Below are 57,671 nucleotides of genomic sequence, written 5' to 3'. Positions count from 1 at the left end.
TGCAGTTGGCACAGGATTAGCCAAAAAAAATGCAATACATTTACCGTTCTGTATACTTTTTTCATTCGCACTATCAGCCTGTTATGCGGAAATCGTAAGCTATCCCGGCAACACCCCTTCCAAACGTTAGATATGGCCAACCATTTTCTCCTACATTAAATTCGCTCCCCTCCGAAGAAACAACCAATTCTGTAAAGAATCACGTCCGGTGAAAGCACAGAAATTATCTTTTCTGCTCCCGAGATGCCGCATGCCTGTCGTGCCTGACTGCTGAATTATCCAGCGCCGGTTCTGGCGCCGTCACTACAACCCGAAGAGAGGACAGGAAGAAAAATGGGTGAACTGAAACTGAAGGCAAAGGTATTTGTCGGATTCGCCGTCGCAGCTTTGCTCGGCATGGCTGGTTGTCTCGTCGCGATGCGGGGCTCGACGGGGATCGGAGTGGGTGTCTCAGTGGCGGCCTTTATAGCCACCCTCGCGCTAGGGTTCTGGCTCTCCCGCGCCGTCGGTGCGAGGACGCAGGCGTTGGAAGAGGAACACGAACGGCTCGTAGAAAAGAACGACTGGTTCCGCGCCATCATCGACGCGGTGCCGTTTCCGGTGCACGTAACCGATAACGACATGAAATGGACCTTCATGAACAAGCCGTTCGAGACGCTCCTGGTCCGCGAGGGGCGCATCAAGGACCGCGAGACAGCCGTGGGGCTTGCCTGCAGCAACGCCGCGGCCAACATCTGCAACAACGAGGGATGCGGCATAAAGCAGCTGCATAAAGGGGTGAACGAGAGCTTCTTCGACTGGTGCGGGTCGGAATGCAAGCAGGACACGGCCTACCTGATAAACAGCAAGGGGGAGCGAATCGGCTACGTAGAGACGGTGACCGACCTCACCGCCATGATCAGAAATCGCGACTACACCCATGCCGAGGTGGAGCGCATGGCTGAGAACCTGACCAGGCTGGCGCTGGGGAACCTCGACCTCGACCTGCAGGTGGCGGATGCGGACCAGCATACCGGCGTAACCCGTGAGAACTTCGTGAAGATCAACGCGAGCCTCTCCAGGGTAAAGGACGCCGTAGGCGCCATGATCGAGGACACGGAAAAGCTGGTCAACGCGGCGCTGGCCGGTAAGTTCCAGACCCGTTCCGACGCTTCCAGGCACCAGGGCGAGTTTCGCGCCATCGTGGACGGCGTGAACCGGACGCTCGACGTGGTGGTCGATAAGAACGACTGGTACGAGGCGATCATCGACGCGGTACCCTTCCCCGTTCACGTAACCGACAACGACATGAACTGGACCTTCCTGAACAAACCCTTCGAGGCGCTCCTGGTCAAGGAGGGGCGCATCAGAGACCGGGTCACCGCGCTCGGGCTTGCCTGCAGCAACGCCGCGGCCAACATCTGCAGCACAGAGGGGTGCGGCATCAAACAGCTGCAAAGGGGAGTGGGCGAGAGCTACTTCGACTGGTGCGGCTCGGGTTGCAAACAGGACACCTCGTACCTGCTGAACCGCAAGGGGGAGAAGATCGGTTACGTCGAGGTGGTCCAGGACCTGACGGCGATCATAAGGAACCGCGACTACACCAAGGTGGAGATCGAACGGATGGCCGCGAACCTCAGGCTCCTCTCGGAGGGGGACCTCGACCTCGATTTCGCCATCGTGCAGCCGGACCAGCACACGAAGGAGACGCATGCCGACTTCTCCAGGATCAACGACAGCCTGAAAAGCGTGAAACAGGCCATGGACGGCGTGATCGGTATCACCAAGGAGATCGCCGACGGAAACCTGACCGTCGAAGTGACGCCGCGCTCGGAGAAGGATGAGTTGCTAAAGGACCTCGCGGCTATGGTGCGCAAGCTCTCCGACGTGGTACTGGACGTGAAACAGGCGGCGGACAACGTGAGCATAGGGAGCAAGGAACTCGCAGAAAACGCGGAGAACACCTCGCAGGGGGCAACGGAGCAGGCGGCCTCCGCCGAGCAGGCATCGAGCTCCATGGAAGAGATGAGCGCCAACATCAGGCAGACCGCCGACAACGCGATGCAAACCGAAAGAATCGCGGTGAAATCGGCCGCTGACGCGCAGGAGGGAGGGAAGGCCGTCGCAGAGACCTTAGCCGCCATGAAGGAGATCGCCGGGAAAATCTCCATCGTCGAGGAGATCGCACGCCAGACCAACATGCTCGCGCTGAACGCGGCCATCGAGGCGGCGCGCGCAGGTGAGCACGGCAAGGGGTTCGCGGTGGTGGCGGCCGAGGTGAGAAAGCTCGCCGAGCGCAGCCAGAAGGCTGCCGGCGAGATATCGACACTCTCCACCTCGAGCGTGGAGATCGCGGAGAAGGCGGAGGCCCTTCTGGGGGAGATCCTGCCCAACATCCAGAGAACCGCGGAGTTGGTCCAGGAGATCAGCGCGGCAAGTAAGGAGCAAGACGGCGGTGCGCAGCAGATCAACCAGGCGATTCAGGTGCTGGACCAGGTGATCCAGAAGAACGCCACTGTGGCGGAAGAGATGTCATCCACCGCCGAAGAGCTTTCCTCGCAGGCGGCCCAACTGCAGGAAACCATCTCCTTCTTCCACGTGAATAGCACCGAGGCCCCTGCCGGGCGGAGGGAGATGGGGATAAGGGCGCGCGAGACCGCCTCCCTCACCTACTCCGGGACGAGCGCCAAGAAAGACACCAGGGCGCGCGCCAGACAGGCCGCGGTCGACAAAGGGGTAGCCATCAACCTCGACCACGGCGACTTCGAGCGTTTCTAAGACGCAGAAAAAGGAAGGCCGCCTCCCCTATCAAAGGAGAGGCGGCCTTTTCTCTTGCTCACGCACCCTTTACCGCCTGCCACCCTACCTCATGCGTCTCCTCACGTAGAACGCTTAAATTTTCATTGATGGATGGAGAGTTTCTTCATCAGGTCGTAGAGCGTAGGGCGGCTGACGCCGAGTTCTTCCGCGGCCTTCAGGATGTTCCCAGACTGGCGTTCGATGGCGTTCAGGATCATCTCGCGCTCCATCCGCTCGCGCGCCTCGCGAAGCGAAAGCCCGTCGTTCGCAGGAACCGGCATAGGGGGAGGCTCGAAATCGCAGCCGAGATCGAGAGGGCCGATGCTGGAGCCGTCGCACATGATGACGGCACGCTGGATCCGATTCTTCAGCTCGCGCACATTGCCCGGCCATTCGTGCCGCTTCAAAAAGGCTATCGCGGCCGGGGAGAGGCGCACCTTCTTCTTGTTCTCCTTGCAGTAAAAACGCAGGAAGTTGTCAGCAAGCAGCAACACGTCGTCACCGCGCTCCCTCAAGGGTGGAAGCTTGATGGTCACCACCCCGATCCGGTAGTAGAGGTCCTCGCGGAAACGCCCCTCCTCAATCGCCTTCTGGATGTCGATGTTGGTCGCACAGGTGGTGCGGGCGTCGACCGGAATCTCCTCCCTCCCCCCGACACGCTGGATGAGTCCCTCCTGGAGAAAGCGCAGAAGCTTCACCTGCAGGTTCACCGGCAACTCCCCGATTTCGTCGAGGAACAGGGTCCCCTTGTGCGCGTACTGCAGCTTCCCGCGCACCGCGGTGTGGGCGCCGGTGAAGGCCCCTTTCTCATGCCCGAAGAGTTCGCTCTCGAGCAGGTTTTCGGGAATGGCGCCGCAGTTGATCGCCACGAGCGGACCCTTGCGGCGCTGGCTCGCCTCGTGGATGGCCGCAGCGACCAGTTCCTTGCCGGTGCCGCTCTCACCGGTGATGAGGATCGGTGCATTTGAGGGGGCAACCTTCCTGATGGTGGTGTAGACCGCCTGCATCTCGGCGCATCGCCCCACCATCCCCCATTGCTCCTCCGGCTCTGCGCCAGAAGAGAGGGAGCTGTTTTGTTCCTCCAGCGTGGCGATGTGAAAGGCGCGCCCGATCATCACCTTGAGTTCGGTGAGCACAGGGGGCTTTGCGTAGAAATCGAAGGCCCCCATGCGCATCGCCTTCAGCGCGTTCTCACGCTCGTTGTTTCCCGTGAGCATGATCACCTTGGTCACCGGGTTCACCCCCAGCATCTCGTCCAGGCAGCGAAACCCCTCTACGGAGCTGTCCGGGTACGGCGGCAGCCCGAGGTCGAGGATCACAACAGACGGGTGTTCGCTCCGAAAAAGGGAGAGCGCCTCGCGCGCATCTCCGGCGAGCAGCACCTGGTACTCCTGGGTCAGCCCCCACTTGAGCTGCTGCCTGATATCCTCGTTGTCATCGACAATAAGAAGCTTTTTCACTACTCCTCCTTATGCGGCGGCGCTGCACCCTCTTGCCGGTTCGGCCTGCGCGACCGGGAGGTGGACGGTGAACACCGTCCCTTCCCCTTCGACGCTTGCCACCTCGATCCTGCCGCCGTGCGCCGCGACGATCTGCCGCGACTGGTAAAGCCCGATCCCCAAACCGGTCCGTTTGGAGGTACGGAATGGGACGAACAAATCGTTCCTGATGAAGCGTGGCGACATGCCGCAGCCGCGGTCGGTCACCCTGATGAAGGGGGATGCGTTGCATCCCACCTCGGCGGTTATGGAGGTCTCCGGCGCGGAGGCCTCCACCGCGTTCAAAAAGAGGTTCAAAAGCACCTTCTGCAACTCCTCCGCGTCGCCAAGGACCATCTGGCAGCTTCCGGTCACATCTATCGTCCGTCCCTGCACCATCTCTGCGCAGCGCCGGGCGAGAGATAGCATCTCGACGGGACGCCTCTGCAAAAGCTCGCTTTCCCCGAGGTTACGCAGACGCCCAATGAGGCCCTGCATTTTCTTTGTGGTGTTGCCGAGGCTGTTCAGCATGTCCTTCTGGAATTCGGGGTTGTCGATGTGATCACCCGCGTTCTGCAGAACGAGCGAAATTGTGGCCGCGAGGTTTTTCAGGTCGTGCGCCACGAAGGTGGCGAGGCTTCCGACCGCCTCCATCGCCTTCGCCTGGGTGAGCTGCTCGGAGAGGCGCTGGTGTTGCATCGCAACCGAAACCTGACGCGCGATGGTCTTCATCAGGTCGAAGTCCTCGTAGCGATACTGCTCGTCCGGGACGATCTGCGCACCGAGCACGATGAAGCCAGAAAGAACCTCCCCCTCGACGAGTGGGATCACGAAGGAGATGCCGTAGCGGTCAAGCAGGGCGCGGTCCGCCTCCCCCAGTTCCGGGTTGGGATCGGAGGAGCTGAAGACCCACTGCTTTTCGCGCAGCGAGGTGAGGATGGGGCAGTCGTCCTCTATGGTCTCGGCCATCGGCTCCAACTCTAGGAGACCACCAACGCAATACCAGCCGACCCCTTTCTGGTGCTGGTACAGGGCAGCGCCGCGCACCCCGAAGATATCGCAATAGGCCTGAAGCACCCGATGCACCAGTTCGTCGGCGCTGTCAAAGGTGGCGAGCCTCTGGGTGAGCCCCAGCCACTGTAAGCGGTAGTCGTACTTGCTCTGATAGAAATGTTTGTGCAGGAAGACTTTGAGTTCCCGGTTAACGCGCTCCGAGAGAAGGAGCAGAAGCAAAAGGATGCCGCCTGTGAAGCAAAGGGCCAGTATGAGCACCCGTGGGAACTGAGGCCCAAAGTACCTCATCCCTTCCCCCAGAACCCCCAGCAGGATAAGGTAGGCGGAGATGACACCGATCACCACTGATTTAAAAAGAACCGCTTGGGAAACCTTCACCCGGGCGCTGCCGCGCCAGTGGGTGCGAGCGTAGAGCATCATGAGCGCGGCGACAATGAAAAGAAACGAGCGCAGTGGGACGAGATCCATGTTGATGGAGCGGTACAAAAGCGCATTTGAATAGTAGAACACGAGCACCGCGAGCATGGCGCCCAGGGCAACTATATCAAGCTTCACGCGCCAAAGAGCCTCAGTCGAGGCGTGCACCAGGGTGGACTCGAAGTTGATGAGCGACATGACAAGCAAGGCGAGGATGGCGATGTAGAAGTAGAAACCGGCGTCAGCCAGAAACAGCAGCGGCTCGACCGGGAAGTCGGGCGCGTAGTAAAAGGATGAGATCGGGAGAAGCGCCGGCACAGCCAGGAGCAGGCAGGCAAAACCGAGCAGGACCCGCGCCTTGATGGTGAGTCCGCGCGCCGGCAGCTCACGCGCATAGGTCAGGCTCACGAGGAGCCACAGGGGAGGCAGGAGCGCCTCCACGAAAAGCCCGGTCCGTTTCCAGTCGATGGCGGGCCACAGGGAGTTTATGGCGAAAAAGTCGGTAAGTTCCAGGACTGCCAGGACAAAAACGGGAATGGCAAGAAAACTGCGCAGGGCGCTTCGCTTCTCCAACTGCAAGATGCGCAGCACGGTAGTGAGCAGCAATAAAACCGCGATCAGCGAAAGCGCCATGGCATCCCCTCAACCGGCTCCTTACAACTTCCAGACCCGTATCCCGGCACCGCTCATCTGTTCCCTGTCGAAGAGCCCTTTAACATCGATGAGTACCGGGTTCATCCCCATGAGGCTTGCGAGATCGGCGGCAGTGAGCTTCTGGTACTCGCGGTGCGCCACCGCCACTACCACAGCGACCGCAGGCTTTAGCTGCGAGATCTGTAGGATCTCGATGCCGTATTCGCGACGCGCTTCTTCTGGGTCAGCCGCCGGGTCGCATACCTGTACCTCGACCCCATAGTCCTTTAGCTCCTTCACGATATCGATGACCTTGGAGTTCCTAAGGTCGGGGCAATTCTCTTTGAAGGTAAGCCCGAGCACGGTGACGTAGGAGCCAAGCACGTGGTGCCCCGCCTTAATGATCTCCTTCACCGCGCGCTGCGCCACGAACTTTCCCATGCCGTCGTTGATGCGCCGCCCGGCTAAGATCACCTGCGGGATGTAGCCTATCTTTTCAGCCTTGTGGGTCAGGTAGTAGGGGTCGACCCCGATGCAGTGCCCGCCCACGAGCCCGGGCTTGAAGTTCAAGAAGTTCCACTTGCTACCTGCCGCGGCAAGGACCTCGCCCGTATCGATCCCCATACGGTCGAAAATGAGGGCGAGCTCGTTCATAAGGGCGATGTTCAGGTCACGCTGCGTGTTCTCGATCACCTTCGCCGCCTCAGCCACCTTAATTGAGGAGGCACGATAAACGCCGGCGGTCACCACGGAGCCGTACACCTGCGCCACGACCTCCAGGGTCTCGGCATCCTGCCCGGAGACCACCTTCTTAATCCTGGTGAAGGTGTGCTCCCGGTCCCCTGGGTTGATCCGCTCCGGGCTATAGCCTACTTTGAAATCCACCCCTCCCTTCAGGCCCGAAACCCGCTCCAGAATGGGGAGGCACTCCTCCTCGGTTACACCTGGATAGACTGTAGACTCGTAAACCACGACGTCACCCGGTTTCAGCGCCTTGCCGACCGTTTCGCTCGCGCGGTGCATGAGACTCAGGTCGGGCTGGTTCGCCCGGTCTATGGGGGTAGGAACAGCGACGATATGGAAGTCGGCAAGCTTCAGGTCTTCGATCCGGTTGGTGAAGAGGATGTCCGCTTCGGTGAGATCGGCGGCGTCAACCTCACCGGTGTGGTCGCGCCCCTCGCGCAATTCGTCAATCCTTGCGCGGTTTATGTCGAAACCGATAGTGCGCCGCACCTTGCCGAAGGCAACCGCAACCGGCAGCCCAACGTAGCCAAGACCAACGACCGAAATAACGCGATCCGAAGGCAAGAGGTCCTCCTGGTGAAGGTGAGTGTCGTGCGTGAGGTCACAAGTCATAAAGGCCAGTCTGTGCTCAGGCGCAAGGGAAGAAGCGCACTTAAATTCAGGGTTAAACACTGCTATACCTATACAGCCTAAGGCATAAATTGACAAGTGCTAATTGTTTATGGTAAATCAGCGATTGGCTAGAGTAAATAGCTAAACGAAGGGGGTATGATGACAGGACCAGCGTCACAAAGACAGAAACAGGAATCCTGCGTTATCAGCAGCATCCCCTTCTTCTCCTCCCTTTCCCCGGAACAGGTGGAACAGGTCGAGAAACTGTTCAGGAAAAAGAACTACGAGAAGGAACAGATAGTCCTTTACGAGGAGGACACCTCGAACTACATGTACCTGATTTATTCGGGTAAGGTGCGGGTAGTAAAGATGAACGACGAGGGAAAAGAGCAGATCATCACCATCCACAAGAAGAACGACTTCTTCGGAGAGATGTCGCTTCTGGACAACAAAACCTCTCCGGCAACCATTATAGCCCACGAAGACTCCGTCATAGGGCTGCTGCACAAGACGGATTTCGAAGAGTATCTTTTGCACAACGAGGTGATCCGTAAAAAGATCATCGAGCTTCTGTGCAGCCGGCTGCGCGAGTCGTGGGAGATGATCAAGATCCTAAGCTTCAACGCAGAGAACGCCCAGGACCGAGTGCTATCCCTCTTGGACCGGCTGGGTGAGCTTTACGGCGTACGCGACGACCGGGGCGTGATCATCGACGTGAAGATGACGCACCAGCAGATGGCGAGCTACGCCTCGGTGACCCGCGAGACCATGAGCCGGGTCTTGCGCAGCCTTGAGAAGTCTCAGGCGATCAGCATCCTGGACGGCAAGGCGATCCTCTTGAACAAGGGGTTCTTCGACGCGAGACAGAACCACAAGAGGCACTAGCCCCCCCCTGCCCCACTTATACCGCCCCGAACCTTACTGGATCTGGGTGCCCCCACCGTCAAACACCGCCGACACGGCGACAGCGAAATCCCCCGCCACCGCTCCGGGGGGAACATTGGTGAAGGAAAGCTTCAGGATCTCTCCCGAGGCAAGGTTGCTGCTTGCGAGTATGACGGCATTGCTACCGGAGGTGCCGACCATACCGCTCGCCGCATAGGGTCCGGAAGCGGCTGCGCCGGCAAGAGTCGCACCCGTCGGCATGGTCACCACTAAGTTCACCCCGTAAGGAGCCGCCGCCGGGAGCCCGGCAAGAAACACCGTCCCTACCGCCGTACTGCCGCTTAGCGAGGTGCTCATCGCCGCGTAGATCGGCACGGTTACCGCGACCTCGGTGGAGGTCTGCACGTTGCCGGCGGCGTCATAGGCCTTTGCGGTCCAGTTGTAGCTATCCTTAGCGACTCCCGACGGATCCCAGGAAAAGGAGTATGGGGCACTGGTGGCACTTCCCTGCAGCACCCCGTTCAGGTAGAACTCCACCCGCGCAACCCCCACGTCATCGAAGGCCACGGCCTTGATGAGGGTGACCCCGTGCACCACGGTCCCCTCCGCCGGGGCGGTGAGCGCCACGCTGGGAGCGGTGCGGTCCGGAACGCCGGAATCGGCTCCCCCTACCGCACTCCCTCCTCCTCCCCCGCCGCCGCAGGCAGCCAGAGCCATCACCATAAGGGCCACCAGAGCCCGCTTAACTAAGCGCATCGCTTCCCTCCACAATCCAGTGCTCACCATCTAGATCCTCCCCGTAAGCAGCGAGAGAATCACCACGATATCGCCGGTATCGATCCTGCCGTTGGGCTGCGACACGCCGTTCACGTAGGGGGCGAGGTCCAGGCGCAAAAGCTCCTCGCTCCCTGGGGTAACCTGGTTCGAGGCGATCTGCAGCGCGAGCTGAGCGTCCGCTATGGTGAGGGGTGCTGAGACCGTTGCAGGCGGGGTCGGGTCGGTGAGCTTGACGGCGTTGTAGACCGAGAAGGTGGCCGACGCTGAGCCGATGTTGCCGGCCGCATCGTAGGCCCGGGCGCTCACGATATGGCTTCCGTTGGCAGCCAGTGTGCTGTTGAAGTCGAAGCTCACCGAGCTTTGGGCTCCGCTGTAAACGGACGTTCCGTCGAGGTACAGCTCCAGCCTTGCGACCCCGACATCGTCCTTTGCGCTGGCGGAGACGGAGACAGTACCGCAAACGGCATTGGCCGGTGACGGGGTGACAAGAGACACAGTGGGGGAGATCACGTCCCCCGGCACCGAAACGGTGACTGCTTTAGATACCGCCTCGTTGCCAGAGACATCGACGGCCCTGGCTGCGAGGTCGTAGCTTCCCTTGGCCAGGGAGGCGACGTTCCAGGCGAAGCTGTAGGGGGCCTTGGCCGTCTCGAAGACCGGTACCCCGTTCACCAGGAACTGCACCCTTGCGATGCCGGCGTTGTCGGTGGCCGAAGCGGTCACCGTCACCGTCCCGGAGACTGCGTCGTTATTGACAGGGGACGTTATGCTGACCGTCGGGGGGAGCGTCTCCGGCACGGAGACGATGTTGGAGTAGACGCTCTCGGCACCAGAGGAGTTGTAGGCGGTCACCGCGAAATAATAAGAGTTGGCCGGGTCTAGCCCACTTATCTTCGCGGTGGTGCTATTCCTGCCGTCTACAGGGGCGTTCCCCTCGATGGCGCCGGTCCCCTGGAAAGGAAGGGCGCCCGAGTTCGCCTGGTAATAGATGCGATACCCTGCGAGATCGGGGTCGGGGCTTGGGTCCCAGGCTAGCGAGACATCAGTGGCAAGAGCGGTGGCAGGGGCAACGATGAGTAGAATTGCAACTGACAACAAGGCGGAAAGGGCGGAAAAGGTGTTGGCTTTTCCATTCAATAGCATAATCACTCCCAATGACAGGCCTCGGCCGTACGCCTTTTTCGGAAGGAGTGATAAGGAAATGAAAAAAGCCGGGACCGCGACACCAGTACTTGGCATTTCGGCGACCCGGCTGTCTCAGAGAGACCCTGTAGGCTTTCCGTCCCATCCTCGCGGATGGTTTAGTATTATCGTGTACCTATATTCATTTTAGCTGGATGGGAAACCCCTCCATCGGGTGCGGATAGTATTTGATTCATAAGAGAAAAGCAACAGTTTTTTTGAAGAAAGCGACTAAAAACCGAACCTTTAGCCGCGCAGCCGCGCTGGCACTACCGCGACACACTCATCGTCTTTGTCCCCTTGTTTCCGGCGGCATCATAGGCAGCGACCGTGACGGTATGTGATCCGGAGCCGAGCTTGGTCGCCGCGCTAATGGAACCAGAGTTGGTCCCCAACAGCAAAACGCCGTCCAGATAGACCTCCATCCGGACTACAGCCACGTTGTCCTGGGCCGACGCTGCCACCTTCAGATTGGCGTTTTTGAGATACGGCGAGGAAGGCAGCATCAGGTTAACGGTCGGAGCAACAACATCGTTGGCGACGTTTAGGGTCACGCTGGCGGAACCCGCATTTCCGGCGGCATCGGAGGCAATTGCAACCAAGGTGTGACTCCCGTTGCCGGCGGCTACCGTGTTCCAGTTATAGCTGATAGCGCCCTGGTTCGCCGCGTATATGAGGCTTGAGTTGTCGTAAAGAGCAAAAGATGTGACGCCGATGTTATCGGTGGCGCCTGCCGTCACGGTGACGGTGCCGCTGACTTGCTTGTTGTTGGCGGGAGCCGAAATGGTGACCATCGGGACTGACGTGTCACCCGCGACGTAGACGACCTTTTCCGTGGTCCCGACGTTGCCGGCGGCATCGTAGGCCTTGGCCGAGAGGGTGTACTGCCCCGGGGGCATAGAGGCGGTCTGCCAGTTGAACGTACAAGGTGCTGAGCTTCCAGCTCCGAGCAGCGTGTTGTCCACGTAGATCTCGACCTTCGTGACGCCCACGTTGTCCTGAGCGTCGACGACTACGGAGACCGCACCGCTCAGGGTGGTAGTTGGTGACGAGACGGCGATATCCACCACCGGCGGGACCATCTCTTTTACCTGTACCACGTTGGAATAGGCACTTTCTACGCCGCTCGAGTTGTAGGCGGTGACGGCGAAATAGTAGGAGCTGCCTGGGTCGAGGCCGCTGATGGAAGCGGTGGTGCTGGTGGAGACGCTCACGGGGGCCGAACCTTCGACTGCACCGCTTCCAGCAAAGGGGAGTGCTGAGGAGTTGGCCTGGTAGTAAACACGATAACCGGCGAGGTCAGGATCGGTGGACGGGTCCCACTGGAGGCTCACCGTTGAGGGAAAAGCTGCGGCAGGAATCAAAAACAAGGGGAGTAGGAGCTGCAGAACGCGCTTGGTTTTCAACACGGACCTCCACGAGAGGCGGAGCCCGTGCTCAAGACACAAAAAAACCGGACACCGACCTGTAGTGCAGGCATTTCGGCGACCCGGCTATCTCAGAGAGACCCAATAGGCTTTCCGTCCCACCCTCGCGGATGGTTTAGTATTGTCGTGTACCTAATTGTGCTCCTTCTTTAATCAAATTTAACGGCTGCTGCAGTGATCCGGATCACATTATTCACAAATAAGGATTGAAGCTCTACCTCCACCGGGACATCACGCTATATACCGCCAACTTCACGTATTCGATCCACAGGGGATGGCAGAGTTCCTGACTGCGACGCAGTTCGGTGGCCGCGTAGGGAACAACAGCTACCGTTGCGGGGAGGGCATCCCGGAAGGCCATAAGCGCCCGTCGCATGTGCGGAGCCGAGCTCACGATCACCACCTGGCGGACTCCGACATCAAGATGTGAGGCTAGGTTCGCAGCCTCTGTACGCGTGCCGAAGAAACCTTCCGCAGCCGGGATGACCCTGATCCGCTCTGCCGGCACTCCGCGCCAGACGAGGTAATCGACGTACCAGCGCCCCCTGCTCCAGGAGCGTCCCTCCCGCACGTTGTACTGGTCCCGGGCAGGGTTATCCATAAGGTAAATGCTCGGGACCCTTCCCAGGTGCACCAGGTCGGCGGCAGCGTTCAGTCGCTCCCACACGGTCTCCCCGCCAGCCAGTACGTAGCAAGCATCGCCAGACGCTGCCGTTTCGGTTATGAACAGGGGGGCGGCGAGAAGAGCCCGTACTGCCGAAAACGAAGGGATGACCGCAAAGATCAGAAATCCGCTTAAAAGTACGGCGAAGAGTTTCAGGCAAGCCGGCTTCATCTCTCTGAGGGGGTCCACATCACCAGGCGATTACCACGCAGATAGCGTACCCAGGCGACGGCGATGGCCAGGTTCACCATGGCAAAGTAAAGGGGCAGCTTTACGGCAAGGCGGCGGGCCATGATGGGGCTTTTCCATCCGGCAACGGCCAGAAGATAGAAGCTGCACTGGAGCAGAAATAGGAAAAGGTACAGCGGTGAGAAAGGTGCAAGAAAGGCGTTGATCAGCAGTGCCGCCATCAGGAAAAAGGGTACCAGCCAGCGCAGCAGCTTATGGCAGCAAAACTGGTAAGCGAAGAAGCCATAGCGAAACGGGTTCAGAAATTCCAGATTTTTGAAAAAAACGGTTATTCCCCGCAGGACAGTCCTGACCTTGCGGTCGAACTCGCGGCTGCTGTCGGCCACGTCTTGATACAGGCCAACCACCTCTGTGTCCCCCACTCCGCGCAGCCCCAGTCTCATGCTGTTCAAAAGGGTTCTGAAGTCGCTCTGCATGTTCGGTGAGAAGTCGCGGCAAACCTCCTTCCTTGCTGCGAAGAAAGAGCCGCTCAGCCCGACCAAGGAATTCACCCTCCCCTCCAGGTCGCGAAGCCACATCTCGTAGCGCACGTAGGCCCCCTCGCCGCAAGGCTTTCCATCCCGCCCGACAACCCGGTCCACACTGCTCACGCAGCCGATGGAGGGGTCGGCGAAGTTGGCGGTAATCCGGTAGAGGCTTTCAGGCTGGATAATGGTCGCGGTGTCGGAAAAGATCAGGATGTCCCCCCGGGCGATGGCCACCGCCTCCTTCTGTGCATTCTCCTTGCCGCCGCGCTCCTTCACCTCCAAAAGGGTGATGCCTCGATCTGCATATTCCAGAACTATATCGTTGGTGCAGTCGGTAGAGCCGTCGGAGGCGACCAGCACCTGCAACAGCTCCGGAGGATAGTCTAGCGCCACCGTGTTTTCGAGCTTCTCCCTGATGCGCTTTTCCTCGTTGAATGCGGTAATGATGAAGGTCACCGACGGCGTGATGGGAGCCTTCGCTACATCCCGGCGACGAAACAGGAAAAGCAGGAACAGGGAAATGGGGTAACCGAAGTAGGCATAGAAAACTAGAAAGAGGAGTAAATACAGGATAAAGGGCATGCTATGCTCCGTGTCAGGCCAGGAGTTCCCGGTAGATTCTGTGATAGTTCTCTGCCATCCGTTCCACAGAGAATTCAGAAATAGCCCTGCGATGCGCGGAAAGTGACATTTCTTTGCGCAACTGAGCGTTGTCCAGCAGTTGTATGCAGCGTCTGGCCAAAGCGGCAGGCTCTCTTCCCTCGGCCAGCAGTCCCTCGACACCATCTGTAACGATCTCGCCGATTCCACCTACCGCGGGAGCTACAATCGGCACACCGCAGGCCATGGCCTCCAGGATGGTCATGGGGACCCCCTCGTGCCGCGAGGTGTTGAGGTAGAGGTCGAGCGCCTGGTAGAAGCCTTCCATGTGGTCGAGATGCCCGGTTAGGATGAAGCGATCTTCCAGCCCGTGGCGCATGACGGCTGCGAGTATCTCTTCGCGGCAGGGGCCCTCCCCTGCCAACCGAAAAGCCACGTCGCGCTCATGACACACGAGACTTGCCACCTCCACCATAAGAGGGTAATCCTTTACGTCAACAAGCCGGCCTGAAGATCCGATGCAGAACCCTGCATCTTTTTTGTGGATACCACGGTGCGAGAGGACTGGTATCCCGTTATGCACCACGGCCACCCTGCTGCCGGGGAAATCCAATCTGCCGACCAGATGCTCCCGGATATCCTCGGAGACGGCTACCGTGCGGTCGAAGAAGTGGCGCATCAAGAAGAAGTTTGCACGCGCCTTTAGTGCGTGCACCGGACGCGCCGTCCCGCACGGCTCAGGGAGGCCGTGCAGTGTGGCGATCAAGCGCGCTTTCCCCCCTATGTTACCCAAAAACGCGAGTAGGTTCTCCTTGTAGCGGTGCGAGTGGATCAGTTGAAAAGCACCTTTCTCCAGGCGAGCGCGCACCTGCCTCAGCAGGGACCTAAAGCCGTGACGGTTCTCGTCCAGCACCGTTACGGTAAGGCCGGCGCTCCTTAGTTCGGAAGCAAGCCTCCCCTCGTTGAGCAGCAGGACATCAAGTCGGAGTTCGGGGTTCCTGGCAAGCTCTTTCAAAAGGTTGGAGGTCATGACCTCAGCACCAGCCCAAAGGTCCCCAGAGATTATGTGACATACCTTAATCATGCATGAAATATAGAGGGACAATGAAGATTATGCAATCTGAATCAATGAATGGCACTCGTGCAGACGAAACAAGCACAGCCTCATCAGACAGAGAGTATCAGTTCGCTAATTGCTTGACAAACCGACAGAAAATATAAAAAATAATGGCATTGCAGCTGGATGAAAAGCATCTAGACTGTACATAGCCGCCAGTGAAGGAAGCGACGTCATCCCGACTGAGCATTTCGAACTCGCACCATTTTTAGGCGCATGTCTGAAGAACGCCACTGCAGAGCGAGACGGTGCCACTCTCCATAGAAAGGAGCTGATCATGCAGAGCCCAAACCTGTTTCAAAGGATTTCCAGACGCGCGCTTGGCCAGATACTGCTTGACGGCAAGTTCGTGTCGAAGCGCTCCCTGCAGCAAGCCCTTCGGGAGCAACAAGCGACCCGCGAGCTCCTCGGCGGGGTCCTGGTCAGGATGGGGGTGTTGAGGCCGGAAGACGTGGCGGCCCCGCTCTCCATCCAACAGCACCTAAACCAGATTGAGGACGCGGTCAAGCTAGCCGCCGGCGACCGGCAGCTTCTGGGTGCCCTGCTGGTGCAGTCGGGGCGAATAACAGCGCAGCAGCTCGATCAGGCGATCTCCGAGCAGAAGCGAAGTGGAGATCGTCTTGGCGAGGTCTTCATGCGCCTGGGGATGCTAACCGAGATGCAGTTGCACGGGCTTCTCGACTGGCAGAAGAACCAGCGAACCCCTGCAGGCACCCCACTGAGGCTTGGCGAACTGCTTGTCGCTACCGGCCACATCACGCGAGACCAGTTGGAGCTGGCCCTCACCAAGCAGGGGCAAACCGGCAAGAAACTCGGTGACATCCTCGTCTCCGAAGGGTACCTGCATAGGAGCGAAATTAACCGCGCGGTACGCCTCCAAAAGATGTGCGTGAACGCGGTCATCGCCGCCATCATGTCAATGGGGATGAGCAGCGCGGCCTCCGCCTCCTCGGTGTCGCTGCAGTGGGACCCCTCCACCGATGCCAGTGTCGTCGGTTACAAGGTGCACTACCAACCGGACTCCTCGACGCAGCCCTTCCAGGGACCGGCGCCGGTTGACGTGCAAAACCTCACCGCTGCCACGATATCCAACCTCGATTCTTCCCACTCCTACAGTTTCGCCGTCACCGCCTATAACGCAGCCGGCGAGGAGAGCGCCTACTCGAATGTGGTGACGGTCGCCGAGACGCAGCCCCCTACGACCACCATCACCTCCCCCTCTAACTCGGTGACGGTGGCAGGTACGGTCTCGGTCACCGCCGATGCCACGGACAACGTCGGCGTGACAAAGGTCGAGTTTTACGTGAACGGTGCGCTACAGACGACGATACCTACGTCCCCCTACGTCTACTCCTGGAACACCAGCGTCCTCCCCCCGGGGAGTTACACGCTCATGACCAAGGCGTACGATGCGGCGGGTAACATCGGGCAGTCATCAAACGTGACCGTAAACGTGGCGAGCGATGTCACAGCCCCCACCGTATCCCTCACCTCCCCCGTCAATAACGTTACGGTGAGCGGCTCCGTCAACATCGCCGCCAGCGCCAGCGACAACGTGGGGGTGAGCAGGGTCGAGTTCTACCTGAACAACGCCCTTCTCTCTGCAACCAACATGTCCCCTTACAGCTACAGCTGGGACAGCAGGGGTGTCGCCAACGGCATCTACACCCTGACGGCGAAAGCGTACGACGCGGCCGGCAACCTCGGGCTGTCGCAAAACGTGACCATCAACGTGTCAAACGATCTGATCGCCCCTACCGTCAGCCTTGCCTCTCCACTAGCCGGGTCGACGCTGAGTGGGACCGTAGCGGTGGCAGCCAACGCAAGCGACAACGTGGGTGTCAGCAAGGTGGAGTTCTACAGGAACAACGTGCTGCAGGCGACCTCTACCACCGCGCCCTACGGCTACAACTGGGACACCACGACCGTCGCCAACGGCAGCTACACACTTTCAGCCAAGGCGTACGACGCGGCAGGCAACGTAAACCAATCTACCAGCGTCGGGGTTTCGGTCTACAATGCCACGTCAAAAAGAACGCCCAGAAAAAAGTGATGCGGACACGCCACTAACATTCGGAGGATATGAAATGTTCATCAAAGCGGTAGCAACCGTGGCAATCGTTGTCTCCATACAAACCTCGGCATTCGCCGCCACGCTCTTTTCCGATAACTTCAACTCCTATACCGACATGACATCGGTCAAGACCAACTGGTCTCTTGAGACCACGAACATCACTCTCGACCCGACGGGGGGCTACAACGGCAGCCAGGCCATAAAATTCACCTACAGCGGCTCCCTTTACGCGCCTTTTAGCTACAGCATCAAGCCTTTGAACAAGAGCGAGGTTTACACGAGGTTCAAGTTCAAGGTCGCCTCGGGCGCAGTCGGTGGCATCAAGTTCTTGAAGCTCTTCGGCGTCATCACCAACGGTTCGCAGTATGCCAACTGGACCTGGAACTTCGGCCCGGTGACGTCGAATTCCTCATACCTGACGACCCTTTGCTATGGAAACGGTTCAAGCGCCACGAACGACACCCAAGTCTGCATCACCCCTCCCAACACGGTCGACGGGGGGAGCGATACCTTCATAGGGACCAGCGCCTACATAGCGCCGTCGACCTTCGTGCCCGCGGCGAATACTTGGTACGAGGTGACGACCTATAACAGATACAACACCAACGGAAACGCCGACGGAGAAATGTGGCTGGCAGTCAACGGCAAAAAACTGGTCTGGGTTACCAACTGCAAGAACAGAAACGATTTGGATGTCCCGGTGATAGACAGGATCTCCTTCGGCGATTACTCGAACTCTTACGCGAAGATGACCATCTGGTTCGATGACGTCGAGTTCGCCGACGCTCCTTTCGCGGCGGTGATCGCGCCAACCAACCTCATCAAGACGCCGTGATCCGGATCTAGCCGGCGACAGGCGAACGTTCTTTGGATGCCAGGGACTCCAGTTCCCTGAGGAGTTCCTGGCACCTAGCATCCCACTCCCTTTCCAGCGCCCCTTTTAACCTAAGGATCTCGTCCCGCTGACGATCCACGTTCTCGAAGATCGCCACCACCCCTTCCCGGATGCTCTCCGAAGCCGGGGCGACATACACGCATCCTTTATCGAAATACTCCCTGTTTATCCTGGTGTCCGACAATACAAGGGGTTTCGCGACGGAAATCCCCTCGTAGGCGCCGCACACAAGGCAGTCCTCCCTGGTGGTCAGGTCCATCACGACATCCGCGCTATGTAACGCCCCCCAATAGTCCTCTTCACTCAGATAGCCAAGTAGCACCACCCGCTGCGAAAGCTTTTCCCTGTCCACCTTCCCCTGGTATTTGCCGGTGACGAAAATTGTGTAGCTTTCATCCAGTCCGCCTGCCGCGGTGAATACCTCCTCGAACGGCTCATCGGAGCTGAACGTGCAGATGAAAAGCACCTTCTTGTCGCCCCGCAGCTTGAATCCATTGGGAGGCTGAGCCTTGGGCAGCCGGTCCGGAAGGACGAAGGCCCTGCCGCCGTTGTCCTCCACGTGACGGGCCAGATACCGGTTGGTGACTATGGTGAGGTCGGCATGCCTTTGCAGCAGTATGCTCAGCCGGCGCAGCAATGAGGTCTTGGAATCACTTGGAAAGATCCCACTGTTGTGAGCATCGATCACCGCGGTGTAGCCCATCGGGCGCCTAAAGCCCACGGCAAGCGTCGCCAGCACGATGGACGGGTTCTGCGCCACGACGACCTGCGGTTTGAGCGATTTGATCAGGGAAAGGGTTTCCCGGCCAAGGAACAGGTAGCGCAAGAGGCGGGACCGGTCCGAGATCAGTTCGCACAACCTGGCGCCTATGGCCGCCGCGATGCCGCTGTTGCGTCTTTGTTTTTCCCAGGTGAACCATATCTTGGTCATTTGAGGTGGCTTCCCATGATCTCCAAGGCTTTGTCGCACACGGTGTTCCAGTTGTATTTGTTCCGCACGGCGGAGAACCCCGCCTCGCCCATTTCTATCTGGAGCCGGCGATCGGCAAGGATCGCTATCATCTTCTGCGCGAGGTCGTCAACGTCACCTGGTTTCGCCACCATGCCACTACCGTTACCATTTATGATCTCAGGCATGGCCGACAGGTCCGCGCCGATACAGGGGAGTTTGCACGACATGGCCTCTATGAAGACGTTACCGGTCGCCTCCACGTGACTTGGCATGACAAAGACGGAGGCGGACTTGTACAGTTCGATCAGGCGCTCCTCGCCCGCCTTCGAGCGTTTGTCGATGAACCCCGTGCATATGATGTCTGGATCGTCCGTCTTCATCTCGGGGCCGACCAGCACGAGCTTCGCGTCGCGGATACTGCGCTTCACGATCTTGAAGGCTGCCAGGAGCTCCTCCCCCCCCTTCTGAACGAAGGAATCCTTGGCGACGAAGAGCACGGTGCTTCCGCTGTAGTTTTTTTTGAAATCGGGGATTGGTGGAAGGTTGCACCCGACCCCTATCGTGTGAACGCGCGCTTGCTCGATGCCGAAGTCGTTGACGAAACTGTTTTTCAGGAAGTCGGTCATGGTGAATATGCCGTCGAGGTTGGCATACACTTCCCGTTCGAAGGCGACGATCCGCTCGACCGGGCCCTTGAGGGCGTTTAGGTCGAGGCCGTGGTTGCTCTTCAAAAAAGCCAGGATGTTGTTGTCGTGATAGGAGAACTTTGGAAGTCGCTTTAGCCGCTCGATGCCATGGAGCGCGAAGTCGGAGCCTATCTGCAGGCACACGTTGCCAGGCAAGGGGCCGTCCTCGATCGACCTGGCCACCGCGGCGCTTTTCAGCCGCGCCTTTTCGACGGAGATCCGGTCCTTGAAAAACCAGGTGTCCTTGTCGAAGGAGAAATTACGCAGGAAGATGCCATAGCGCTCGTACCTAGACAAGTGAGCGGGATAGATGCGCGAGACGCACTCTTTTTCTTTCAGGTGGGTGCACAACAAGGCGTTGGTGCATGAGACTCCCTGCTGCGCCAGTTGCGGGTTGCTGGAAAACCCCAGGATGCTTGGCCGTTTCATAAATTCCATACCCCGTTTAAGACCTTACTGCAGACGTCGTCATGGATACCTACCCTGCAGACGGCGAAGGGGTCATCCGGCGTGACCGCTCCTCTTTGAGTGGTGACCGCATACCGAAACCCCATTTCTTTTAGCGCCAACGTTGTCTCGGGTGCGAACCGGCCGCTGGGATAGCAAAAGATCCCGGGCTCTTCCTGCCCCAGATGGGCACGAAGAGAATCCAAAGAGGTCTGCACGTCTTCGAGTACCTCGGCCATCGACAGCCGGTCCAGGTTTTTGTGACTGTGCGAGTGGGAGTGGAAGCCCACCAGGCCGCTATTCTTCATCTCGACCACCTGCTTCCAATCGAGCATCACCTTGGAGGCAGGGGTGAAGGCCCGATTCCACTCCGATATCTCCGATGCGACGGCCGAGAGGAGTTCGCCATCGGTGTTTTTCATGGCGAGGACGACATCGGTGATCCAGTCCCCGAGCCGTCTCGGCTTGCCCCTGACCGCCCGGACGACGCTTTCCGCCCCGGGTCCGGCAAGCGAGCGGAGCGCGTCGAACCTCGCTCCGTTTTTCATGAAGAAAGCCACCTCGTCGAACCAGAACCACTTCTCGGTCCCTATATAGGCAGTGGAGAGGAAAACCGTCGCCGGAACTCGCTCGCTGGCGAGGACGGGAAAGGCGTGCAGGTAATTGTCCTCCCACCCATCGTCGAAAGTGATGGCGCAATGATCCTTCATCCCCTCACCTTCGAATACTCCCGCCAGCAGGACGTCCAACGGAACGATCGTGTAGCGCTCTTTCAGGTGCCTGATGTTCTCCGCGAAATGCTCCGTCGTGACAAACATGCCGGGCTGAACAGGAAAAGGTCCTTCATCCTGACGATCCAGTATCCTGTGGTACATGAGGATGAATGGGCTTACCCGCCGCCGTCGCGTCAGCCATGGAATGCAAGGAAGCCTCATGCCGCCTCCGGAGCTGCCGCGTTGCCTGCGAGCCTCCAAAAGAGGTCGGAGTACCGCTCGATCATGTGGTCGATGGAGAACCTGCGGGAGACGTCGACGTAAGCCTCGCGCTTCAAAGAAGAGGCGAGCGCGGCATCTAGGAGTATGGCAGCCGCGGCCTCGGCGATTTTCTCCGGACTGGCCACCTCGACGAGCAAGCCTGTCTTGCCGTCGACCACTATCTCCTCGGGGCCTCCACTCCTGGTGGCGACGACGGGGACTCCGGCCGCCATCGCTTCAACGATGGAGAGGGAGAACCCCTCGGAAGTCGAGGAGGAAAGGTAGACGTCAAAGGCGGGAAGCACCTCTTGGATGTGCGGATGATGCCCGATGAAGTGCACCCTGTCGGCGATGCCCAAGGATGTGGCGAGATCCCGCAACCCTTCCAGCAGATCGGTGACGCTCCCGGCGATCACGAGGTGCAGATTATCAAAACGCTTCCGCAGCAAAGCCGCCGCACGGATCGCCGAGCCATAGTCCTTTGCCGGGCGCAGATCCCCCACACACCCGACTACCAGGGCCCCCTCCTCGATGGTGAGGCGGCTACGGGCCTCGCACTTCGACATCGAGCCGCGGAAACCGTCGATGCATATGCCGTTGCGGATGACCTCCGCGTTTTGTCTCGAGGCGCTGGCGTTTTTGACGTAGAAGTCCCGCAAGAAGGACGACACGTAAACGACCCGAGCCGAAAAGGTGTTCAGCACCCACCACTTGAGTCTCTTGCCGGGATCTTCGGCGTCCACATCCATCGTGCCGTGGAAGGTAGAGACGACCGGCACCCCGCACATGGTGCCGGCGACCGTGGCGTAGACGCTGGCGGTGAAAAGATGGGCATTGACGAGGTCGATCCTGTGCCTTCTGAGGTACGACACGATGCCCACAAGGAGCCGGAAGTCGAATCCACCCTTCCGGTTGGGGAGCACGCAGGGGGTGATGCCCCTTTTGACCAGTTCGCGGTACAGCCAGCCGTCGTACAGCACGGCGACGTGCGGCACGAACCTGCCGGTGTCGATGCGTGAAACGATCTCGAGGAATATGGTTTCGGCGCCCCCGGTTTCCGATGAGTCGATGAGAAAAAGGATGTTTTCTTTCAAGAAGCGGCCTCTTTTTCGGCGATGTGGTTGAGCGCAACCGTGAGACTGGTATTGATCCAGAAATACGGATAATAAAGCACGGTGACGAAGAAACCGCCGACGAGAAAACCGACCAAGGCGGCATCGAGCCCATGCGACATGAATATGATGAAATCGCTCCCCTCGCGCCGCCTAGCCATGAGCAACCTCGTCCTGCGATTCACCACGAAGTTAAAGAGTATCATCAACGTGAAGACCGTCAGTCCGCTGTACCCAAGCTCGGAGACGCATTCGACGAAGACGTTATGCGAGAAGTCACCGGATCCCGAGAACATCTCGATGTCGGCGATGGACCAGTTCCCGTAACCGACGCCAAGGACAGGGTACTTCTTCGCCATGACGAACCCTTTCTCCCAGCGTTCCATCCTGTTGACTGAGGTGCTGTCGGTGCCGGCCGACTGTATGCGGGCGTGCTGCTCCTCGGGCAGCACGCGGTAGCTTACGGCGCAAAGCATGACGAAGAGCACCAAAGCGAGCATCTTTTTCCTGCTTTTTAGCAACATCAGGAGCGCGACGACGAAACCTGCGAGCAGGGCGCCCCGAGAAGAAGAGGATATGATGCCGGCGACCGCGGTGGCCGGCATCAAAAGGAAGAAGAACTGCTTCACGCGGGACCAGGAGCGCCGCAAAGCCAGGAAATAGTAGGTGGAAAGCGGCAGAAAAATGCACATCTCGATGCCGAACTCCCCAGAATTGAGGAACCAGCCCGGCCCGCCACCGGTACCGTCCTTGCCGTAGCCGAACCCAATCTGCGCCCATCCCCTCACGGCGAACTGGGACATTTTCAGGTTATACAGAAGGAAAAGCAGAAGGAAGATCAGGAAGCGCTCCTTGCTGTTGACTATGTTGGTTATGAGATAGTAGATGATGACCCAGGAGATGAAAACCGTGAGCTTGTCGAAAGCGATGGCCGGCGACATCGCGAAAAGCGAAGACAGAAGGACCACGATGGTGAAGCAGGCGAGCAAAACGTTCAAGGGATTCTTGACCGGAGGTCGCTCCGGCTTTATCAGGAGCAGAACCAGCGTCGATATGATGATGATCTTGTTGTATGGAACGACATCCAGGGCGGGGTAAAGCGTCTGGGGCCGCACGTACTCGAAGAAAAGGTACAGGTTCACAAGGAGAAAGAGCAGTCCTTCCCTATTGAATCCCCGCCACAGGGTACCGAACTTCATTCTGATGAGCTCGGAATACCCCGAGCTGCCGATCTCGACTGTTTCGACTGAAGCCATATTCAATCCCCGTTGCCTTGCGCAATGCACTCTTTGAATACGTCGTGCATTTTGCCGGCATAAAGCCCGTTGTGGAAATGTTTTTCGACCCGGCGACGCGCGGCCTTGCCCATGGCTTCCATGAGCGGGCGGTTGCGCAGCAAGACGATGACGGCATCGGCCAGGCCGGCCACGTCACCCATATCGACCAGTTTCCCCGTTGTTCCTTCTTCGACGATGTCCAAAGGCCCGCCAGCGCGGGTCGCCACCACTGGACGCGACATGGCCATTGCCTCAATCAGCACCATGCCGAAGGGCTCGGGGCGGTTCGAGGCGTGCACCACCACGTCCATGAATCCCATCAGCGCCGGGATGTCCTGACGGTAACCGGTGAAAACCACGTCCTTTTCCAACCCAAGCCGGCGCACAAGGTCCTGCATCTCTTGGTAAAAAGCAGCGGTGCCGTCCGACGCGCCTCCCACGATGAAGGCAACGGCATCGGGAACCGCGTCCTTCACCTTACGGGCGGCAAGGATGAACTCCTTGATCCCCTTCCAGTCGATGACCCTCCCGAAGATCCCGTAGCGCGGGGCTATTGGGGCAATACCGAATTCGGCACAGAGGGAGTCGATCGGTGGCGCTCCCACGAATGCCTCCAGGTCGATCGCGTCGTGCACGACCGATATCCGCGACCGCTTCACGCCAAGTTCCAAGAGGTTGGCCTCGATGGCGCCGGAAATCGCGACGTGGTGGTCCACCAGGCGCGCAAGGAACCTCGTCACACGGTCCACCTCCTCGAAATCCCTCAGGTGGGCGACGCAGGGAACCCCTAATAGCTTCGCGGCGACGATACCCGCTATCTGGCTGCCGAAGATGTTGTTCAGGTGCACCAGGTGAACGCCGTGCCTTTTCCCGATCCGGTAATAGCGCACCCCCTCGGGCAGGTAAACGAACAGGCACCAGTACAAAAACCTGAGGGCGTTCAGGGCCCGCCTAAGCGGCCTCATGCCGAACGGCGGAAAGCCGGTCATGCGGCGATACCACCCGTTGTCCACCCAGGAGAGTTTCGGCCGGTAGTGGTAGCACGTCGTGCCCGGAAACGCTTCTTCGACGAACGGCCTCGGCTGACCGGTCACCAGAATGACCTCGACAGTTTCGCGGTCGAGCGCCTTCACCATGTGCGCGAGGCTGTTGATGGCGCCGCCGAAGGTGAAACTGTTATCCAGTGTGAGTATTCGCATCTTCTCTTTCATGCCGGCCACTCTGAGAGCACATGAGCGAGCACTGAGCGACACTCGTCGCGCTCGCTTGAGAACACCGCTGGGTAGCGGGCGGAACGGGCCAGGTACCTTAGCAGGGCAAGACGCCCCACCGCGTCCCTCAGGTCTTCCGTCACTCCCAACTTAAGCCACAGCTCTCGGTACCGCTCGAAGACCAAGCCGCGCACCAGATCCTGCCAGGCCGAGAAAAGACCGCTCCCCTTCTCGATCCGGCTTCGCTGCAGCAGGAAATTGTAAAAGTCGACACCGGGCAACTCGCTTAGCCTCGCCGTGTCCCAGTCGATGACCCCGGTCAGCCGAGCGGAACCGGGGTCGACCAGGATGTTTCCGTACCCGAAGTCGCCGTGAGAGCAACCAAGGCCCAGTTCCCTGTCGGCGAGCCCCTGCCTGAGGGCATGGGCCACCCTCGCGAAGCCGTCGGCCACTTCCCGGTCTCCGGAGACGCCTTCTTCCGCCAGCCTGGTGGGGATCAGCTCATCCAGGGTGCGCTCCCGCAGGATCACCCGCTGCGAACTTGCATCGCGCATGGCGACGAGAAAGTCGGCCGCCTGCAAGGCGATACCTTCGCCGTTATCACTTGAAACGACCTTCCAGGCGATCACGCCGGGAAGCAGCGATTCGACGAAGACGGAGGAACCGTCCACGCAGCGGTTTAGCAAGGGGTGCGGAAGCAGTGCCGTCACCGCGTCGCAACCGGCGGTCGCGTCGCGCAGGGAGGTCAGGAACGCCGCGTTTTTGCCCAGGGTGGACGCCAGTGCCGGATCGGAGACAAGGCGGGCGATCATCCCACCCGGTCTCCCCCGCTCCTTCAGAAAAAGCACCAGGGCACCGCGGAGGCGCAGATCGAAACGTTCCACGCGAAGCCGCGGCGCCCCCTCCCCGTTTGCCGCCAGCCAATCGGTAATGGCGCGTACCGTGCCGCGAAACTCGAGCGGAGGATCCCCGGCGACGACAAGGAAACCATCGGCCATCTCGTGGTAAGCACCCAGCCTGTGGGCCAGATGATAGGCACGATTCCAGTGCCGCGGGATCTCCATGAACTCCGTGCCGGGGGCGGCGAATTCATCCGCCTCGAAAAGCGGCCCCATCGGGACGAACAGGCGCTGACCGTCAATACCGGCCTCAGCCAGCGCTCTTTGCAGCCCACGGTAGCCGAACCGCGCACCTTTTGTCGGCATCGTTCCGCGAATCCGGGCCTTCAGGTGCCGCAGGCCCCAGCGGTTTACTGCAAAAACGAGGAGCACGGCTTCTGGAGCCATCACGCCTTTAAGGACCGCAAAACCACCCTTCGGGTCCAATGCCGCCTCCGCCGACGCCGGATCCACGAGCAAAAGCAGGAAGGTGTCGGGCGCGGGGAGAGAGGAGAGATCACCGATGAAGCGGCAGTCCCTGAACCTATCCCACCAAGGCCTTAGCTCCTCGCCGACGATGAGCACCCGGCTCTCTGGGGCCAGTCCCAGAAGGTGCAGCAGGTTGTCGCCCGCGTTGTAACCGGTTGGTCCAGAGGGGGGGGGCGTCATGGGTCCCCCCCCGGGGACTTGGCGAAATACCCTCCGCTGCCGCCGCGGTAGTGATAAACGTATGTCCCCTTCGCCACCAGGTGGACGTGGCCTCGCGTCGCGGCGAGCCCCTTCCAGTACCCCACGGACTTCGCAGGAAAGAGATCTTCGAAGTCGTCGAGATAGCCGATGAAATCATCGAGGAAGGAGCGACGCAGCAGCACGCAGTAACCCGTTTTCAGATAATCTAGCTCCTCGACCGCGCCGCGATAGCGCTTTTCCAGCCGCGCATCGAGCCTGTCAACCTCGACCATGTTGCCGGCAGCGCTTTCGCCCATCACGGGTTTGCTTTCCTTGGGGAGGGCGAGTCCCCTGCCGGTGAGCCTGTTGAAGGGGGGGAGTCTTTTCAAGGTAGTGGCCAGCGCGCTCTCGGCGCAGTAGCTGTTGTAAAACGACTTAAGCCAGGAGGAGTGTTCGACCTGCTCGGTGGGTACCACCGATACCGCCCGCTCGTTAGCCGCCAGCGCGGCCCGCAGCTTTAAGAGCCATCCACGCGGCACCACCGTGTCGCTGTTTAGCAGGCAGACGTAGTCGAAGTCGAAGGTATCACGCACGTATTCGATCCCCGCGATGTTGCCGGCGGCCCAACCGGAGTTACTGGAGTTGGCGATGACGTGCACATCCGGGTAACGGCGCGACACTATCTCGGCGGTGCTGTCGGTCGAAGCGTTGTCGACCACAACCACCCTCGAGAGAAACTCGCCGTCCCTCGCGATCGACGCCAGGCAAGGGAGGGTGAACTGGTGCACCTTGTTGTAAGTGACTATTATCACGGGGACGACTTTGGCCATGTTTACCTCGTGCCTGCCTGATGCGTGCCGGTCATGACGGCAATCCTCTCAAAAAGTGCGCAAGGGCCCGCCGCTCGTCGCCGCTTAGGCTGGTGCGGTAGACGGAAGCCAGGAAGGAACCAAGGAGCACCGTGCCGGCGGCTATGGAAACAACGGCCGGTTGCGCGTCGAAAAGGGATTTCGCGTACCACACCGCGAGGGCCAGACCCGACAAAACGGCCACCTCCCGCCAGTCGTAGGTGATGAAAATGGCGCGCTGCGATAAGAGGTACACCGCGACGAAGCGGATGGCGAATACGATCGCCGTCGCCCAGGCCGCCCCCATGGCACCCCAACGGGGGATGAGCAGGAAGTTGGCCAGAATGGCAAAAAACGTGGAGAACACCGCACACAAGGCGAACTCCCTCGTCTTTTTCTCCATCAATATCCCGAAGCTGCAAAACGAGGTCCAGGCCTGGAAGATGCTCGACAGCAACAAAACCGGCACCAGCGTGTAGGCCCGGTGGTACGCGGTATCGGCCATGAGCACCACTACCTCTTTTGAAAAGATGGCGATGAGCAGCGCGCAGGACACCATCAATAGGTTCGAGTAACGGAATACCTTCAAGTAGATCTCCCTGCCGCCAGCCTGTTTCCATATCTCGAAGCGCCGCGGTTCCCAGATCTGCTGGAAAGGGGCGACCGCAAAATAGGTGAGAATGAAGCTGAACTTGTAGGCGAGGGAATAAACGCCGACCGTGGCGAGATCGCTGAAGGCCTTCAGGAAGTACCTGTCGGAAAAGGTGAGGATGAAACTCCCCAGGGACCAGAGGATTAGTGGCATCCCGAAGACGATCATCTCACGCGCCTTTTCCTTGCTGAAGCTGAAACCGACGTCGCGAAACATCATCACCGAGAGCAGGCAGGACATGACGACGTTCGATATCAGGGTGCTCTCAAGGATCCCCAGCGCCCCCCTTTTCAGGAAGACTATGAAGTAGATGTTGAAGGCGATCTGCATCAAAAGCTTTAACATGCTCGCCGAGACGAACATTACCGAGCGCTGCGTCGCTTTCAGGTGCAGGCACGGGACCTCGATGCCAACGTTGAAGAGAAGGGAAAGAAACGCGACGACGAAGTAGCCTGTGTAGGCCCTGTCGCTCATGACGAGCGCAGAGACTTGGCCTGAAAAAAGGACACACAAAGCCACTGTGACGCCGAAAAGCGCGGCCATCACGCCGTAAGCGGTGCTCACCACGGCGTTTTTATCCCTAACGGCGTCGTACTTCGCGTAGAAGCGATAAACGGTCGCCCCCACCCCCAGGCCACAAATCATGCAGATGACATCCGTGGTGAGGCTTATCAGCTCCAAGACCCCGTAATCGGCGGGGGCCAGAAACCTCGTGTAGAGGGGGAGCAACAAAAATCCAGCCGCGCGCTGCGCGAACGTCCCTATGGTGTAGATCAGGGTGTGTCTGCTTATGTCCCTTACGGTCCCCATGCAACCTCATCCATCATCGCGGCCCCTACTTTTCCACCGGCCAGTACCGCGGCAGTTGATCCAGTACCATCTCCGAGAACCTCTCCAGTTGCTGACGTGTCTTGGGAACCGCCTCCTCCGCCGCCTCCATGTCCACCTGGACATAGGCTCCGTCGTTACGATTTCTGGCTATACGTCCCCAGAAGCGTTCCACGTTTTGCTTCCACCCCTTGTCCAGCACCACGTTACCGGCGGTCTGGTACCAGTGCAGCATGACGATGCTGACGCCACCATTTCTCGCGCGCAGGTAATTCACCGGGACCTCGCCCTCGCTTCGAACCTTTCCAATAAGTGAGGTGCCGGTATCCACCACGGCGAAGCCGGCCCCGGGGAGGCAGGCGTAAGGGTTGTGACCGGTCCTCCCCCCCTTGGCGGTGCCGTAATAGCCGATGTAAAGGTTCAGCCTGTTGCCCGAGCGGTCGGTGTAATGCCGGTAAAGGTTCATATCCGCGTTCAGCACCCGGTAGACCTCCTCGGGGAAACGATCGTCGACGCCGCTATAACCGCCAAGCTGCCTCGGCAGGTTCTCCAGGTTCGTCGCGAGCACTACCGGCGCCGGACGCAGGGCAACCCTGGCGACCACGACCCCGGTTAGCAGCAGCAGCGCAGCCGTCACTATGAAGGTCCTTTTAGCGATCATACCGGCACTCTCTTGATCAGCGTGTAGAGCCCACCCAGGGTGACCACCCCAAAGGCGAAGACGGCTAGTCCCGAGAACTCATGGAGAAATCCGCGCGCCACCTGGTCACCAAAATAGTGGGCGAGTATCCCGGTTCCGGTGATGCGGATGATGTTGGCGGTCATCGCGATCGGCACGGCCGAGAGCAAAAGCAGCGTCCGCCAGTACCACCGTCCCTTCAGGAGGTAGGCGAATATGGACGCCAACATGGTGAGAGACAGGATCGATCGCACCCCGCTGCAGGCCTCGGCCACCTCAAGCTGTGTGCCGACGAAATAGAGCATGTTGCCCTCCCGGTACACGGGAATCGCGCAGTGTTCGATGATGCCCGCCGACACCTTGGTGGCTAGAAGCTGCAAAGGCATCGACACGAGGCTCAGCAGGGAATACGGTACCGGCACCATGAAGAGCAGGAACAGTACGGGGAAGATCAGGGCCCGCATCCAGTCGCCCCCCAGGCAGTACCAAAGCATCCCGTACAGCGACAGCACCATCGCCACCCGTGTGAAAAAAACCGTCCCCCCCGCGTAACCGAGCAGGTAAAGGGCCAAGGCGGCGGTGAACATCATCCCCCCCGCCGCGGAGGTCCGGACCTCAAGCGTGTCTAGCTCCTCCCTTTTCTGCCACGCGAAGTAGAGCGCTATAAGCGGCACGAGAAATCCGTGGTTGTTGTCGGAGTGGCTGGACCAGTCCTGTACCATCTCTGGAACGATGGGGAAAAAAACCGCGAACCACAGCACGACCAGTAGGCCCATCTTTATCTTGTCGCTACGCTCAAGTGCCATTGCCATCCTCTCCCGGGTGCAATGTTCCACCGGTGCCGATTTCCTCATTGAAGAGGGCGACGATGCGCTCGAGATCGTCCCGCGTGAGATACGGGTGGATCGGAAGCGACACGATCCGTTCGGCGACCTGCTCCGCTTGCGGAGCCCTACCCGAGGCCATCGAGCCCTGGAGCTCGGGGATCCGGGTAACCGCCTCCGGATACGCGATCCCCACCCCCAGACCCCGCTCTTCGCTTTTCTCGATGAGGTGCCGTCTCCGCGCGACATCCTCGACCAGCACAGGGTACCTGATCAGGTTGACGAGGGCATCCTCCCCCGGCGGGGGTGCTAAGCCCGCACGCTCCAGAAAGGAGGCGTTCCTGAGACGGCTCGCCCGCAGCCGGGCGAGCTTTTCCCGCCACCCGACGGCGAGCCCCGCCTGAAAAGGGCCGAGGCGTTTCATCCTGAAATGTGGATCGTACACGGTCTCTCCAAGTTTCAGGAATGGGAGAGCCTTCGGGAGCCAGAAGAGCCCGGGGCGCACCAGGGCGCCCAGTGCCAGGGCGTAACTGAGGGCGGCCACCCCCTCGCACCACCCTTCGCGCGGCAGCGCCTTGGTGATCCGATCTATGGCCGCGCCCAAAGTCGCGCTCCTCGTCAGGATGACCCCGCCGGAAACGGTGGAGAGGGCCTTGCCGCGCCCGAGGCTGAACAAGGCGACGTCCCCGAGGGTGCCGAGCTTTCTCCCGCGCGCCTCCCCCCCCATGGCCTGGGCCGCGTCCTCGACCACCGCGACGCCCCGCCGTACGGCCCTTTCACGAAGCCGCTCCACGTCGGCCGGGAGCCCGAAGATATGGGTCGAGACTGCGCAAAGCACGTGCCCCCCCGCGAGGGCCTCATCGAGCCTCGCCCAGTCGTAGTCGAGGGTGCGCGGGTCGATGTCGCAAGGACGCACCTTTAGCCCCGCACGCGTCACCGCGGCGGCGACGGAATAGCAGGTGTAGGCCGGGATGACGACCTCGTCCCGCCCAGCACCCGTCTCCTTGAGGGCGGACAGTATGACGGTAAGCGCGGCCTTCCCGGAACTCAGCAGGAAGACGTGCGGTGTCGCGTAGTACTCCCTAAGCTCCCCCTCGAACCTCTCGAGCGCTCGGTCTCCCGAGAACAGGGCCCTGAGGCCGGAGAGGATTTCCCCGAAGGAGAGCGGTGTGGCCGCAGGTGGAAGCGTTCTGCCGATGCGCATGGCGCCCCTCCTCTAGGGGATGTTCCTGACGATGGGCGGGCCGAGAACCCGGGTGAGCACCACCGGGAGCCTCTGCCATCCCTTTACCGCCAGCCGGAACTTCGGATTCGACGGGTTCAACTCGGGCACCTTCACGCCGTCGGCCAGGAGGTACTGCCAGTAAAGCGGGACCGGCTTGGCACCCCATTGCTTCTTGAAGCGGTAGGTCCCCTCGTCCGGGGTGGATCGCCCGAAATCGAAACGCCTAGCCCCTTGCGAAAAGGCGAGCTTGATCGCCTCCCAGTAGAGCATGTTGTTTGGACAAAAGGCACGGAAGTCGCGGTTCGAGGAGGCCCAGGGAACCTCAACTGTGTCACGGAACCGGGTCATGATGCCGGAGGCGATGGTCTCCCCCTCTAGCAGAATGGAGATCACCGTGGCCTCGGAGCCCGTAGCGCGGACGACGTTTTCGAAGAACCGGGAAGCGTACACCGGGGTCCCCAGGTCGCGCATGTTGCGGCAGAACACCCGGTAGAACCCCTCCAGGAGTTCGCTGCCGCCGACCACCGCCTGCAGGCCGCTTTTTTGGGCCTTCCTCACCTGGTTGCGCAGTTTCGCGTCGAAGCGCTCCCACTGGCTTTCCAGGTCCGGGGCGAGCTCTAGGATCATGGTCACCTTATGGCTTTTGGTGGCGAGCCCCGGGATCGGCTCGCCCAGGTGCCGCAACTCGAGGTAGGAGGCGCCGCACTCCGCCATGATCCGTTCCCCCTCGCTAAGCAGGGCTGACCGCGCGGCGGGGTCGCTACAAAGAACGCCGCCGTAGTTGAAAAAGGGAACGGAGACGAGGAAGTTGCCAAAGAGCCTGCTTTTCATATGGATGAGCGGAAGCACCCCGACGGTCTTGCCGCCGCGACGCGCCAGCAGGTAATAGCCGCGGTGCCCGAAGCTCTGCTCCACCACGCGCTTCCAAAGGTATCTGTGATAAGCGGTCGCGGCCGGCTGCGAACCGACGAAGAGGTCCCACTCCTCCCCTTCCCCCCGGTACAGCTCGACCGATACGCCGCTCATGCATATACCCCCGCTGCGACCTCCGGCAAGGGCGCCCCCCCCTGCGCGCCGAGCACATCGCTCATGGTGCCGAAGCGGAGGTCGGAAAGCAGTTGTCGCAGCTTTCCCTCCGTCTTGTCCAGGTTCAGGTAATGACGAAACCTGGACCTTGCGCCGGCGCGGATGCGCGGCTGCCCCGGGTCGATTTCCCACGGATGGAAGTAAAGCACCGCCGGCTCGCCCTCCTTCGCGTTGATGGCGCCGATGCAGCGCCTAAGGAACCAGGCGGGAAAGAGTCTAAGGTATCCCCCCCCCGCCACCGGCAGCAGAAATCGCCTCATGCCGATGCTCAACGGGTATGTGCTGAGGGGAAACTCCCGGATGACACCCGGGGGGCGGCGTATGAGATGCGGGAAGCGCGGGGCGTCCGGAATCCCGTACACGTCGTGGTAGACCGGGAAGATGCTCGAGTCGAACTCGAACCCCTCCTCGATGAGGATGTCCAAGGCCCAAAGCGAGCGCGCCGTGATTGAATAGCTGGGCGCGCGGTAGCCCGAGACCCTTTCACCGGTGATCTCCTCCAAAAGCGCCTTGGCGCAGCGCACGTCCTCGCGGAACTTCTCCGGTCCCAGGCGGTAGACCAACTGGTGCCCATAACCGTGGCAGGCGATCTCGTGCCCCCGGGCGCGGATCTCGCGCACGAGCCCTGGGCAACGGCTGGCGACCCAGCCGAGGACGAAGAAGGTCCCCTTCACGCCGAAGGAGTCAAAGAGATCGAGCACGCGCGCCGTGTTGTCTTCCACCCTAAGCGGGTACTCGTCCCAGCGCTCCCGGTCCACGTACCCCTCAAAGGCGGAAACCTGGAAGTAATCTTCCACATCGACGGTGAGGGCGTTCACGAGGTTCATCTGGTCAGCCTCATCTCCACGATGACCCTGTTCACGTTGGCCCCACCTGCGGCGCTGGCCAGGTCGTTGCGGTAACTTATGTAGCTGTAGTTGGTCCCGACTACGACCTGGCGGCTAAGGGCGTAGTCGAGCCCCACACCGCCGTTTAGGTGGTAGGCGAAGTCGGTTCCCGCGGCCCGGCTCAGGTGATCGCCGGAAAGGGCCAGGTTCAGCATCAATTGCGAAAGCAGCTCGTACCGGCCGCTTGCTCCCACGAAGACCTTTTTCTGAACGTCGCGCACCACGGTGCCTTGTTTCTCATACCGGGAGTAGGAGGTGTTGAGAGCGGCCATCCCGCGCTCGAAGGTGCGGCTTATCGTGGCGTAGTGCTCTATGTTTCGGGTCGAGAGCGTCTCGGGATCCTCGTTGTACTGCACCTTGGTGCCGAGCGCCACGGTCAGGAGGCGGAAATCCCGGCCAAGGCCCGCGTCCCAGAAGGGGTCGCCGGTACTGGTGCCGCTGTCGAAGGATTGCCAGTTGTAACCCGCTTTGCCGTAAAGGAAGTTTCCCGTCCCGTAGTCGTACCTCAGCCCGCCGTAGGCCTCGTGGCGTTCTAAGGCGTCCGTGGCGGAGGCCACGCGCGCGTAGTTGTAGGTGGCGGAGAGGACGAGCCCTTCGGAGAGTTCCCGGCTCCATTCCGCGTAGCCGTCGTGCTCGGTCTTGTCTATGCCAGTGCCGCTCCAGTAGCGGGTGTCGCGGTAGCGGTAGCCGGTCTTCAGTGTGGAATTTGCAGAGAGGTGCCAGGTCAGGTACGGAGCTATGAGCGCGTTATTTTGCAGCGTCTGGTCAACCACCAGGCTCTCGCCGGTCACGTCGCGCGCCACGTTACTTGAGACACGGCTGTAGGTGTCGGCGAGATCTAGATGAATGAAGTCCTCGAAAAAGGTGAGCGCCCCCTTCATGGCGGCGTTGTGGTCGAAACCATCGCCGCGGCTTCCCTTGGCGAAGTAACGGTAGTCGATGCCGTAGGAGAGATCCGTGCTGAAGCCTCCCCCCTTGGCAGCGAAGGCGAGGTTTGGCTGCACCCGCGTCACGAAGTCCGTTTTCTGCCGGGCCGAGGTCTGGAACAGGTTGTCGTTGTACTCTTCGCCGAGGGTAAGCGACGGGATCAGGCGGAACTCGGCGCCATGGGCCGACGAGAAGGCCGACAACACGACGCAGGCGATGGCGCCGGTGCGCCATGAAAGGAGGTGCGCGCTCATTTTTTCGCTCCCATGTTGCTGACGCCGTCCATCAACCGGCGCGCGAAGCTCGCGGCGGCGGGACGGCCGGCCGAGGAGAGGACCAGGCTCTCGATGGCGTAGGAGATGGTCTCCACCTGTTCGCCCAGCCCGGCGACCTTCTTCTCGCTCCCCTCGATGCGCTGGGCGAACTCCCCCTGCATCCGTTGCATGGTCTCCTCGACACTCCGTAACGCCTCTGGGAGGCGCGAGGCGAGGTCCACCTCGATCTGCTCGAGGCGCCTTTCGATGCGCCCGAGCGCCTCTCTATCCGCGCCCTCTCCACCCGTCTCGGCCCGTCCGTTTCCCGCCGCCGCAACTAACGCGGCACGCTCCACCCCCCAGTAAGTCCGCTCGAAGTCAAGGTCGTCCGCAACCTCGCGCGTCATGGCGTCGGTGACGGTGTGCGCTTCGTCGGCATAGGCAGCCAAAAGCAGGAAGTCGCAGATGATGTTGACGAGCCTTGGAATGCCGCGACTGAAGCGGTAGATGAGGTCGAGCGCCTCCTCGGTGAAGACGACGGCCTCCCGGTTCCCAGCCACCTCCATACGGTGCAGTATGTAGGCGATGGTCTCTTCGCGTGCGAGGGCGGTCAGGTGGCAGCTCACGCTGATCCTTTGGCGCAGTTGCATGAGCTCTGGCCCCGCCATGGTGTCGCGCAGTTCGGGTTGCCCCACGAGGACGATTTGCAGAAGCTTGTTGTGCGAGCTCTCGAGGTTTGAGAGCAGACGCACCTCCTCCAAGAGCTCCGCATCCAGGTTCTGCGCCTCGTCGATGACGAGGATCGGCGCGTTTCCCTTCGCGTACTGCTCCAAAAGGAAGTCGTTCAGGTCCCGGATCAGGGCCACCTTGTCTTTGCCTGAGACGTCGAGGCCGAAGTCGTCGTTTATCATGGCGAGAAGCTGCTCGACGCTAACGCGCGTGTTGAACACCTTGGCAAGCACTACACGCTCGTACTTCTTGCCTATCAGGTCCCGGATCAGAGTGGTCTTGCCGCTCCCCACGTCGCCGGTCAGCAGAAGGAACCCGGCCCGCTCTCTAATGCCGTAATCGAGGTAGGTGACCGCCTTTTTGTGCGACCGGGAGAGGAAGATGAAGTCCGGATCCGGCACGAGCTCGAAGGGCTTTCTCGTGAAATTGAAGAATTCCTCGTACATAACAGCTCCCGGACCTACTGTCCCTGCTCCTGGTAGTGCCTGTAATATGCGTAGCGCTCGTCATGTCCGGATTCGCACGCCGCGTTATACACGATCCCCAGAAGCCCCGGTCCCTTCACCGACTCGTACGCCTCCAGCACCTCCCCCTCGGAGGCAAGCCGCTCCATGACCACGAGCAAAACGCCATCGACGATGTTGGCAAGGGCCCGGCTCTCGGCAAAGGGGAGCAAAGGGGGGGTATCGAAGATGATGTAGCGGTCCGGGTAGCGGTTTTTCAGCTCGTCCACGAGGACGCGCATCTTCTGCGAAGAGAAAAGCTCCACTGGGTTCTCCACATGGCTTCCCGAGCGGATCAGCGAGAGTTTCCCGAGACCGGTCTGCACGATGGTGTCGGGGATCTCGGCCTTACCCGACAGGATGTCGGCAAGGCCCGGCCCCTGCTCTATCTCCAGGTATTTGTGCAGGGACGGGCGGCGCAGGTCTGCGTCTATCAGAAGCACGGTGTGGTCGAGCCCCTGGGCAAGGCTCGCGGCAAGGTTGAGAGCCGTCAGGCTTTTGCCTTCCCCGGGGACCGAGCTCGTCACCATGACGGCGTTTTTGAACCGGTCCCCGTCGGTGAGCTTCACGAGGACCGACTTCAGCTTTCGGTACTCCTCGGCCGCCGGTGAGTGCGGGTCGAGTAGGTTGACCAGGAAAGGATGCCTGGGTGTCAGCACCTGTTCGGGGGGAACGGCCGGCGGCGCGCCAACGGCGGTGCGCGCTTCACGCCCGTGAGGCGGCGCCGTGATGACCTCCGTGGCAGCGTCCACCCCGGCCACCTCGCGGGGGGCTCCCTCCTCTCTAAGGCGTGCCGCCTTCTCCATCGCCATTTCTATTCTGCTCATAAAGACCTCGTTGCCGCCGCCCCCGCGCGATGCGGTGGGTCGGCCGGTTGGTGATCACTAGTGCAAGATCCCCCTGATCCCCTGGCTAATCGGGGTCAGGTGGTCCAATAGCCTGTCCATGTACGGCAGATCCAAAAGTTCCATGGCCGGGAATACCAGAAGGAACAGGAAGTAGAGCGTCGCGACCGCGAAGACACGGTGCGCTCTCCTGCGCAGCCTGAGCGCCTGATGCGCGTCGAGCATCTTCGGGACAACCGCGAGGACCGGCGCCCCCAGTGTCTTGGCGAAGGTGACGTCCTTGACCGAGGCATCCATCTGGTCGCGCAAAACGAGGATGGCGAGGCTGCCGGCGAGTCCGGCGAAGATCCCGGTCAGCATGATCATGATCCGGTTTGGGCTCGAGGGTTTGAGCGGCAGGACCGCGGGATCTACGATGCGGAAGGTGGTGGACTTGTCCTGCACCTCCATCTGCTTGGAGACTTCAGATTGCCCGTGCCGCGAGTAGAGCTGGTCGTAGAGCTTCTTCTGGTTCTCGCGCTCCACCTCGAGCTTGGCGAGCCCGGCCTTGGCGGATGGGATGCTCTGCAGGATCTCGCGGTTCTTCTGGATGTGGCGGTTTAGCCCCTCCTCCGCCACCTTGAGGGCGGCCACCTCGGCGTCGATCTTTGCCACCTCCTGCGGGTCCAGCGGCTGCGGCTCGCCACCCTTTCTGGACTTCAACTGCTCCTTCACCGTGTCGATGTCACCCTTGACGGTGACCACCTCCGGATAGCTGTCGGTGTACTGCACCCTCAGGTCATCAAGCCGCTTCTGCAAAGTGACGAGCTTGGCCTGCAGGGGGTCGTTACTCCTCCTCGTCACCTGGCGCATCCCCTCCAACTGGCGCCTTCTCAGTTGCAGGTCGTAGAGCTTTTGCTGGGCCAGATTGATCTCCTCGAAGAGCTTCCCTTCGTCGATGGCGATGATCCCACCCTTCTCGCGCTTGTAGGCGTTCACCTCGCCCTCGGCCTTCTCGAGCTTCGTATTGAAGGTCTGGATCTGCTCGGCGAGGAACTTCGTTGCATCGTAGGACTCCCCGCGTTTGGAGGAGGTGTTCTGCTCGATGTACAGGCGCACCAGGGTGTTCACGAAGTCGCGCGAGATCCTCGGGTCGCTGTGGGTGAAGGAAATGATGAAGAGGTTGTTTTTCTCCTTCACCTTCACCGTGATGTTCTTCTGCAGATCCCGGATCAGCTCCTCGTTCCCCTCCTTGCCCAGGTTCATGTCAAGGCTCTCCATCGCCTTGGTCAGAAGGGACCGGCTGGTGATGGCGTAGGTGAGCACGTTGATGGTGTCGTCCATGGAAGGGGTCACGGTGATCCCCTTCACCAGCTCGCTGATGACGTTCTTCTCGATGAACACCGTGCTCGAGGACTCGTACTTTCTCGGCAGAAGGTAGCTCACCAGAAAGACCAGGGTCATGATCAGCAAGGCCCAAAGGACGTAGCGTTCCTTGTGCCTCGTCACGAGCTGCGCGTATTTTCTGTATTCAGATTCCTGCACGGCTCCCCCCTCCGCCTAGAAAAAGGCTTCCTTGACCAGGACGTAGTCCCCGGCCTTAAGCTCGATGTTCTGGGAGAGATCCCCCTCCTTGAACAGTTTCTTCGCCTTGACCTCCATGGACTTGGCCCCCTCCCCTTCCTTCCTGCGCACCACCACGTCGTTTTGGTCGGCGAACTTAGTGAAGCCACCCGCGTCAAGAATCGCCTCCATCACCTTCATCCCCTCGCGGTACTCGATCGCTTTCGGGAGGTTCACGGCCCCAAGGACGTAGACGCTGCGGTCGGTCAGAAGCGGCACGAACAGCGAGTCGTTGGATTCGAGCTGCAGGTCCTGGCTCGTGTCACCCAGGATGAACAGGCGGTGCAGGTCGACCTTCATCTTCTGCCCTTCGCGCAGGAGGTAGGCGTTGCGCAGGTCCGCGGATTTCACCTCCGGAAGGGTGCACAGAAGTTGCAAGAGCGTCGTGCGCTTGGAGAGGTCGTAAACACCTGCTTTCACGCCAGAGCCGAAGATGTACACCTTGGAGTTGGTGATCTCGCGCACCGTGACGGTTACGATCGGGTTTTTTACCAGCTCCTTCAGCCGCCCGCCGAGGTAACCCTGCAGTTGGCTCGGGGTGCTGCCGCTCGCCGCCACCTCGCCCAGCCCAGGGACCGTTATCTTCCCGTCCGGACGGACCCGGACCTGGAAGTTCAGGTCCTTAACCCCCCACACCGAGATGTCTAGGAGGTCCCCCTCCCCAATCTGATAGTCCCCTCCCCAGCCGGCAACGGGAAGGGATAAAAGGGCGACCGTTAGCAGTACCAGCAGTCTGAGTCTCATGATGCCTCCTTTTTGCTCATCTCCCGCGTCCAAAAAGGACCACCTTGACCGTCTCGAAGATGATCCGGGTGTCAAGGAGCACGGAAAGATTTTTTATGTAGTAAAGGTCGTAACGCAGCTTCTCGATGGCGTCCTGCACCGTAGCCCCGTACGGATAGCGGACCTGGGCCCAGCCGGTCAGACCGGGTTTTATGGTGTGACGCTTCGAATAGTAGTAGATCTCCTGCCTTAGCTTCTCCACGAACTCCGGGCGCTCGGGCCTTGGACCTATGAAACTCATCTCTCCGCGCAGCACGTTTATGAGTTGCGGAATCTCGTCGATGCGCGAGTTGCGCAAAAAAGCCCCCACCCGGGTGACGCGTGCGTCGTTCTTTTCCGCCCAGACGGCCCCGTCGCGCTCGGCGTCCTGCCTCATGGAGCGGAACTTGTACAAGGTGAAGCTCTTCTCCCCGAGCCCCACGCGTTCCTGTCTGAAAAAGAGCGGTCCGGGGGAATCGAGTTTCACCGCCAGGGCGATGAAAGGTAACAGCGGAGCGCTCAGCAAAAGCCCCGTAACCGAGAGCAGAACGTCGATGAAGCGCTTGTAGACGTTGATGAGCCCGGTGTGGTGGAAGCCGGTGGAAAAGATGATCCACGAGGGGGTCATCTCCTCCAGCAAAAGCTTCCCCTGGACCATCTCGTAAAAGGTCGGGGCGTCGAGGATCTCGATGCCGTTTAGCTTGCAGCGCATCATCTCCTGCAGGGGAAGCACGCCACGCCGCTCGGCGAGTGCTACAACGATCACCGACGCCTTGTGTTCCCGGGCGGTCTGCAACAGGTCGTCCCGGGCGGGGATGATCTGGGAGCGGAAGAGCTCCGGCTCGTGCACCGTCTGCTCCGGGCGGTGCGCCGCGTCTACCTCCAAGTACCCGGCGAGGGTGAACGAGCCGCTTTGGGAGGTCAAAAGCCCCCCTAACTGGCAGGCAAGGTCGCCGGTGCCAAGGATCAGGACGCGCTGGGCGAAAGGGACCTTGCGCGCCCCGATGCCGGAAAGGGCGTACCAGGAGAACTGCAGGGCCACGAAAAAGCCGAGTGCGATGAAGAGCACCCCCCTTCCCAGCATCAGCTCGGGGGCGAGGTAGTAGACCACTGACAAAAAGAAGAAGGCGGCGCACCCTCCCTGGACGCATGCGGCCAGGATCTCCCTTTTGCGGCTTTCCCTGGGAAGGGCGTAGACCTCCATCAGGTAGGAGGAAAACAGGATCACCACCACAAAGAGCAGCGACGCCCGGAGCGCCTGTTCAGGCTGCCACCCCTCCTGCAGGGTGAGCTGGCCGAACCGCAGCCCGGCAGCAAAGACGAGCGAGGCGAGCGCCAGCATGGCGTCGACGACTATGTATAAGCAGATGCGCAGATCCATATCCTATGGTACTTCCCTTCGTCCCTTCACTACGGCCGCCTACCTGCGCGACAGTTGCGCGAGCAGCGACTGCGCCGCCTTTTTGTCACGGTAATCCCCAAGGCCAAGCGACTCCTGGAGGGCCTTTTGCGCCCTGGCCCGGTCGCCCGTCTGCTGATAGGCGAGCCCCAGATGGTAGCGCACCGTCGGGTCGCCTGGCAGCAGGGCGGCAGCCCGCTCCAGCACCTTCACGGCATCGCCGCCGCGGCCATTGCGATAAAGGGCGTAGCCGACCGTATCCATGACGTTCGGGTTCCCCGGTTCCAGACGAAAAGCGGTGACGGCGAGGCGCAAGGCATCTTCCTTCTTGCCGTAGCCGTCCGCGCAGAGATAGGCCAAGTTGTTCAACGCGGGCACGTAGTTGCCGTTTCGCTGCAAGATGGCGCGGTAATGCGAGGCGGCCTCCTCTCTTTTGCCGGTGGCATCTAGCAGTTCGGCCATCGAGGCCTTGGCGGGGAGGGAGCCGGGCTCGACCCTCAAGGCGTCCTGGTAGCTGTTCAATGCGGCCGCGTAGTCCCTGTCGGCTCGCTGCAGGTCGCCCAGCATGATGCGGGGTTCCGCGCTGCCGGGGGCTACGCCGAGCGCCTTTTTCGCGGTAGTGATGGCGGCGGCCGCATCTCCGGTCTGCTGGTATACTCCCGCGAGAACGAGGTGCCCCTGCGCCGAGGAGGGATGCCGCGCGATCAGCCTCGTCGCCTGCTCAACCGCCTTCGCCTTGTCCTTCATTGCCAGATAGACCCCCACCTTCAGCATCAAACCGCGATCCGGGTTTATCGCCTCCACGTCGTCGTACACCTTGAGCGCCTTTTTGTACTCCTTCTGGGCCATGAGCAGCTGCCCCTTCGCCTCGAGCAGAGCGATGGAACGGGGGTCGAGCTTCGCGGCCTCATCGAGCACATCTAGCGCCTTGCCCGGAGCTTTCTTCTTCTGGTAGTACGCGGCAAGCGCTAGGTACGCCTCAGGAGCCTTCGTCTGCTGCGCCTTCTTATAGTAGGCGAGCGCGTCGGCATCCTTGCCGATCAGGTCGCTCAAGGAGGCAAGTCCCATGAGGGCGCGCAAGTTCCCCGGAGCCCTCGCTTGCAGTTCGGAAAGCTCAGCGATCGCCTTCGGGTAATCCCCGGCCGAGGCGTAGTACCCCGCCAGGTTGTGGTACGTCGCCGGGAACTGAGGATCGAGGCGCTTGGCCTGGGCCAGGCTTTTGAGGGCCGCGGTCTTGTCGGCTGCGGAAAACTGCAGCCCGGCCAAGGCGTTGTAGAGGGGGGCGTCGCCTTTACCGCCGGTTATACCAGAGGTGACGAGGGAGAGCGCCTTGTCACGCTTGCCCTGCCGGTAGTAGTACGAGGCCAAAAGCAGCCTGCTGTTCAGAACGTCGGGAGCGGCCTTCACCGCGAGTGCCAGCTCGCTTTCTCCCTCGGCGGCCTTTCCTTTGCTGAAGTAGAATGCCCCTCTCTTCAGATGCGCCTGCACAAGCTTTGGATCGAGCTTGGTGGCGGCTTCCAGCTCGCGCATCCCATCCTCGAAGAGTCCCTGCTGCAGGTAGGCGCTGCCGAGCAGGCTGTGCGCCATGGCATCGGAGTCGTCGTTGGCGAGGACCTTCTTTATCTCGGTTACGGCGTCCTCTACACGCTTTTGAGCGAGCAGGGTCTGGGCTATCATGAGCCGTGCCTGGCGCGAAGCGGGAACCCGGTCGACGATAATGCGGAACTGACTCAGCGCGCTTTCCAGCTCTCCCTTGCTGTAATAGCTGAGCCCCAGGAACTGGTACCCGTCCAGGGTGGGCGCGAGCTTCACTGCCTGCATCAGCGAGTTGATGGCGTCGTCGTACTTCTTCCTGTAAAAGCTGACCACACCTTTCAACTGGTACCCCTCCCCCTTCTTCGGGTACTGCTTGATCAATTGGTCGGCGGAGGCATCAGCACGATCGAGCTCCCCTTTCTCCACCTGTATGAGCCCAAGCTTGTACACGGCGTCGCTTCTGGCCGGGTCTAGCTGCACGATCCTCCGATACCACCCGGCGGCCCGGTCCGTGTTGCCGGCACGCATCTCCAGGGCGCCCAGCATGGAGAGCGCCTTGACATCCTTCGGGTCCGCCTGCACCACCTCGCCCAGCAGGGTCCTCGCCTTCTCCACCCGCTCAAGCGACATGTTCACCGAGGCTAGCTGGAGTTTCGTCTCGGAGCGTTTGGGGTCTGCGGTCAGGGCGCGCTCCAACAGGGAGAGCGCCTCCTGCTGCTTGCCGCGCACGGCGTAGGAGGCTCCCAGCACCTCGAGCCCCCGCGCGTCACCCGGGTGGGCGGCCAGATACTTGTCCGCCATCTCCCCGCCCCGCTCCCCCTTGCGCATGGTGTTGTAAAGGCGGGCCAGGTCGAGCAGCACCTCGTCGCGGGACGGGTTCTGGGTCAGCACCTTCAGGTATTCCTTTTCCGCCTGTTCGTTGCGTCCGAGTTCTGCGTAGGCCTTGGCCAGTTGTAGGCGGGCGTCGTAGTAGTTGACGTCCTTCTCGAGGGCGTTTTTGAAGCAGACGACGGCTCCAGCAGGATTGGCCGCTTGCAACTGCTTCACCCCCTCCTCATACAGGTTCTCCTTTGTCTTGCTGCCGCAACCTGAAACGCTCAGCATCACTACCAATAACAGCAAGGCGATCTTCATCTGCCTACCTCCAAGCAACCGTGAACTATCGCTTAACGATATGATATTAAAATTTTCTATAGGTTCTTAGCAGAATGACGTTTACTTTTCAAGCGAATTCTCCTCGCGCATAACGCCTGTGACAGTATCCGGGCGGTCACGAAGCCATGACGGCGACCCCAATTACCCACGCCGCCTGTAACGCATCGAAGCTATGAGGAGGAGGGAGAGCGCAATGAGCTTTCGCCCCAGGCAGCGCTCTCGTCACACCCGAGTCCCCTCGCCGCGATGCGAGGCTCGCGGTGGTTGGAGGGGCGGGTCGCTCCCTATGTCGAATATTTTTACACACGATGGCCCCGCCGCAAGGGGGAACATCGTTCCAACGCCATATATTGGCGATTTTTAATTGATGGCACCCTGTTTGCTTTGATTACACAACACTAATAAAAAAGGAGGCAAGGATGAAAGGTATCACTGCATTGGTAGTAGGAGCGCTGCTTGTCTTGGCAACGGGGCGCGCCCAGGCGGGCTGCATCACCCTGAGCAGTCCCGAACTGCTGACCGCGACCGTGGTGCAAACGAACAACTGGGACGCCGAGGCGGGCAGATTGCAGACGGCGGCATGGCCCGAGGCCGGCGTCTTGTTCGCCCAGAGCTTGTCGCGACCGCTCGACCCGGAGGCTCCCCCCTATTATGTCTACAGCTATGTAGGTGTAAAGGCCACCGACATAGGCAAGAGCGACCTCTCAGCGGCAGACAGCTTCGATCTGAAGCTCGCCAACGTGAACAACAGCCCGTGGGAGCTTGCCCTTTTCGTCCAGGCGGGGGGCGCCACCTACCTGAGCGACTACCAGGTAGTGCCGAACCAGAGCAGCCCCGTCGACCTGAGGGACTTCAGCCTTGACCTCGACCTCCTCGGGGACGCCAGGTCCAACGTGGATTTCCTGGGCTTCGCGGTGCGCAGCATGCTGGTGAACGACCCGAGCAACCCGGACGCCTACCATGTCGTCGCGGCCCCCGTGCCGGAACCTGGGACCGTTCTGCTCCTGGGGCTTGGCTGCCTGGGCCTCGCGATCTACTGCAAGCGCCGCGGAAACGGCTGAACCGCATCGGCGCCTCGCGCGCCGGCTTGTCGAAGAATCTTACATTCTCCATCCGTCTCATCCCCCCCTTTTGGGAAAAGCGCGTCATTGCGGCAGTTTGCGAAATTGGCCCGTGTTTTGCTGAAGTGTGGGCAGAGCTTACGGGTTCCGAAATTAATAGGACTAATGGGGGTAAAGGAGGATGACATGAGAGCATTATTGAGAGGTTTGACATGCGGTCTTCTGCTGGCATGCAGTGCCGCGACCGGCTGGGCTACCACCTACGACCTGGGAAGCGCCAACAGCGACGTCATGAACGCCATTTCAGGCTACACCGGCAACTACGCCACCGTGACCATCGAGGGGAACACCGTCACCTTCGCAGGTCTGCAGAACGTCTCCTTTGGAGGGAACATCTACGACTTCATGCTGAACGACGTCGGCATGAACGTGAACGGCACCGCCACGCTTAGCAACTTCGACCCGGGCACCTGGGCTCAGGCAGTGGCGCCTCATTCACCGCAGCAGTTCGACGGTTTCGGGATTTTCAACGTCTCTGCCGGTTCCACCGACAGCAACGGCGGCAACGTCGCGACCGACATGATCTCCTTCGACTCGACCAACGTGGCCCTGATGAACAACCTTTTGGGCTACAACCTGGCGGCGCACGTCTACGTCTTCCAAGAAGGCGTAACCACCGGCGCAATCGCGACCGGTTTCATCGCCAACGGCGCTCCGCCGGTCCCCGAACCGGGTACCTTCCTCCTGCTCGGCACCGGTTTCCTCGGCCTCGCGGTATTCAGCAAGCGCCGCAGGAACAACGCCTAAGCCAGGGCGTCATCCGAAGGGGATGACGCAGGGCGCGTAGCATCGTAAGTTGAACAGTGACTAAAAAAACTCCCCCCGGCCGTAAGACCGAGGGGAGTTTTTTGTTTTCTTGTCTTCCCATCGCGCGAAGAAAAGGGCATTGCCAGTTACGACAACGCCCTTTACCGACATCTTGCACCACCCCTCCGCTCCCGCTTCGAATCCCTCTTAGCAGAATAGCGCCGGCCCTCTGTCAAGAAAACCGACAGCGCCAACGCAGGGGTGTAAAACAATTCGACATCTTCCCAATTAGGCGACCGCACCATCCGGATGCCTTCTTTCCGGGCCAGAATAGGTCATCCTGTCCTTCCGGGACCGTACGGGATCAACCCCGATGGTGACCCAGCCGGAGGAACGCAGGAACCTTGCGACGACACCCGCTTCGATTAGGCTGTCGAGCATGTAGTCCTTTACATAGTCATATCTCTTGTTTGTCCAATGCACTTGAACCAGCATGACCGCCCCCCCCCACGAGCCACTTATCCCGTGACTTCAGGTAAAATGCAGGACCGCTACACGCTCATTTTCTGCAATATTTAGACCTTGTTGCGTAAAAACTGGGGATGCCGGGATGGACAGTTCGCCGGTGCTGTGATAAATACCAGCCACTATGATGGACCTCGCCGCCAAAGCTTTGCGCATGGACCGTTCGGCTCTTTACCGCGTCCTGCCGTTTGCCCTTTTCATGGCCTTTATAGCCATCGAGGAAGGGCTGCGCCTGGGCATGCAGCGGCAATGGCTCGTCCTGCCCGACCACGCCTTACACCTGCTGTACCCGGTAAAGGTTTCAAGCGTCGCGCTGTTGCTTTATCTGCTGCGCTCCGAGTACTTGGAACTAAAGTGGGGGGAAATGCTGAATCTGCGGATGGCTTCGGCGGCCGTGTGTGCTGGCTTCATCACCTTCCTGCTATGGATCAACGTCCAGGTAACTCTGCCGCTGGTCGGCTCCCCACCCGGTTTCGACCCCACAGTTTTTCCTAACGGGGAGCTAAGACTGTTTGTGACGGCGACACGGGTCGCGGGGGCCGTGCTCGTGGTTCCTGTGATGGAGGAGCTTTTCTGGCGCTCCTTTTTAATGCGTTACATGATCCGCCCGGATTTCCAATCGGTCCCCATCGGTGCCTTCAGTTGGGCCTCCTTTCTCACCACAACTGCCCTTTTCGGCCTGGAACACCACTTCTTCATCGCCGGGTTCCTCGCGGGCGCCATCTTCAGCATCGTCCTTTACCAAACCCGCAGCCTCGCCCTGTGCATCCTCTCCCATGCCGTCGCCAACCTGGCCCTCGCCATATACGTCATAAAAACCGGCAACTGGTACTTTTGGTAGCCGGGAAGCCGCTACCGGCCTGCCGCGGATCTCACGAGCCACGGGGCCTCAGATCGCCCCATTTTGATGGCCACCGCCCTACGTACGAGGCACTCCGCAATCAAAACTGCCCCAGAACGATACGGGCCTGGCGAGAAGAGATGCTGAGCGGGGTGTTGGTTCCGTCCTGTGCCTGGGTCAGGCGCAGCATGTTGACCGCCTCCTGCCTGGTCTGCTCTGGGGCGTCACCTTGCGCTGCAAAAGGGCCAGCCTCAGCCTGTGCATCAATAGGCAGGGTCTCACCGGGAAAAACGGAGTCGCCGCATTGCTGCTGCCGGCCCGGTTGGCGGATGGAGCGCCTGCAGTCTGACTTTTTCATGTCGGCTCCTTAGACGGGAGTGGCGGGACGGCGCGCGCCGCCCCGCCTTTGTGGCTAGAACAGCCTCAGGATGGATTGCGCGGCCTGAGAGGACAGGCTGAGCGAGGTGGTGCCAAGCGACTGGCGTGTCTGCAGCATCAGCATGTTCGCCCCTTCCTCGTTCATGTCGGCGAGGGTGAGGTTGTCTGCGCCGGTCTGCAGGGTGTTGATCATCTCGTCGGTGAAGCTCTGGCGCGTGGTGATGATGTTCAGGTTCGCGGCAAGCGCCTGCGTGTTCACCCTCAGCGTCGAAATGGCGTTGTCCATCTTCGCCGTGTCAGTGGTGATATCCGAAACGGTCTGCCAGTTACCGCTGGCCGTCGTGAGGCTGAGCCCGTCCGAGGAAGCCAGGAATCCGACGACGTCGAGAGTCGAGCTCGCATCCTCGTTGAAGTTCACCGTGAGCGTGTTGATCGAACTCAAGAGGTTCAGCCCGCGGTACCCGGAGTCTGAGGATATGTTGTCGATCTGGCTGCGGATGGTGTTGTACTGGTCTGCCAGCTTCGCCTGGACCGACGTGTCACTCGTGGAGAGGGCGGACTGGGCAACACCTTTGGCGGCGTTGATGAGACCGGTGATGGCGGTGATGCCGGCATTCGTCGCACTCACCGTCTGCACCGCTTCCGACATCCCGTCCTTGCGGTCGGAGAGGTCGCTTGCCCTCTGGTTCGCGTTCTGGGCAGCAAAGTAGTTGGTCGGGTTGTCGAGCGCGCTGTTCACCCTTTTCCCCGAGGAGAGTCTCTGCTGGGTACGGTTTAGCAGCTGACTCGTGTTCTGCAGGTACAGAAGGTTGGTCCTCATGCCGGCGGTCAAAGAGATATCACTCACAGTCATGGCGTAGCTCCTTTTCTGGGCGACCCGGCGTTCTGCCGGTGGTTTTCCAACCGATCGTCGTCGCAACAGGAGGATCGCGGAGTGGCCGGTTCCACGCTCCCTCCCGCGCACGACATCTCTCTTTATCGACCGCGGGGAATTATAACTTAAATATTTTTTAATTCGTGGATACAAATAAAAAAAGGCGAGGTAGTGGTGAGGAGCAGCAGCGGTGCCTTAGGGCGGTTTGCAAGGCGTAGCGCAGAAGAGGATGAAAACGAGGCGCCGCCCGCATGTGACGGCGCCCTAAAGGTCGGGAAACCACCGATTGTTTATTGGGGCGGGAAACGCACCACCGCCCCACCGCCAGCCGCAGCCGCGGTCCCCTTGCGGCGGTTGACGCCCCCCGCGAAGTACAGGGAGCCGTACTTCCCGTAGTGGGTTACCTTCGGCGCGTACTGGAGCGCGGCGCGCTCCGATCCCGGGAGGAACAGGGCGACCGCCCCCTTTTCCGGCGCGCCCCGCATCAGCACCTGGAAGAGCAGGGAGTCTGCCTCCCCCTCCCCTGCCGTGGTGGGGAGTTCCGCACCGGCCGGGATCAGAGAGCGATCCGCGGGCACGCCGCAGATGACGAGATCGTGGCCCGCCACCTCCGTCGGCTTCAGCGCGGCCTCATCAACGATGGGGGCCGTCCCCTGGGAAAGGGAGGCCAGGAAGGTGCGGAAGGTTTCCGGCCGCGCCTGACAGTCGCGCGCGACCACCCCCATAAGGCGCGTAGAGCCCTTCACGCTGTTCACTGTTGCGGGGATCTCGTCCTTGGCGAGGATCCGGAACAGGTCCGCGGCGGGATCAAGAAGCAGGCGCACCGGAGCGGTCGCACTGGTCAGCGTGAAAGGGGTCTCTTCACGCGCAGCGATCCGAACGACCTCGGACGTCGCCCCGCCCGCCGCCTCAAGGCGCAGCGAAAGCTCCACGGCGAAGAACGGCGCCGTCTGCCGCACCACCCCGCTCACCCGCCACCCCTTACCGTCACGGCGAAGCGTCACATCCGCCAGCGCGAGACGCGGGCCGCCGGGACAGGTGAGCCAGCTTTTGAAACCGGAGAGATCGGCGCCGGAGCGTTCCGAGAAGGCGTGCAAGAGGTCGGTCCAGGAGGCATCCCGGTACATCCGCTCCCGGGCAATCTGTCTAAGCCCTGCAAAGAAGGCTTCGTCCCCGATATGACGCCGGATCATGTGGAACACCATGGCCGCCTTGCCGTAACCGATGGCGCGAGAGGCGGGATCGCTGCGGCTGGCAAAGGAGGTGAGCGGGAAGTCGTTTTGCGGCGTGACCAGTGAGGCGTAGTCGATGAGGAGCTGCCTGCGGTAGTCGCTCCCCTCCGCCTCCGAGCGGCGCTCCTTGAGCAGGTAGTCCGCCAGGTAGGTCACCAGCCCCTCGCACCAGTTCCCTTCCGCCGCGTCGACGTCGACGCCGTTACCCCACCAGCTGTGGGCGATCTCGTGGGGAAGGCTCGTATCAACGATGAAGGGGAGCCTGATCACGGAGCCCCCAAGGAGCGTGAAGGAAGGGAAGCCGTAACCGGTCGGGAAGAAGTTTTCCACCACGGCGTACTTCTCGAAGGGGTATGGGCCGAAGAGTTCCTGGTACATGGGGAGGTACCTGGCGACGGCGTCCAGGTAGCGCGGGGCGAGTGCGGCGTTGTCGCGCGAGAGGTAGCTGTAGAGCTTGATCCCTGCGACCTCCCGTTCCTCGACGACGTAGGGTCCGGCGCAGAGGGAGAGTATCCCAACCGGCCGCGCCTCGCGCCAGACGGAGCGGGTCACCCCGCCCAAGGTCTCCCGGGAGAGACGCGCGCCGAAGGTGACCGCCTCGATCCCGGCGGGGGCCTCGACCTGCACCGTCCGGCTTCGCGGCACCTGCTCGGGCACCGGGTACCAGAGAGCGCCCCCCCCAAGGAAGGTCCCCTCTTCACCTATGGACGCGTTCACCCCGTAGCTTGGGTCCTCGGCCGCCGGGTTGCGTGAGACTTCATCGTGGAGGCTCACCCGCCACGAAACGGTAACTGCTTTCGCGCGGCCGGCAAGATCGAGCGTTAGAGAGCCCGAGTCGAAGCGCCAGGGGACCTTCTCTCCCGCGGCGTTCCGTACCGACTCGACGCGCGCCGCCGGGGTGAGGCCGAGCCGGGCCTGCTTCGCCGCGCCGGTAAAGGTCAGCACCGTCGCACCGCTCAGTTCGTGCCTTGCCGGGTCGAGGACGACCCTGATCTCCTGGCTCGCGACCTGGGGCGCCGCGTCCTGCGCGCAAAGGGCGAACAGCGGCTGGAACAGCATGACCAAAAGAAAGGAAAGTAACCCGATTCCCCTCACCCTTACCTCCGGGCGCCAAGCGCCGGCTCCTCCGCTGCAGGAGGAGCAATTATGTTTGTGATCTCGCATACGTTGGTGTAACCTGCAGCGTGTCATTTCACGGGGCAACGCCCCCACGGGAGCCGCAACATGTCCAAGCTAGCCGCTTATTGTCTCTTCATCATCGTTTCCCTGGCGCTTCCGGCTGCCGCTTTGGCCGGAGAGAACATCACCCGTGTAAACGACGGAAAACAGGTCGCCATGCGGCAGGTCCTAGACCAAGCAGAGAAGGCGGACCTGATCCTTGTCGGCGAGGTGCATGACAACAAAGCGCATCACGCCCTGCAGCTCGAGGTGCTCCGCGCGCTGAAGAAAGACGGAGTCCCCATCGCCATCGGCATCGAGGCGATGCAGGCGGACAGCCAGGGGGACCTTGACGCCTTTATCGCCGGCAAGATGAGCGAAGAGCGGTTCAAACAGGTCTTCGCCCGGAACTGGTCCTACGACTGGGGGCTTTACCGGGACATATTCATCTTCGCGAAGGAAAACGGGATCCCGATGATCGCGCTCAACCTACCGAAGGAACTGGTGGTCAAGGTTTCGCGCCGCGGCTATGCCGCGCTCACCGACGAGGAGAAAAAGAGCCTCCCGCAGGGGACGATGTGCGACCTGAACAACCCGCACACCGAGTTTCTCAAGAAATCGTTCGGCGAGGTGTTCAAGCACGTCACCAACGGGCGGGTCTTCGAGTACTTCTGCGAGGCCCAGACCCTGCGCAACAGCGGCATGGCGACCAACATCCGCGCTTACCTGAAAAAGGCGCCCAAGACGAAGGTGGTGGCGTTTACCGGGATCTGGCACGCCGTGAAAAACGCAGTGCCTGAACAGCTTTCCCGCAACGGCTCACCCGTTGCGAGCCTCGTCATCATGCCGGAGATCAACGAATTCAAGGGAGGCGAGGCCTCCCCAGAGGTGATCGACTACCTGGTAGACTTCACCGCGCCGTAGCGCGTGTCACATTAAGTCCATTTCCTGCCGATTGCAAGAGCACATCACAGAAGCTTGTTCCACATGAGTGTGAAGCCGCTGCCCGAGCGCCCATCGCGCATCACCCCGGATTCGTAACTCCACGCGAGATAGAGCGAGGAGTTCCACAAAAAGGCGCTGTCCAACGCAACCGTTGCCGCGGCACCCTGGCGGTCCCTAAAGACCACCCGGTCCACCGCCTCGGCACGAGAGCGGTCCGCCCAGATGTACGACCCCAAAGCGCTCAGGTAGAGAAAAAAGGTGAGCTCGCGGCGGTAGCCGGCAGTGGCGGTCGCGTATCCCCGTGCCAGTACCTGGTCGAAGACGACACCGCCGTAATGCGGGCAGGCGAGGTCGTACTGCTCGCTGGGAAAGGGCGAGCCGTTGATGCGAAAGGCGTTGAAGCGGTCACCCCTCCCCGCACCGGTGATTCCGCCGTAAAGGGCGAAAAGGATCCGGTCCCTATCTGAAGAGATTCCCGGCACGCCGTAGGCACCGACCAGGTGCCCGCGAAACTGCGCGTAGTTGTGGTTACCGCTTCCGCCCTCCTCGCCGCGCCACCGGTCCCGGTGCGTGAAGTCCAGGTCGAACCCGGCCGCAAGCCCCTTGTGGGGGAGCTCCAGGAGGTTCCTGCGCAGACCGTCGAAGCGACAGCGCAGCCTGGCGCCGAGAAGAGCCGTATCCGGCGGGACCCATAGCCCGGGGGAGGTATCCCCCTCCCGGTGGGCGTAAAAGTATCCGGCGCGGGCGAGCAACTGCACCCTGAAATCGTTGTCCACCTGAAAGGGCGACACGGGGGTCCGGTAGCCAATCCCTGCCGCACCGACGAGGGTGCCGAAGTAGAGCGAGGTCCCCCGCACATCTTCACCGTGGTTGATCTCACGCTCCGCCACCGGGAGGGTCTCGTTCTCGAACTGCGCCACCAGGTCCAGGCCGCCTGCGTCGCGGTCATACTCGATTTCGTTCACAAAGAGGGCGATCATGGCGCGGGCGTGCGAGCGTTCGGTGACGCGCCGGTGAATGAAGGCGGCGACCGGCAGCGCAGACGTCTGTCCCTGGGGGGGCTCAAGAAGGGATGCGCCGAGGGTGATGGAGTTCATCCTGGCGCGGTCGACCGCCTGGATCTCGACCCGGCGCCCCATGAGGGTGACCCGTCCCGGCTCACCCGCCAGCGGGGTGTGGTACTCACCGTCTCCGGCGGCGCGGCACGGTGAGGAGAGCGCACAGAGGATGCAGAAATGGAGCACGCCGCGCAATACAGCCCCTAGCAGGCTTCCCGACCGTAACGAGCGCGCCGCGCCCCGTTCCGCTCTTTCCTCGCCCCCTTTCCCCCCACTTCTCAGTCTTACGACCCATCTCCATGTCCCTGTAGTCCTTCCGTCCACGCTTGTCATGGCCGCCTCCTCATCCTGCTGGTTGACATCCTCCGCACGAACACCCGCTACACTATAGTTGGATTTCCCTAACCATCAACCGAAGAGCTTTTTTCCGGCTTGACAGGGCATGGTTACCATACGGTAAAGTTCTCATCAGATAACCAAGAGTAGGAGGTGGGCTAAATGGAAGAATTGACCGCGCGGCAAAAGGAGGTGCTGGAGATCGTGTCCCGGCACATAGAGGAGTACGGCTACCCCCCCACCCTGCGTGAGATCGGTGCGAAGCTCGGGGTGAGTGGCACGCTAGGGGTGCTTAAGCACTTGGACGCCCTGGAACGGAAGGGTTACCTGCGCCGGCAGGAGGGAAGCACGCGCGGCATCACCTTGAGTCAGCAGGGACAGGGGGTCCCCCTCCCCATCGTCGGCCAGGTACGGGCGGGCACCCTGCACCCCGCGATAGAGGACATCGAGGGGCACTTCACCATCGACCGCTCGCAGATGGACAAGGGGGGAACCTTCTTCCTGCGCGTGAAGGGGGACTCCATGATCCACGCCCACATCGTGGAGGGGGACCTCGCGCTGGTGCGCCCGCAGCCCGACGCCCACAACAAGGACATCGTGGTCGCCATGGTGGGTGGGGAGGCGACGCTGAAGCGCTTTTACCGGGAGGCGGACCGGATCAGGCTCCAGCCGGAAAACCCGAACTACGACCCGATCATCGTGCACGAGGGGGATGGCGAAGTCTCCATCGTAGGGAAAGTGGTTGGCATCTACCGGCAGATGGAGTAATTTCATGCAGCGCTTTTGTGAGAGCATCAGGGTGGCCGCGGTTTTCTCCCCGGGGACGCGGGTAAAGCCGGTCTGGTTCGAGTGGCGGCAGCAGCGGCACGCGGTGACGCGCTGGCCCTACTTCTGGAAGGACACCCTCGGAGGCGCGACGAGGCTGCACTTCGCGGTCTGCGACGCCAGCAACCTCTACGAAATCGTGTACGACACCTCGGACCAGAACTGGACCCTCGTGGGGGTCGAGGAGCAGTAAGACGTGGCAGAAAACCGGATCATCCTGCACATCGACATGAACGCGTTCTTCGCCTCGGTGGAGCAGCAGTCAAACCCCGCCCTGCGCGGCAAGCCGGTGGCGGTGATCGGCGCGGCCAAGCGCACCATCATCACCACCTGTTCCTACGAGGCGCGCGCCTATGGGGTGAAGACCGGGATGAACACCTGGGAGGCGCGGCAAAAGTGCCGGGAGCTGATCTTCGTGGTCGGCAACAACCGGAAGTACTCCTACACCTCAAAGCAGATCATCGGCATCATGCGGGAGTACACCCCACTCGTCGAGGTGTTCTCCATCGACGAGGCGTTTCTGGACGTGACGGGATGCCTCAGCCTCTTCGGTTCACCGGAAAACATCGCGCGCCTCATCAAGGAGCGCATCCTGGAGCGTTTCGGCCTCACCTGCTCCGTCGGCATCGCCCCCAACAAGCTCCTCGCAAAGCTCGCCTCCGACATGCAGAAGCCGGACGGCCTCACCGTCATCGCACCGGAAGAGGTGGCGCGTGTCATGGAGCGGGTCCCGATCAAGGATCTCTGCGGCATTGGGGCGAAGACGCACCAGCAACTGACCAAGTTCGGCATCAAGACCTGCGGTGAACTCGGGCGGTTTCCGATGGAGGTGCTAAGGAAGGCTTTCGGGGTAACCGGGGAGAAGCTGCACTACATGGGGCTCGGCGTGGACGACGCTCCGGTCGTCGCCGAAGAGGATGCCGAGGAGGTGAAAAGCGTCGGGCACAGCACGACCCTCGACACCGACATAACCGAGCGCGCCGAGATCCTACTGTACCTTTTGCAGCTCTCCGAGATGGTGGGGAGAAGGGCGAGAAAGCACGGGGTTGCGGGGAAGACGGTGACCCTCACGGTGCGCTACGCGGACTTCACCACCTTTTCCAGGCAGGCAAGCCGTGCCGAGCCTACCAGCAACAGCGACGAGATCTACCGCGACGCGGTGCAGATCCTCGACCAGCTCGACCTGACCCAGCCTGTGCGGCTTTTAGGCGTCAGAATCACGAACCTCACCTACCACACCGAACAGCTGCCGCTTTTCGATACCGAGCGCAAAAAGGCGCTCGTAGCGAGCGCCATGGACCGCGTCAACAACCGGTACGGGGATTTTTCGGTCACCTTCGGGACCCTTTTAGGCAAGGAGTGTGGAGCGAAGGTAATCTCCCCCGCGTGGAAGCCGGAAGGGGTACGCAACGTGGATGCGGATTGAGAAGAATGTGCCCATAAGCTCAGACAGCCCTAGCTACTTCCCCCCCTAGAACCCTGGTACGCCGGTGGGGATCTGGTCCCAGTAGGTCACCGAACCGTTGTGCCAGCGCACGATCTGCACCGTCTCGTCCTGAGAGATCACGACGGCGATCGCCTTGTGCAGCTTCTGGCAGATCCGGTAGGCGGCCCGGTGCCTCGTCCCTACCCCCTCGCTCAAAACCGGCTCGCACTGTTCCCCCTCGGTGTCGAGGGCATGCGACACCATGCCGACGCTGTCCAGATCCCCCGAGATAACCCCTCCGAAACCAAGCAACTCCTGACGCTTGGTGATGACGACCGCCCCGTCCACCGCCGAGAGTGCCGCGATGAAGTGCGCCACGTCGAAGATCGCCTCGTCTAAAAGCGCGATCGATTCGTTCTTGCTCGTCACGTACTCGTGCCACCCCACTTTCCTTTCGGGATGTTCCGGGTCGCCGTAGCTCTCGGCCAGGGTGTTCATGATGCGCAGGGTGAGGGAGAGGAAGCGCTGTCTGGAATCGAGCTCAAGGAACTGGTACTTAACCGTGAGGTACTGGTTCTCCTGCATGATCTCATCGGCCAGTTCGGGGGGAAGGTAAACGAGCAGCCCCCCGTGGTTCGAGTTCCTGATCACGCTGATGATGCGCCTGAGTGCCTGCTGCCCTATGTTGCTGCCGAAGTCAGGGTCGAGCTCGGCCCAGGGTCGCTCGGCGCGCCTGCGCGCGCAGCGGTGCAGCGCGAAGGTCTCCTCGTTCAGGGCAGCGAGGCTCTTTCCGAACCAGCTGGAGTTGAAGACGTCGATAGACGGACAGTTGATCTGCCCGCCGTTCAAGGACGCGATGATTTCGTCACCGGCGCACACCGAGATCTGCCCCGGGCCGGTTACGTAGACCACGAGGCTCTGCGGCAAGGGGGGAGAGGTCTTCCGGCCGCCGTACACGGCGTGCATCCAGCGGGTTCCCGAGTGGAGCAGCCCCCAGATCTGGGCCCCGTGCGCCGGGTCGATACAGATGCCGATGAGGGTCCGGTAGAAGTCTGCAGCCGGGGCCAAGCGATGCAGTTCGTATTCGTTGAAGGGACGGGTTCTCGAGAAGATGAGCCGGTGCATCCCCGTGGGGGGTCCCTCGTGGGCGGCGAAGAGGTAGGAGTCCCGGATGATCAGACGGAACATCACCGGGCGCTCCTCCTCGCGCAGAAGGCTCGCCTGGTAGCAGGTCGAGATCACCTGCTCGAGAACGTCGCGCTCGGGAAGCCGGAAACCTCCCGGCTCGGCCTCGGGGCAGACCCGCGCCACGAAGGCGCGGTCCTGCCACCTCTCGAAGACGAAGGCGACGAGGTCCTTGGGATAGCAGTGCCCGGCGGCCGGGCTGTGGGCTGGGCTCCGTTTCATATCACCACCTCGGCTACAGGCACCAGATACGGATGCCGGCCGATGCCATCTGCCGGCCGTCGTAGATCCCTTTCACGTCGATCAACACCGGGTTTTCTACCATGAGGCTCGCGAACTTGGCCGGTGTCCAGTTGCGGTAGACGTCGTGCGCCACCGCCACGATGACCGCGACCGCCGGCTGCAGCCGCTCCGGCTCTTTCAAGCTGACGCCGTAGGCGCTCTTCGCCTCCTGCGGGTCTGCCATCGGGTCGCAGACCTGCACGTTCAGGCCGTAGTCCCAGAGCTCGCCCAGGATGTCGACCACTTTCGAGTTTCTGAGGTCCGGGCAGTTCTCCTTGAAGGTGAGTCCAAGCACGGTGACGTAGGAGCCGAGCACGTGGTGCCCAGCCCGGATGATCTCCTTCACCGCGCGCTGCGCCACGAACTTCCCCATGCCGTCGTTGATGCGCCGTCCGGCCAGGATCACCTGCGGGATGTACCCGATCTTCTCCGCCTTGTGGGTCAGGTAGTAGGGGTCGACCCCGATGCAGTGCCCACCGACGAGCCCGGGACGGAAGTTCAGGAAGTTCCACTTGCTCCCTGCCGCGGCAAGCACCTCACCGGTGTCGATCCCCATCCGGTCGAAGATGAGGGCGAGTTCGTTCATGAGGGCGATGTTCAGGTCGCGCTGCGTGTTCTCGATGACCTTCGCCGCCTCAGCCACCTTGATGGATGGTGCCCGGTGCACGCCTGGCGTTACCACCTCCGAGTAGACCTGCGCCACGATCTCGAGGGTGGCGGCGTCCTGCCCGGAGACGACTTTCAGGATGTTGGTGAAGGTGTGCTCGCGGTCCCCCGGGTTGATCCGTTCCGGGCTGTACCCCACGGTGAAGTCCTCCGGGCTCTTGAGCCCCGATACCCGCTCAAGGATCGGAAGGCAGACGTCCTCGGTCACCCCCGGATATACCGTCGACTCGTAGACGACCACGTCCCCCTTCTTAAGCGCGCGCCCCACCGTTTCCGAGGCGCTGCACAAAAGCGAGAGATCCGGCTGTTTCGCCGGATCGACCGGAGTCGGGACCGCAACAACGTGGAAATCCGCCTGCTTGAGATCATCGATCCGGTCGGTGAAGACGATGTCGGTTTCGGTGAGATCCGCCCCCTCCACCTCACCTGTGCGATCCTTTCCGGAGCTCAGTTCCTCGATCCTTTTCGCGTCGATGTCAAACCCGATGGTACGCTGCACTTTTCCGAAGGCCACCGCAACCGGCAGCCCGACATAGCCCAGCCCCACCACCGAAACCTTGCGTCCATGTCCCATACAGCACCTCCCTTGCCGGCAACCGGTTTGCCGGCTTTCGCGACTGCTGCTCCTGCAGCAGTCATCCCGCCGTGCGTACCGCCCTGAGTGGGTCGGCCGCAAAACTTTAGGCGATTCTAAGTCATATAGGCCAAAACTCCAGAGATAGAGGGCAAAAAATCGGTATTAACCCATTTATCCCGCCATGAAGTCGGACATCCCACCCCGAAACGGATCTCAGCGGCACTGACTTCAGAGCCGAGCCTGCGAAGCTTTACATGGTGCCGCGATTTTGCTAAGATGCCCCGCGTTTCTCTTCCCCGAAAAGGTTCCCAAATGTCTGAAATAACACCCATGATGCGGCAGTTCCTCGAGATCAAGGCTGAACATCCCGACGCGATCCTCTTTTTCAGATGCGGCGACTTCTACGAGATGTTCCTCGATGATGCGGTGAAAGCCTCCCGCATCCTCGGTATCACCCTCACCTCGCGCGGCAAAAACGCCGACGGATCCGAAGTCCCGCTTTGCGGCGTCCCCTATCACTCCTGCGCCCCGTACA

Annotated in this window: 49 protein-coding genes and 2 riboswitches (1 of these 51 cut by a window edge); of the genes, 12 read left to right on the top strand and 37 right to left on the bottom strand. The window is 60.8% G+C overall.

What is annotated here, in order from left to right; translation table 11 throughout:
* Positions 1 to 396: 396 nt before the first annotated feature.
* Positions 397 to 2,757, top strand: coding sequence for a methyl-accepting chemotaxis protein (locus E8K79_RS09005; RefSeq protein WP_456237320.1), 2,361 nt, complete (start codon positions 397 to 399; stop codon positions 2,755 to 2,757).
* 122 nt (positions 2,758 to 2,879) lie between these two features.
* Here E8K79_RS09005 and prsR read toward each other — a convergent pair whose 3' ends face one another.
* The 3 genes from prsR to E8K79_RS08990 are packed head-to-tail and all read right to left on the bottom strand — an operon-like array spanning position 2,880 to position 7,676.
* Complete coding sequence (gene prsR, locus E8K79_RS09000) at positions 2,880 to 4,238, bottom strand: PEP-CTERM-box response regulator transcription factor (RefSeq protein ID WP_136514453.1); 1,359 nt, start codon at positions 4,236 to 4,238, stop codon at positions 2,880 to 2,882.
* Between the two features lie 9 nt (positions 4,239 to 4,247).
* A complete protein-coding gene (gene prsK / locus E8K79_RS08995; RefSeq protein WP_136514452.1) occupies positions 4,248 to 6,320 on the bottom strand; it encodes an XrtA/PEP-CTERM system histidine kinase PrsK in 2,073 nt (690 codons plus the stop codon).
* Between the two features lie 21 nt (positions 6,321 to 6,341).
* Positions 6,342 to 7,676, bottom strand: coding sequence for a nucleotide sugar dehydrogenase (locus E8K79_RS08990; RefSeq protein WP_407925477.1), 1,335 nt, complete (start codon positions 7,674 to 7,676; stop codon positions 6,342 to 6,344).
* 159 nt (positions 7,677 to 7,835) lie between these two features.
* Between E8K79_RS08990 and E8K79_RS08985 the strand changes: the two genes are divergently transcribed.
* Positions 7,836 to 8,561 (top strand): Crp/Fnr family transcriptional regulator, encoded by a 726-nt coding sequence (locus E8K79_RS08985; RefSeq protein ID WP_136514450.1) that lies wholly within the window; start codon positions 7,836 to 7,838, stop codon positions 8,559 to 8,561.
* A gap of 33 nt (positions 8,562 to 8,594) precedes the next feature.
* Here the strand turns inward: E8K79_RS08985 and E8K79_RS08980 are convergent, their stop codons facing one another.
* The 6 genes from E8K79_RS08980 to E8K79_RS08955 form a co-directional block, all read right to left on the bottom strand.
* On the bottom strand, positions 8,595 to 9,317 hold the full coding sequence (locus E8K79_RS08980; protein ID WP_136514449.1) for an Ig-like domain-containing protein: 723 nt from the start codon (positions 9,315 to 9,317) through the stop codon (positions 8,595 to 8,597).
* Positions 9,318 to 9,347: 30 nt separating this feature from the next.
* Entirely contained in the window at positions 9,348 to 10,481 is a 1,134-nt protein-coding gene (locus tag E8K79_RS08975; RefSeq protein ID WP_162604634.1) for an Ig-like domain-containing protein, read from the bottom strand.
* Between the two features lie 96 nt (positions 10,482 to 10,577).
* Positions 10,578 to 10,654: riboswitch (cyclic di-GMP riboswitch) on the bottom strand.
* Between the two features lie 135 nt (positions 10,655 to 10,789).
* Positions 10,790 to 11,929: an Ig-like domain-containing protein gene (locus E8K79_RS08970; RefSeq protein ID WP_246043774.1), complete on the bottom strand. Its 1,140-nt coding sequence runs from the start codon at positions 11,927 to 11,929 to the stop codon at positions 10,790 to 10,792.
* Positions 11,930 to 12,000: 71 nt separating this feature from the next.
* Positions 12,001 to 12,077: riboswitch (cyclic di-GMP riboswitch) on the bottom strand.
* A gap of 84 nt (positions 12,078 to 12,161) precedes the next feature.
* Positions 12,162 to 12,782 carry a YdcF family protein gene (locus E8K79_RS08965; RefSeq protein ID WP_136514446.1) on the bottom strand — a complete coding sequence of 207 codons (621 nt, stop codon included), beginning with the start codon at positions 12,780 to 12,782 and terminating at the stop codon, positions 12,162 to 12,164.
* Positions 12,779 to 13,909: a glycosyltransferase family 2 protein gene (locus E8K79_RS08960; RefSeq protein WP_136514445.1), complete on the bottom strand. Its 1,131-nt coding sequence runs from the start codon at positions 13,907 to 13,909 to the stop codon at positions 12,779 to 12,781. The genes E8K79_RS08965 and E8K79_RS08960 overlap by 4 nt, the downstream gene beginning before the upstream one ends.
* Positions 13,910 to 13,922: 13 nt before the next feature.
* Positions 13,923 to 14,957, bottom strand: a complete 1,035-nt coding sequence (locus tag E8K79_RS08955; RefSeq protein WP_246043773.1) for a glycosyltransferase family 4 protein — start codon at positions 14,955 to 14,957, stop codon at positions 13,923 to 13,925.
* 364 nt (positions 14,958 to 15,321) lie between these two features.
* Between E8K79_RS08955 and E8K79_RS08950 the strand changes: the two genes are divergently transcribed.
* Positions 15,322 to 17,097 carry an Ig-like domain-containing protein gene (locus tag E8K79_RS08950; protein ID WP_246043772.1) on the top strand — a complete coding sequence of 592 codons (1,776 nt, stop codon included), beginning with the start codon at positions 15,322 to 15,324 and terminating at the stop codon, positions 17,095 to 17,097.
* Between the two features lie 34 nt (positions 17,098 to 17,131).
* Positions 17,132 to 17,953: a hypothetical protein gene (locus E8K79_RS08945; protein ID WP_136514443.1), complete on the top strand. Its 822-nt coding sequence runs from the start codon at positions 17,132 to 17,134 to the stop codon at positions 17,951 to 17,953.
* Between the two features lie 7 nt (positions 17,954 to 17,960).
* Here the strand turns inward: E8K79_RS08945 and E8K79_RS08940 are convergent, their stop codons facing one another.
* The 21 genes from E8K79_RS08940 to prsT form a co-directional block, all read right to left on the bottom strand.
* Positions 17,961 to 18,944, bottom strand: a complete 984-nt coding sequence (locus E8K79_RS08940) for a glycosyltransferase family protein (protein WP_136514442.1) — start codon at positions 18,942 to 18,944, stop codon at positions 17,961 to 17,963.
* Entirely contained in the window at positions 18,941 to 20,080 is a 1,140-nt protein-coding gene (locus E8K79_RS08935; RefSeq protein ID WP_162604633.1) for a glycosyltransferase family 4 protein, read from the bottom strand. Before E8K79_RS08935 ends, E8K79_RS08940 begins: the two co-directional genes overlap by 4 nt.
* Positions 20,077 to 20,916 carry a polysaccharide deacetylase family protein gene (locus E8K79_RS08930; RefSeq protein WP_162604632.1) on the bottom strand — a complete coding sequence of 280 codons (840 nt, stop codon included), beginning with the start codon at positions 20,914 to 20,916 and terminating at the stop codon, positions 20,077 to 20,079. The genes E8K79_RS08935 and E8K79_RS08930 overlap by 4 nt, the downstream gene beginning before the upstream one ends.
* 113 nt (positions 20,917 to 21,029) lie before the next feature.
* Positions 21,030 to 22,166 (bottom strand): glycosyltransferase, encoded by a 1,137-nt coding sequence (locus tag E8K79_RS08925; RefSeq protein ID WP_136514439.1) that lies wholly within the window; start codon positions 22,164 to 22,166, stop codon positions 21,030 to 21,032.
* On the bottom strand, positions 22,163 to 23,440 hold the full coding sequence (locus tag E8K79_RS08920) for an O-antigen ligase family protein (RefSeq protein WP_136514438.1): 1,278 nt from the start codon (positions 23,438 to 23,440) through the stop codon (positions 22,163 to 22,165). Before E8K79_RS08920 ends, E8K79_RS08925 begins: the two co-directional genes overlap by 4 nt.
* Before the next feature lie 2 nt (positions 23,441 to 23,442).
* Positions 23,443 to 24,672, bottom strand: a complete 1,230-nt coding sequence (locus E8K79_RS08915) for a glycosyltransferase family 4 protein (protein ID WP_136514437.1) — start codon at positions 24,670 to 24,672, stop codon at positions 23,443 to 23,445.
* The gene (locus E8K79_RS08910) at positions 24,669 to 26,219 is read right to left on the bottom strand and encodes a phosphotransferase family protein (RefSeq protein WP_136514436.1); all 1,551 of its coding nucleotides are present in this window, start codon (positions 26,217 to 26,219) and stop codon (positions 24,669 to 24,671) included. Before E8K79_RS08910 ends, E8K79_RS08915 begins: the two co-directional genes overlap by 4 nt.
* Positions 26,216 to 27,049: a glycosyltransferase gene (locus tag E8K79_RS08905; RefSeq protein WP_136514435.1), complete on the bottom strand. Its 834-nt coding sequence runs from the start codon at positions 27,047 to 27,049 to the stop codon at positions 26,216 to 26,218. Before E8K79_RS08905 ends, E8K79_RS08910 begins: the two co-directional genes overlap by 4 nt.
* Positions 27,050 to 27,080: 31 nt before the next feature.
* Positions 27,081 to 28,529, bottom strand: a complete 1,449-nt coding sequence (locus E8K79_RS08900) for a lipopolysaccharide biosynthesis protein (RefSeq protein WP_136514434.1) — start codon at positions 28,527 to 28,529, stop codon at positions 27,081 to 27,083.
* Positions 28,530 to 28,554: 25 nt separating this feature from the next.
* The gene (locus E8K79_RS08895; RefSeq protein WP_136514433.1) at positions 28,555 to 29,208 is read right to left on the bottom strand and encodes an exosortase C-terminal domain/associated protein EpsI; all 654 of its coding nucleotides are present in this window, start codon (positions 29,206 to 29,208) and stop codon (positions 28,555 to 28,557) included.
* Entirely contained in the window at positions 29,205 to 30,032 is an 828-nt protein-coding gene (gene xrtA / locus E8K79_RS08890; protein ID WP_136514432.1) for an exosortase A, read from the bottom strand. Before xrtA ends, E8K79_RS08895 begins: the two co-directional genes overlap by 4 nt.
* Positions 30,022 to 31,254, bottom strand: a complete 1,233-nt coding sequence (locus E8K79_RS08885) for a DegT/DnrJ/EryC1/StrS family aminotransferase (RefSeq protein WP_136514431.1) — start codon at positions 31,252 to 31,254, stop codon at positions 30,022 to 30,024. Before E8K79_RS08885 ends, xrtA begins: the two co-directional genes overlap by 11 nt.
* A gap of 12 nt (positions 31,255 to 31,266) precedes the next feature.
* Complete coding sequence (locus E8K79_RS08880) at positions 31,267 to 32,301, bottom strand: FemAB family XrtA/PEP-CTERM system-associated protein (protein WP_136514430.1); 1,035 nt, start codon at positions 32,299 to 32,301, stop codon at positions 31,267 to 31,269.
* Positions 32,298 to 33,188 (bottom strand): XrtA system polysaccharide deacetylase, encoded by an 891-nt coding sequence (locus tag E8K79_RS08875; RefSeq protein ID WP_136514429.1) that lies wholly within the window; start codon positions 33,186 to 33,188, stop codon positions 32,298 to 32,300. The genes E8K79_RS08880 and E8K79_RS08875 overlap by 4 nt, the downstream gene beginning before the upstream one ends.
* Positions 33,185 to 34,429, bottom strand: coding sequence for a TIGR03016 family PEP-CTERM system-associated outer membrane protein (locus E8K79_RS08870; protein ID WP_136514428.1), 1,245 nt, complete (start codon positions 34,427 to 34,429; stop codon positions 33,185 to 33,187). Before E8K79_RS08870 ends, E8K79_RS08875 begins: the two co-directional genes overlap by 4 nt.
* On the bottom strand, positions 34,426 to 35,604 hold the full coding sequence (locus E8K79_RS08865; protein WP_136514427.1) for an XrtA/PEP-CTERM system-associated ATPase: 1,179 nt from the start codon (positions 35,602 to 35,604) through the stop codon (positions 34,426 to 34,428). The genes E8K79_RS08870 and E8K79_RS08865 overlap by 4 nt, the downstream gene beginning before the upstream one ends.
* Before the next feature lie 14 nt (positions 35,605 to 35,618).
* Positions 35,619 to 36,488 carry an XrtA-associated tyrosine autokinase gene (locus E8K79_RS08860; RefSeq protein ID WP_136514426.1) on the bottom strand — a complete coding sequence of 290 codons (870 nt, stop codon included), beginning with the start codon at positions 36,486 to 36,488 and terminating at the stop codon, positions 35,619 to 35,621.
* Between the two features lie 57 nt (positions 36,489 to 36,545).
* Positions 36,546 to 38,030, bottom strand: coding sequence for an XrtA system polysaccharide chain length determinant (locus E8K79_RS08855; RefSeq protein ID WP_136514425.1), 1,485 nt, complete (start codon positions 38,028 to 38,030; stop codon positions 36,546 to 36,548).
* A 15-nt stretch (positions 38,031 to 38,045) separates the two neighbouring features.
* Complete coding sequence (locus E8K79_RS08850) at positions 38,046 to 38,852, bottom strand: polysaccharide biosynthesis/export family protein (RefSeq protein WP_136514424.1); 807 nt, start codon at positions 38,850 to 38,852, stop codon at positions 38,046 to 38,048.
* A gap of 16 nt (positions 38,853 to 38,868) precedes the next feature.
* Positions 38,869 to 40,251, bottom strand: a complete 1,383-nt coding sequence (locus E8K79_RS08845; protein ID WP_136514423.1) for a TIGR03013 family XrtA/PEP-CTERM system glycosyltransferase — start codon at positions 40,249 to 40,251, stop codon at positions 38,869 to 38,871.
* A 39-nt stretch (positions 40,252 to 40,290) separates the two neighbouring features.
* Positions 40,291 to 42,939, bottom strand: coding sequence for an XrtA/PEP-CTERM system TPR-repeat protein PrsT (gene prsT, locus E8K79_RS08840; protein WP_136514422.1), 2,649 nt, complete (start codon positions 42,937 to 42,939; stop codon positions 40,291 to 40,293).
* A 440-nt stretch (positions 42,940 to 43,379) separates the two neighbouring features.
* Between prsT and E8K79_RS08835 the strand changes: the two genes are divergently transcribed.
* Complete coding sequence (locus E8K79_RS08835; protein ID WP_136514421.1) at positions 43,380 to 44,021, top strand: PEP-CTERM sorting domain-containing protein; 642 nt, start codon at positions 43,380 to 43,382, stop codon at positions 44,019 to 44,021.
* 186 nt (positions 44,022 to 44,207) lie between these two features.
* Positions 44,208 to 44,828: a PEP-CTERM sorting domain-containing protein gene (locus tag E8K79_RS08830; RefSeq protein WP_246043771.1), complete on the top strand. Its 621-nt coding sequence runs from the start codon at positions 44,208 to 44,210 to the stop codon at positions 44,826 to 44,828.
* Positions 44,829 to 45,116: 288 nt separating this feature from the next.
* Here the strand turns inward: E8K79_RS08830 and E8K79_RS21675 are convergent, their stop codons facing one another.
* Complete coding sequence (locus E8K79_RS21675) at positions 45,117 to 45,323, bottom strand: GSU3473 family protein (protein ID WP_136514419.1); 207 nt, start codon at positions 45,321 to 45,323, stop codon at positions 45,117 to 45,119.
* A 154-nt stretch (positions 45,324 to 45,477) separates the two neighbouring features.
* Between E8K79_RS21675 and E8K79_RS08820 the strand changes: the two genes are divergently transcribed.
* The gene (locus E8K79_RS08820; RefSeq protein WP_136514418.1) at positions 45,478 to 46,194 is read left to right on the top strand and encodes a CAAX prenyl protease-related protein; all 717 of its coding nucleotides are present in this window, start codon (positions 45,478 to 45,480) and stop codon (positions 46,192 to 46,194) included.
* A 100-nt stretch (positions 46,195 to 46,294) separates the two neighbouring features.
* Here E8K79_RS08820 and E8K79_RS08815 read toward each other — a convergent pair whose 3' ends face one another.
* The 3 genes from E8K79_RS08815 to E8K79_RS08805 form a co-directional block, all read right to left on the bottom strand.
* On the bottom strand, positions 46,295 to 46,552 hold the full coding sequence (locus E8K79_RS08815) for a hypothetical protein (protein ID WP_136514417.1): 258 nt from the start codon (positions 46,550 to 46,552) through the stop codon (positions 46,295 to 46,297).
* Positions 46,553 to 46,606: 54 nt separating this feature from the next.
* The gene (locus E8K79_RS08810) at positions 46,607 to 47,425 is read right to left on the bottom strand and encodes a flagellin N-terminal helical domain-containing protein (protein WP_136514416.1); all 819 of its coding nucleotides are present in this window, start codon (positions 47,423 to 47,425) and stop codon (positions 46,607 to 46,609) included.
* Positions 47,426 to 47,736: 311 nt separating this feature from the next.
* On the bottom strand, positions 47,737 to 49,773 hold the full coding sequence (locus E8K79_RS08805; RefSeq protein ID WP_246043770.1) for a M1 family metallopeptidase: 2,037 nt from the start codon (positions 49,771 to 49,773) through the stop codon (positions 47,737 to 47,739).
* Positions 49,774 to 49,902: 129 nt separating this feature from the next.
* Between E8K79_RS08805 and E8K79_RS08800 the strand changes: the two genes are divergently transcribed.
* Positions 49,903 to 50,760 (top strand): ChaN family lipoprotein, encoded by an 858-nt coding sequence (locus tag E8K79_RS08800; protein ID WP_136514415.1) that lies wholly within the window; start codon positions 49,903 to 49,905, stop codon positions 50,758 to 50,760.
* Between the two features lie 44 nt (positions 50,761 to 50,804).
* Here the strand turns inward: E8K79_RS08800 and E8K79_RS08795 are convergent, their stop codons facing one another.
* Positions 50,805 to 52,025 (bottom strand): porin, encoded by a 1,221-nt coding sequence (locus E8K79_RS08795; protein WP_246043780.1) that lies wholly within the window; start codon positions 52,023 to 52,025, stop codon positions 50,805 to 50,807.
* 312 nt (positions 52,026 to 52,337) lie between these two features.
* Here E8K79_RS08795 and lexA point away from each other — a divergent pair, with 312 nt between their 5' ends.
* Genes lexA through dinB form a run of 3 tightly spaced genes read left to right on the top strand, consistent with a single transcriptional unit; the run spans position 52,338 to position 54,426 of the window.
* Entirely contained in the window at positions 52,338 to 52,943 is a 606-nt protein-coding gene (lexA, locus tag E8K79_RS08790; RefSeq protein ID WP_135870367.1) for a transcriptional repressor LexA, read from the top strand.
* Positions 52,944 to 52,947: 4 nt separating this feature from the next.
* Positions 52,948 to 53,193 carry a hypothetical protein gene (locus tag E8K79_RS08785; RefSeq protein WP_136514413.1) on the top strand — a complete coding sequence of 82 codons (246 nt, stop codon included), beginning with the start codon at positions 52,948 to 52,950 and terminating at the stop codon, positions 53,191 to 53,193.
* A gap of 3 nt (positions 53,194 to 53,196) precedes the next feature.
* Positions 53,197 to 54,426: a DNA polymerase IV gene (gene dinB / locus E8K79_RS08780; protein ID WP_136514412.1), complete on the top strand. Its 1,230-nt coding sequence runs from the start codon at positions 53,197 to 53,199 to the stop codon at positions 54,424 to 54,426.
* Between the two features lie 45 nt (positions 54,427 to 54,471).
* Here the strand turns inward: dinB and E8K79_RS08775 are convergent, their stop codons facing one another.
* Complete coding sequence (locus E8K79_RS08775) at positions 54,472 to 55,833, bottom strand: putative sensor domain DACNV-containing protein (RefSeq protein WP_136514411.1); 1,362 nt, start codon at positions 55,831 to 55,833, stop codon at positions 54,472 to 54,474.
* Positions 55,834 to 55,846: 13 nt separating this feature from the next.
* Positions 55,847 to 57,133: a nucleotide sugar dehydrogenase gene (locus E8K79_RS08770; RefSeq protein WP_136514410.1), complete on the bottom strand. Its 1,287-nt coding sequence runs from the start codon at positions 57,131 to 57,133 to the stop codon at positions 55,847 to 55,849.
* 315 nt (positions 57,134 to 57,448) lie between these two features.
* Here E8K79_RS08770 and mutS point away from each other — a divergent pair, with 315 nt between their 5' ends.
* A protein-coding gene (gene mutS / locus E8K79_RS08765; RefSeq protein WP_136514409.1) for a DNA mismatch repair protein MutS crosses the window boundary here: on the top strand, positions 57,449 to 57,671 show its beginning. The gene runs 2,387 nt beyond the window's last position; the window shows 223 of its 2,610 coding nt (coding positions 1–223); the start codon lies at positions 57,449 to 57,451; its stop codon lies off the right edge, out of view.

Origin of the sequence: Geomonas edaphica, from assembly GCF_004917075.1 — a bacterium.
GTDB lineage: Bacteria > Desulfobacterota > Desulfuromonadia > Geobacterales > Geobacteraceae > Geomonas > Geomonas edaphica.
Note: the sequence above shows the minus strand (reverse complement) of the source record. Positions and strands in the feature narration are given on the sequence as shown.

Coding starts and splice junctions, on each gene's coding strand:
- E8K79_RS09005 (WP_456237320.1), top strand. CDS start 397: ATGGCTGGTTGTCTCGTCGCGATGCGGGGCTCGACGGGGATCGGAGTG.
- prsK (WP_136514452.1), bottom strand. CDS start 6,320: ATGGCGCTTTCGCTGATCGCGGTTTTATTGCTGCTCACTACCGTGCTG.
- E8K79_RS08990 (WP_407925477.1), bottom strand. CDS start 7,676: ATGACTTGTGACCTCACGCACGACACTCACCTTCACCAGGAGGACCTC.
- E8K79_RS08985 (WP_136514450.1), top strand. CDS start 7,836: ATGACAGGACCAGCGTCACAAAGACAGAAACAGGAATCCTGCGTTATC.
- E8K79_RS08980 (WP_136514449.1), bottom strand. CDS start 9,317: ATGCGCTTAGTTAAGCGGGCTCTGGTGGCCCTTATGGTGATGGCTCTG.
- E8K79_RS08975 (WP_162604634.1), bottom strand. CDS start 10,481: ATGCTATTGAATGGAAAAGCCAACACCTTTTCCGCCCTTTCCGCCTTG.
- E8K79_RS08965 (WP_136514446.1), bottom strand. CDS start 12,782: ATGAAGCCGGCTTGCCTGAAACTCTTCGCCGTACTTTTAAGCGGATTT.
- E8K79_RS08960 (WP_136514445.1), bottom strand. CDS start 13,909: ATGCCCTTTATCCTGTATTTACTCCTCTTTCTAGTTTTCTATGCCTAC.
- E8K79_RS08955 (WP_246043773.1), bottom strand. CDS start 14,957: ATGACCTCCAACCTTTTGAAAGAGCTTGCCAGGAACCCCGAACTCCGA.
- E8K79_RS08950 (WP_246043772.1), top strand. CDS start 15,322: ATGCAGAGCCCAAACCTGTTTCAAAGGATTTCCAGACGCGCGCTTGGC.
- E8K79_RS08945 (WP_136514443.1), top strand. CDS start 17,132: ATGTTCATCAAAGCGGTAGCAACCGTGGCAATCGTTGTCTCCATACAA.
- E8K79_RS08940 (WP_136514442.1), bottom strand. CDS start 18,944: ATGACCAAGATATGGTTCACCTGGGAAAAACAAAGACGCAACAGCGGC.
- E8K79_RS08935 (WP_162604633.1), bottom strand. CDS start 20,080: ATGAAACGGCCAAGCATCCTGGGGTTTTCCAGCAACCCGCAACTGGCG.
- E8K79_RS08930 (WP_162604632.1), bottom strand. CDS start 20,916: ATGTTTGTCACGACGGAGCATTTCGCGGAGAACATCAGGCACCTGAAA.
- E8K79_RS08920 (WP_136514438.1), bottom strand. CDS start 23,440: ATGGCTTCAGTCGAAACAGTCGAGATCGGCAGCTCGGGGTATTCCGAG.
- E8K79_RS08915 (WP_136514437.1), bottom strand. CDS start 24,672: ATGAAAGAGAAGATGCGAATACTCACACTGGATAACAGTTTCACCTTC.
- E8K79_RS08910 (WP_136514436.1), bottom strand. CDS start 26,219: ATGACGCCCCCCCCCTCTGGACCAACCGGTTACAACGCGGGCGACAAC.
- E8K79_RS08905 (WP_136514435.1), bottom strand. CDS start 27,049: ATGGCCAAAGTCGTCCCCGTGATAATAGTCACTTACAACAAGGTGCAC.
- E8K79_RS08900 (WP_136514434.1), bottom strand. CDS start 28,529: ATGGGGACCGTAAGGGACATAAGCAGACACACCCTGATCTACACCATA.
- E8K79_RS08895 (WP_136514433.1), bottom strand. CDS start 29,208: ATGATCGCTAAAAGGACCTTCATAGTGACGGCTGCGCTGCTGCTGCTA.
- xrtA (WP_136514432.1), bottom strand. CDS start 30,032: ATGGCACTTGAGCGTAGCGACAAGATAAAGATGGGCCTACTGGTCGTG.
- E8K79_RS08885 (WP_136514431.1), bottom strand. CDS start 31,254: ATGCGCATCGGCAGAACGCTTCCACCTGCGGCCACACCGCTCTCCTTC.
- E8K79_RS08880 (WP_136514430.1), bottom strand. CDS start 32,301: ATGAGCGGCGTATCGGTCGAGCTGTACCGGGGGGAAGGGGAGGAGTGG.
- E8K79_RS08875 (WP_136514429.1), bottom strand. CDS start 33,188: ATGAACCTCGTGAACGCCCTCACCGTCGATGTGGAAGATTACTTCCAG.
- E8K79_RS08870 (WP_136514428.1), bottom strand. CDS start 34,429: ATGAGCGCGCACCTCCTTTCATGGCGCACCGGCGCCATCGCCTGCGTC.
- E8K79_RS08865 (WP_136514427.1), bottom strand. CDS start 35,604: ATGTACGAGGAATTCTTCAATTTCACGAGAAAGCCCTTCGAGCTCGTG.
- E8K79_RS08860 (WP_136514426.1), bottom strand. CDS start 36,488: ATGAGCAGAATAGAAATGGCGATGGAGAAGGCGGCACGCCTTAGAGAG.
- E8K79_RS08850 (WP_136514424.1), bottom strand. CDS start 38,852: ATGAGACTCAGACTGCTGGTACTGCTAACGGTCGCCCTTTTATCCCTT.
- E8K79_RS08845 (WP_136514423.1), bottom strand. CDS start 40,251: ATGGATCTGCGCATCTGCTTATACATAGTCGTCGACGCCATGCTGGCG.
- prsT (WP_136514422.1), bottom strand. CDS start 42,939: ATGAAGATCGCCTTGCTGTTATTGGTAGTGATGCTGAGCGTTTCAGGT.
- E8K79_RS08835 (WP_136514421.1), top strand. CDS start 43,380: ATGAAAGGTATCACTGCATTGGTAGTAGGAGCGCTGCTTGTCTTGGCA.
- E8K79_RS08830 (WP_246043771.1), top strand. CDS start 44,208: ATGAGAGCATTATTGAGAGGTTTGACATGCGGTCTTCTGCTGGCATGC.
- E8K79_RS21675 (WP_136514419.1), bottom strand. CDS start 45,323: ATGCTGGTTCAAGTGCATTGGACAAACAAGAGATATGACTATGTAAAG.
- E8K79_RS08820 (WP_136514418.1), top strand. CDS start 45,478: ATGATGGACCTCGCCGCCAAAGCTTTGCGCATGGACCGTTCGGCTCTT.
- E8K79_RS08815 (WP_136514417.1), bottom strand. CDS start 46,552: ATGAAAAAGTCAGACTGCAGGCGCTCCATCCGCCAACCGGGCCGGCAG.
- E8K79_RS08810 (WP_136514416.1), bottom strand. CDS start 47,425: ATGACTGTGAGTGATATCTCTTTGACCGCCGGCATGAGGACCAACCTT.
- E8K79_RS08800 (WP_136514415.1), top strand. CDS start 49,903: ATGTCCAAGCTAGCCGCTTATTGTCTCTTCATCATCGTTTCCCTGGCG.
- lexA (WP_135870367.1), top strand. CDS start 52,338: ATGGAAGAATTGACCGCGCGGCAAAAGGAGGTGCTGGAGATCGTGTCC.
- E8K79_RS08785 (WP_136514413.1), top strand. CDS start 52,948: ATGCAGCGCTTTTGTGAGAGCATCAGGGTGGCCGCGGTTTTCTCCCCG.
- E8K79_RS08775 (WP_136514411.1), bottom strand. CDS start 55,833: ATGAAACGGAGCCCAGCCCACAGCCCGGCCGCCGGGCACTGCTATCCC.
- E8K79_RS08770 (WP_136514410.1), bottom strand. CDS start 57,133: ATGGGACATGGACGCAAGGTTTCGGTGGTGGGGCTGGGCTATGTCGGG.